The 56,392-nt window shown below is 64.7% G+C and carries 50 protein-coding genes (1 of these 50 cut by a window edge); 30 read left to right on the forward strand and 20 right to left on the reverse strand.

Annotation, left to right across the window (positions count from 1 at the left end):
* Nucleotides 1-380 precede the first annotated feature (380 nt).
* Nucleotides 381-1,187: a response regulator gene (locus IQ16_RS24405; protein ID WP_026312585.1), complete on the reverse strand. Its 807-nt coding sequence runs from the start codon at nt 1,185-1,187 to the stop codon at nt 381-383.
* A gap of 221 nt (nt 1,188-1,408) precedes the next feature.
* Here IQ16_RS24405 and IQ16_RS24410 point away from each other — a divergent pair, with 221 nt between their 5' ends.
* Together IQ16_RS24410 and IQ16_RS24415 are read left to right on the forward strand one after the other, a co-directional pair.
* Nucleotides 1,409-1,642 (forward strand): NepR family anti-sigma factor, encoded by a 234-nt coding sequence (locus tag IQ16_RS24410; protein WP_018646833.1) that lies wholly within the window; start codon nt 1,409-1,411, stop codon nt 1,640-1,642.
* On the forward strand, nt 1,642-2,190 hold the full coding sequence (locus IQ16_RS24415; RefSeq protein ID WP_018646832.1) for a sigma-70 family RNA polymerase sigma factor: 549 nt from the start codon (nt 1,642-1,644) through the stop codon (nt 2,188-2,190). Before IQ16_RS24410 ends, IQ16_RS24415 begins: the two co-directional genes overlap by 1 nt.
* Before the next feature lie 67 nt (nt 2,191-2,257).
* Here the strand turns inward: IQ16_RS24415 and IQ16_RS24420 are convergent, their stop codons facing one another.
* From IQ16_RS24420 to IQ16_RS24455, 8 genes are all read right to left on the reverse strand, one after another.
* Nucleotides 2,258-2,956, reverse strand: coding sequence for a nitroreductase (locus IQ16_RS24420; protein WP_018646831.1), 699 nt, complete (start codon nt 2,954-2,956; stop codon nt 2,258-2,260).
* 140 nt (nt 2,957-3,096) lie between these two features.
* The gene (locus IQ16_RS24425; RefSeq protein ID WP_020608076.1) at nt 3,097-4,341 is read right to left on the reverse strand and encodes an acyl-CoA dehydrogenase; all 1,245 of its coding nucleotides are present in this window, start codon (nt 4,339-4,341) and stop codon (nt 3,097-3,099) included.
* Nucleotides 4,342-4,477: 136 nt separating this feature from the next.
* Nucleotides 4,478-5,722: an acyl-CoA dehydrogenase gene (locus IQ16_RS24430; RefSeq protein ID WP_018646829.1), complete on the reverse strand. Its 1,245-nt coding sequence runs from the start codon at nt 5,720-5,722 to the stop codon at nt 4,478-4,480.
* 122 nt (nt 5,723-5,844) lie between these two features.
* Nucleotides 5,845-6,972 (reverse strand): acyl-CoA dehydrogenase family protein, encoded by a 1,128-nt coding sequence (locus IQ16_RS24435; protein WP_018646828.1) that lies wholly within the window; start codon nt 6,970-6,972, stop codon nt 5,845-5,847.
* 113 nt (nt 6,973-7,085) lie between these two features.
* Nucleotides 7,086-8,957 carry an AMP-binding protein gene (locus tag IQ16_RS24440; RefSeq protein WP_018646827.1) on the reverse strand — a complete coding sequence of 624 codons (1,872 nt, stop codon included), beginning with the start codon at nt 8,955-8,957 and terminating at the stop codon, nt 7,086-7,088.
* Between the two features lie 43 nt (nt 8,958-9,000).
* On the reverse strand, nt 9,001-9,807 hold the full coding sequence (locus IQ16_RS24445; protein ID WP_018646826.1) for an enoyl-CoA hydratase/isomerase family protein: 807 nt from the start codon (nt 9,805-9,807) through the stop codon (nt 9,001-9,003).
* A gap of 192 nt (nt 9,808-9,999) precedes the next feature.
* Nucleotides 10,000-10,758, reverse strand: coding sequence for an SDR family NAD(P)-dependent oxidoreductase (locus IQ16_RS24450; protein WP_018646825.1), 759 nt, complete (start codon nt 10,756-10,758; stop codon nt 10,000-10,002).
* 67 nt (nt 10,759-10,825) lie between these two features.
* On the reverse strand, nt 10,826-11,404 hold the full coding sequence (locus IQ16_RS24455) for a TetR family transcriptional regulator (RefSeq protein ID WP_244635836.1): 579 nt from the start codon (nt 11,402-11,404) through the stop codon (nt 10,826-10,828).
* A 236-nt stretch (nt 11,405-11,640) separates the two neighbouring features.
* On the opposite strand from IQ16_RS24455, the gene IQ16_RS24460 reads away from it, so the two are divergent.
* Both IQ16_RS24460 and IQ16_RS24465 read left to right on the forward strand, forming a co-directional pair.
* Nucleotides 11,641-12,813: an acetyl-CoA C-acetyltransferase gene (locus IQ16_RS24460; protein ID WP_018646824.1), complete on the forward strand. Its 1,173-nt coding sequence runs from the start codon at nt 11,641-11,643 to the stop codon at nt 12,811-12,813.
* A gap of 205 nt (nt 12,814-13,018) precedes the next feature.
* A complete protein-coding gene (locus IQ16_RS24465) occupies nt 13,019-14,563 on the forward strand; it encodes an acyl-CoA synthetase (RefSeq protein WP_018646823.1) in 1,545 nt (514 codons plus the stop codon).
* Between the two features lie 179 nt (nt 14,564-14,742).
* Here IQ16_RS24465 and IQ16_RS24470 read toward each other — a convergent pair whose 3' ends face one another.
* Nucleotides 14,743-15,285 (reverse strand): methylated-DNA--[protein]-cysteine S-methyltransferase, encoded by a 543-nt coding sequence (locus IQ16_RS24470; RefSeq protein WP_026312583.1) that lies wholly within the window; start codon nt 15,283-15,285, stop codon nt 14,743-14,745.
* 137 nt (nt 15,286-15,422) lie between these two features.
* Here IQ16_RS24470 and IQ16_RS24475 point away from each other — a divergent pair, with 137 nt between their 5' ends.
* Together IQ16_RS24475 and IQ16_RS24480 are read left to right on the forward strand one after the other, a co-directional pair.
* Nucleotides 15,423-16,241: an alpha/beta fold hydrolase gene (locus tag IQ16_RS24475; protein WP_018646821.1), complete on the forward strand. Its 819-nt coding sequence runs from the start codon at nt 15,423-15,425 to the stop codon at nt 16,239-16,241.
* A gap of 2 nt (nt 16,242-16,243) precedes the next feature.
* A complete protein-coding gene (locus IQ16_RS24480; protein WP_018646820.1) occupies nt 16,244-17,056 on the forward strand; it encodes an alpha/beta fold hydrolase in 813 nt (270 codons plus the stop codon).
* On the opposite strand, the gene IQ16_RS24485 is transcribed toward IQ16_RS24480, so the two are convergent.
* Nucleotides 16,940-17,395, reverse strand: coding sequence for a carboxymuconolactone decarboxylase family protein (locus IQ16_RS24485; protein ID WP_145831811.1), 456 nt, complete (start codon nt 17,393-17,395; stop codon nt 16,940-16,942). The genes IQ16_RS24480 and IQ16_RS24485 overlap by 117 nt on opposite strands.
* A gap of 99 nt (nt 17,396-17,494) precedes the next feature.
* Here IQ16_RS24485 and IQ16_RS24490 point away from each other — a divergent pair, with 99 nt between their 5' ends.
* From IQ16_RS24490 to IQ16_RS24525, 7 genes are all read left to right on the forward strand, one after another.
* Nucleotides 17,495-18,364 carry a sigma-70 family RNA polymerase sigma factor gene (locus IQ16_RS24490; protein WP_018646818.1) on the forward strand — a complete coding sequence of 290 codons (870 nt, stop codon included), beginning with the start codon at nt 17,495-17,497 and terminating at the stop codon, nt 18,362-18,364.
* An 87-nt stretch (nt 18,365-18,451) separates the two neighbouring features.
* The gene (locus IQ16_RS24495) at nt 18,452-19,708 is read left to right on the forward strand and encodes a M20/M25/M40 family metallo-hydrolase (protein ID WP_018646817.1); all 1,257 of its coding nucleotides are present in this window, start codon (nt 18,452-18,454) and stop codon (nt 19,706-19,708) included.
* A gap of 325 nt (nt 19,709-20,033) precedes the next feature.
* Entirely contained in the window at nt 20,034-20,711 is a 678-nt protein-coding gene (locus IQ16_RS24500; RefSeq protein ID WP_018646816.1) for a GntR family transcriptional regulator, read from the forward strand.
* A gap of 143 nt (nt 20,712-20,854) precedes the next feature.
* Nucleotides 20,855-21,655, forward strand: a complete 801-nt coding sequence (locus IQ16_RS24505) for a phytanoyl-CoA dioxygenase family protein (protein WP_018646815.1) — start codon at nt 20,855-20,857, stop codon at nt 21,653-21,655.
* Between the two features lie 162 nt (nt 21,656-21,817).
* Nucleotides 21,818-23,131, forward strand: coding sequence for an NAD(P)H-dependent oxidoreductase (locus IQ16_RS24510; RefSeq protein WP_018646814.1), 1,314 nt, complete (start codon nt 21,818-21,820; stop codon nt 23,129-23,131).
* A 457-nt stretch (nt 23,132-23,588) separates the two neighbouring features.
* Nucleotides 23,589-24,677, forward strand: a complete 1,089-nt coding sequence (locus IQ16_RS24520; RefSeq protein WP_018646813.1) for a TRAP transporter substrate-binding protein — start codon at nt 23,589-23,591, stop codon at nt 24,675-24,677.
* Between the two features lie 459 nt (nt 24,678-25,136).
* Nucleotides 25,137-26,228 carry a TRAP transporter substrate-binding protein gene (locus tag IQ16_RS24525; RefSeq protein ID WP_018646812.1) on the forward strand — a complete coding sequence of 364 codons (1,092 nt, stop codon included), beginning with the start codon at nt 25,137-25,139 and terminating at the stop codon, nt 26,226-26,228.
* Between the two features lie 308 nt (nt 26,229-26,536).
* Here the strand turns inward: IQ16_RS24525 and pimD are convergent, their stop codons facing one another.
* From pimD to IQ16_RS24550, 5 genes are all read right to left on the reverse strand, one after another.
* Nucleotides 26,537-27,679 carry a pimeloyl-CoA dehydrogenase small subunit gene (gene pimD / locus IQ16_RS24530; protein ID WP_018646811.1) on the reverse strand — a complete coding sequence of 381 codons (1,143 nt, stop codon included), beginning with the start codon at nt 27,677-27,679 and terminating at the stop codon, nt 26,537-26,539.
* Nucleotides 27,680-27,842: 163 nt separating this feature from the next.
* Nucleotides 27,843-29,033: a pimeloyl-CoA dehydrogenase large subunit gene (gene pimC, locus IQ16_RS24535; RefSeq protein WP_018646810.1), complete on the reverse strand. Its 1,191-nt coding sequence runs from the start codon at nt 29,031-29,033 to the stop codon at nt 27,843-27,845.
* Between the two features lie 142 nt (nt 29,034-29,175).
* Nucleotides 29,176-30,363, reverse strand: a complete 1,188-nt coding sequence (locus IQ16_RS24540) for an acetyl-CoA C-acyltransferase (RefSeq protein WP_018646809.1) — start codon at nt 30,361-30,363, stop codon at nt 29,176-29,178.
* Nucleotides 30,360-32,036, reverse strand: coding sequence for a dicarboxylate--CoA ligase PimA (gene pimA / locus IQ16_RS24545; RefSeq protein ID WP_018646808.1), 1,677 nt, complete (start codon nt 32,034-32,036; stop codon nt 30,360-30,362). Before pimA ends, IQ16_RS24540 begins: the two co-directional genes overlap by 4 nt.
* Before the next feature lie 111 nt (nt 32,037-32,147).
* Nucleotides 32,148-34,244, reverse strand: coding sequence for a 3-hydroxyacyl-CoA dehydrogenase NAD-binding domain-containing protein (locus tag IQ16_RS24550; RefSeq protein WP_018646807.1), 2,097 nt, complete (start codon nt 34,242-34,244; stop codon nt 32,148-32,150).
* A 130-nt stretch (nt 34,245-34,374) separates the two neighbouring features.
* Here IQ16_RS24550 and IQ16_RS24555 point away from each other — a divergent pair, with 130 nt between their 5' ends.
* The 9 genes from IQ16_RS24555 (at nt 34,375) to IQ16_RS24595 (ending at nt 44,302) form a co-directional block, all read left to right on the forward strand.
* Nucleotides 34,375-35,241, forward strand: a complete 867-nt coding sequence (locus IQ16_RS24555; RefSeq protein ID WP_020608074.1) for an IclR family transcriptional regulator — start codon at nt 34,375-34,377, stop codon at nt 35,239-35,241.
* Between the two features lie 66 nt (nt 35,242-35,307).
* Complete coding sequence (locus IQ16_RS24560) at nt 35,308-36,105, forward strand: ABC transporter ATP-binding protein (RefSeq protein WP_018646805.1); 798 nt, start codon at nt 35,308-35,310, stop codon at nt 36,103-36,105.
* Nucleotides 36,102-36,815 carry an ABC transporter ATP-binding protein gene (locus IQ16_RS24565; RefSeq protein WP_018646804.1) on the forward strand — a complete coding sequence of 238 codons (714 nt, stop codon included), beginning with the start codon at nt 36,102-36,104 and terminating at the stop codon, nt 36,813-36,815. The genes IQ16_RS24560 and IQ16_RS24565 overlap by 4 nt, the downstream gene beginning before the upstream one ends.
* A 13-nt stretch (nt 36,816-36,828) precedes the next feature.
* Complete coding sequence (locus tag IQ16_RS24570; protein ID WP_018646803.1) at nt 36,829-37,707, forward strand: branched-chain amino acid ABC transporter permease; 879 nt, start codon at nt 36,829-36,831, stop codon at nt 37,705-37,707.
* 2 nt (nt 37,708-37,709) lie between these two features.
* Nucleotides 37,710-38,729, forward strand: coding sequence for a branched-chain amino acid ABC transporter permease (locus IQ16_RS24575; protein ID WP_020608073.1), 1,020 nt, complete (start codon nt 37,710-37,712; stop codon nt 38,727-38,729).
* Between the two features lie 30 nt (nt 38,730-38,759).
* Nucleotides 38,760-39,995 carry an ABC transporter substrate-binding protein gene (locus IQ16_RS24580; RefSeq protein ID WP_018646801.1) on the forward strand — a complete coding sequence of 412 codons (1,236 nt, stop codon included), beginning with the start codon at nt 38,760-38,762 and terminating at the stop codon, nt 39,993-39,995.
* 133 nt (nt 39,996-40,128) lie between these two features.
* The gene (locus tag IQ16_RS24585) at nt 40,129-41,355 is read left to right on the forward strand and encodes an ABC transporter substrate-binding protein (RefSeq protein WP_018646800.1); all 1,227 of its coding nucleotides are present in this window, start codon (nt 40,129-40,131) and stop codon (nt 41,353-41,355) included.
* Between the two features lie 245 nt (nt 41,356-41,600).
* Nucleotides 41,601-42,830 carry an ABC transporter substrate-binding protein gene (locus IQ16_RS24590; RefSeq protein ID WP_018643293.1) on the forward strand — a complete coding sequence of 410 codons (1,230 nt, stop codon included), beginning with the start codon at nt 41,601-41,603 and terminating at the stop codon, nt 42,828-42,830.
* Nucleotides 42,831-43,018: 188 nt separating this feature from the next.
* Nucleotides 43,019-44,302, forward strand: a complete 1,284-nt coding sequence (locus tag IQ16_RS24595; RefSeq protein WP_018643294.1) for a glycerate kinase type-2 family protein — start codon at nt 43,019-43,021, stop codon at nt 44,300-44,302.
* Nucleotides 44,303-44,475: 173 nt separating this feature from the next.
* On the opposite strand, the gene IQ16_RS24600 is transcribed toward IQ16_RS24595, so the two are convergent.
* Complete coding sequence (locus IQ16_RS24600) at nt 44,476-44,997, reverse strand: MarR family winged helix-turn-helix transcriptional regulator (RefSeq protein ID WP_018643295.1); 522 nt, start codon at nt 44,995-44,997, stop codon at nt 44,476-44,478.
* A 177-nt stretch (nt 44,998-45,174) separates the two neighbouring features.
* Here IQ16_RS24600 and IQ16_RS24605 point away from each other — a divergent pair, with 177 nt between their 5' ends.
* From IQ16_RS24605 to IQ16_RS24615, 3 genes are read left to right on the forward strand one after another with little or no spacing between them, the layout of a single operon-like run.
* A complete protein-coding gene (locus IQ16_RS24605) occupies nt 45,175-46,215 on the forward strand; it encodes a branched-chain amino acid ABC transporter permease (protein ID WP_018643296.1) in 1,041 nt (346 codons plus the stop codon).
* A 7-nt stretch (nt 46,216-46,222) separates the two neighbouring features.
* Nucleotides 46,223-47,992, forward strand: a complete 1,770-nt coding sequence (locus tag IQ16_RS24610) for a branched-chain amino acid ABC transporter ATP-binding protein/permease (protein ID WP_018643297.1) — start codon at nt 46,223-46,225, stop codon at nt 47,990-47,992.
* A complete protein-coding gene (locus IQ16_RS24615) occupies nt 47,989-48,720 on the forward strand; it encodes an ABC transporter ATP-binding protein (RefSeq protein ID WP_018643298.1) in 732 nt (243 codons plus the stop codon). The genes IQ16_RS24610 and IQ16_RS24615 overlap by 4 nt, the downstream gene beginning before the upstream one ends.
* A gap of 152 nt (nt 48,721-48,872) precedes the next feature.
* Here IQ16_RS24615 and IQ16_RS24620 read toward each other — a convergent pair whose 3' ends face one another.
* On the reverse strand, nt 48,873-49,499 hold the full coding sequence (locus tag IQ16_RS24620; RefSeq protein ID WP_018643299.1) for a pyridoxamine 5'-phosphate oxidase family protein: 627 nt from the start codon (nt 49,497-49,499) through the stop codon (nt 48,873-48,875).
* A gap of 123 nt (nt 49,500-49,622) precedes the next feature.
* On the opposite strand from IQ16_RS24620, the gene IQ16_RS24625 reads away from it, so the two are divergent.
* Complete coding sequence (locus IQ16_RS24625) at nt 49,623-50,507, forward strand: LysR family transcriptional regulator (protein ID WP_026312042.1); 885 nt, start codon at nt 49,623-49,625, stop codon at nt 50,505-50,507.
* Between the two features lie 151 nt (nt 50,508-50,658).
* On the opposite strand, the gene IQ16_RS24630 is transcribed toward IQ16_RS24625, so the two are convergent.
* The gene (locus IQ16_RS24630; RefSeq protein WP_026312043.1) at nt 50,659-51,078 is read right to left on the reverse strand and encodes a PaaI family thioesterase; all 420 of its coding nucleotides are present in this window, start codon (nt 51,076-51,078) and stop codon (nt 50,659-50,661) included.
* A gap of 309 nt (nt 51,079-51,387) precedes the next feature.
* Nucleotides 51,388-52,557: a 4-hydroxybenzoate 3-monooxygenase gene (pobA, locus tag IQ16_RS24635; protein ID WP_018643302.1), complete on the reverse strand. Its 1,170-nt coding sequence runs from the start codon at nt 52,555-52,557 to the stop codon at nt 51,388-51,390.
* A gap of 252 nt (nt 52,558-52,809) precedes the next feature.
* Between pobA and IQ16_RS24640 the strand changes: the two genes are divergently transcribed.
* The 4 genes from IQ16_RS24640 to IQ16_RS24660 all read left to right on the forward strand — a co-directional run.
* Nucleotides 52,810-53,826: a TRAP transporter substrate-binding protein gene (locus tag IQ16_RS24640; protein WP_018643303.1), complete on the forward strand. Its 1,017-nt coding sequence runs from the start codon at nt 52,810-52,812 to the stop codon at nt 53,824-53,826.
* A 217-nt stretch (nt 53,827-54,043) separates the two neighbouring features.
* The gene (locus tag IQ16_RS24645; protein ID WP_018643304.1) at nt 54,044-54,553 is read left to right on the forward strand and encodes a TRAP transporter small permease; all 510 of its coding nucleotides are present in this window, start codon (nt 54,044-54,046) and stop codon (nt 54,551-54,553) included.
* Between the two features lie 2 nt (nt 54,554-54,555).
* Complete coding sequence (locus tag IQ16_RS24650; RefSeq protein ID WP_018643305.1) at nt 54,556-55,875, forward strand: TRAP transporter large permease; 1,320 nt, start codon at nt 54,556-54,558, stop codon at nt 55,873-55,875.
* Between the two features lie 218 nt (nt 55,876-56,093).
* On the forward strand, nt 56,094-56,392 hold the 5' portion of the coding sequence (locus IQ16_RS24660) for a DUF3237 domain-containing protein (protein WP_018643306.1). Its footprint extends 160 nt past the window's final position; 299 of the gene's 459 nt are visible here — the first part of the coding sequence; the start codon lies at nt 56,094-56,096; its stop codon lies off the right edge, out of view.

Raw genomic sequence — 56,392 nt, forward strand, 5'->3', positions numbered from 1 at the left:
CTGCGGTCAGGCCGTCTTGCGACGGTCTCAGTCTCGTTGCCGAGACACAGCGCAGACCTCCCGAGGTAAGACCGACCGCCTTCACCGCACGCCCGCCGAATTTACCACCCCGACCTTTGATGACCTTGGACTTCGCGATCAATTGCTCGCTCGTCCGGCCGGGTAGGCCTCGTTATCCGGTGTTTGTCCATCGGGCCGCGGCTTTGCTCCACGCTTTCTTCAGACCCCACCTCACGATGACGCCCTTGCGCTTCGCTAATCCTTCGCCGCCATCAGGCTGGATAGAGGACTTCCACCTCCAAGCTGTCGCTCATACTCGGCACACAACGAAAAACGGCGCGCCTTGCAGCGCGCCGTTCTGTTTTTCGATACGAGCTTCCTTACGCCGCCGGGACCTTCGGCGCGCGGTTGCGCGAGTTGCGCTGGAAGAACAGCGCCTGGCTCGCCACCGCCGACACCATCGCCGGCTGGAACGGTTTTGAGATCAGGAATGCCGGCTCCGGGCGTTCGCCGGTGAGGAAGCGCTCCGGATAGGCAGTGATGAACACCACCGGCACCTCGAAGGTGCGCAGTAATTCGTTGACGGCATCAAGCCCCGACGAGCCGTCGGCGAGCTGGATGTCGGCGAGGATCAGGCCGGGCCGCTTGTTCTTGGCGAGCGCCACCGCGTCGGCATGAGTGCGTGCGACGCCGACGACATTGTGGCCGAGATTCTTCACCAGGCTCTCGAGGTCCATGGCGATGAACGTCTCGTCCTCGATGATCAGTACGTCGGTGGCGATCTCGGCCGCCATCTCGCGCCCTGCGGCATCCGCCAGACGCCGCGTCTCGGCAACGTCGGTGCTGAGGATGAAGGCGACTTCCTCTTCCGAAAATCCCTCCAGCGACAGCAGCAGGAATGCCTGCCGCGGCAGCGGCGTGATGTTCGACAGCCGACGCTCGGGCGGCATCGGCAGGGTCGTCACCTCGGCATCGTCGTTGACGGACACCGAATTCCAGATCTGGGTGAACAGCCGGAACAGGCCCGCGCGGGGCCCATGGCTCTCGTCGAGGACCGACGGATCTCCCAGCATGGCTTCCAACATGGCTGCGACATAGGCGTCACCGGAGGCCTGGCTGCCCGTCAGGGCGCGTGCGTACCGGCGCAGCAACGGCAAGTGTTCAGCGACAAGCTGTGAACGGGACATCCCCACTCCATTCATCTTCGGGCCGACCTCAGAGAAACAGGAACAACGAGGGGAGGCCCGGGTTCCCCTGCTGGGCTGACTACGCCTCAGGACAAGAAAAGTTCCGCGACAGGGGGAACTTTTTGACGAACCTGGAATTGTGCCTATCCAGGGAACGGCTCCCGGTTGAGAAAACTTCTCGAATTTACAGTAACTTAACTCGGGGAAACGTGGAACAGGTCATGAAAGATCTCAAGTCTCAAGCCAGCAAAAGCACGACCCCCGGCAAGGGAGGCCTCACTCCGGAGATCCAATCCCGGATCGGGCATCAACTGCGCGCCATGTACGACGACGTCGTGCGGCAAGGGGTTCCGGACCGGTTCGCGGAACTGATCAAGAAACTTGATGCGCCGGGAGGCGCACCCCAAGTGGAAATTGATGGGGGCTCCAACGACAACAACAATGGGAGGGATTAATGCCTCTCACGGAATCCCTGCGTAACGACATCCTTGCGGCCGTGCCAAGTCTGCGCGCGTTCGCGATCTCGCTCAGCGGCAACGCTGACCGCGCCGACGATCTAGTTCAGGAAACGCTGTTGCGCGCGCTCGCCAACATCGACTCCTTCCAGCCCGGCTCCAACCTGCCGGCCTGGCTGTTCACGATCCTGCGCAACCTGTTTCGCTCCGACTATCGCAAGCGGCGGCGCGAGGTCGAGGATGCCGAGGGCAATTATGCCAAGACGCTGAAGACGCAGCCTTCGCAGAATGCGCATCTCGAGTTCGAGGAGTTTCGCGGCGCACTCGAGAAGCTTCCGCAGGACCAGCGCGAGGCCTTGATCCTGGTCGGTGCCTCCGGCTTCTCCTATGAGGATGCGGCCTCGATCTGCGGCTGCGCGGTCGGCACGATCAAGAGCCGCGTCAATCGCGCGCGCTCGAAGCTCGCCGCGCTGCTCTATGTCGACGGCGCCGAAGACTTCGGGCCTGACGAGACCGTGCGCGCCGTGATCGGCGGCAGCGGCGGATAGCGCAGCCATCGGGTCCACAGCAGACGTGTGAAGGCGGCCGTTCGCGCGGCCGCCTTCGCGTACGTCCTCACTCCTCCACGAACGTCACGGTATCAGGCACGCTCGCGCGCGAGGTGCGGTAGCTGTTGACCTTGTGGGCGTGGTCGGCATAGCCGAACGAGATGCCGCAGACGACGCGGCGATCGTCGGGCAGGTTGAAATGGCGGCGGATCAGGCCGGAGTGGCGCGCCAGCGCCGCCTGCGGAATCGTGCCGAGCCCGAGCGCCTGCGCCGCCAGCATGAAATTGGAGACATAGGCACCGCAATCGATCGCGCCGTAGATGCCGAGCGGCTCGTTGGTGTGAATGATCGCGATATGCGGCGCGCCGAAGAAATTGTAGTTCTCCAGCGCCTGTTTTGCGTAAGCGCTTCTGTCGCCGCGCGCGATGCCGAGCGTGTTGTAGAGCTGGAAGCCGCTCTCGCGGCGGCGCTCGAGATAGACCCCGACATATTCGCGCGGCGGGATGAAATCGTAATCGTCGCCGAGGCCTTTCGAGGCCTCCGCGTAGATCGCCTTGCGAAAACGCTCCTTGGCCTCGCCGCTGGCGATGATGACCTGCCAGGGCTGGCTGTTGCACCAGGACGCGGTGCGCTGTGCGGTGGTCAGCACGTGCTCGATCGTCGCGCGGTCGACCTGCTCGGGCAGGAATGCGCGGACGGAGTAGCGCTCGTTGAGGAGCTCTTCGAGCACGCCGATGCGGTCGGTTTGTTTCACTTGTGCGTCCATGGATCAGCTCGCGCTTTTCTCTTCGTAGGGTGGGCAAAGACGCGTAGCGTCGTGCCCACCGACAGACTTTCCCCGACGCATCTGCATATGGTGGGCACGCTTCGCTTTGCCCACCCTACGAGATACCGCGAGACGTGAGATCACCGCCCCTTGGTCGGGATCTTGTTATACGGCACATCCTTGTCGACGCGGATGTCACCCGGCAGGCCCAGCACGCGCTCCGCGATGATGTTGCGCAAAATCTCGTCGGTGCCGCCGGCGATGCGCATCGAGGGCGAGGACAGCAGCATCTGCTGGAACTGGCCCTGCACCGTCTCCTCGTCGCTGCCGGTGAGAACACCGGCCGCGCCCTGCAGGTCCATCGCGAAGGTCGCGATGTCCTGCAGCATCAGGCCGGACACCAGCTTGCCGATCGAGTTCTCCGGCCCCGGCCGCTCGCCCTTCGACAGCGCCGAGATGGTGCGGTAGCTGGTGTATTTCAGCCCGCTCGACTTCGCCGCCCAGCTCGCCAGCTTCGAGCGCACCGCGGGATCGTCGATCGCAAGCCCGTCCTCCAGCATCAGATTGGAGCAGAACTCGAACATCTCAGGCACGCCGGTCGCGAGCCGCGAGCCGATCGACATGCGCTCGTTCATCAGCGTGGTCAGCGACACGCTCCAGCCTTCGCCGACGGCACCGAGACGCTGGATGTCGGGGATCACGACGTCGGTGAAATAGACCTCGTTGAACTCCTGCATGCCGTTGGCCTGCCTGATCGGCCGCACCTCGACGCCGGGGCTCTTCATGTCCAGGAAGAACATGGTGAGGCCCTTGTGCTTGGGCACATTCGGATCGGTGCGCGCGATCAGAAGACCATAGTCGGAGTAATGCGCGCCCGAGGTCCAGATCTTCTGGCCGTTGACGACCCAGTTGTCGCCCTTCTTCTCCGCGCGGGTGCGCAGGCCCGCGACGTCGGAGCCGGCCGACGGCTCGGAGAACAGCTGGCACCAGATCTCCTCGCCCGAGGCGAGCTTGGGCAAATAGCGGCGCTTGGCATCTTCGCTGCCGAACGCCATCACGGTCGGGCCGCACATGCCCTCGCCGATCTGGAACGGCTGCGTCAGCTTGCCGTAGACGCCCTCCTCCTGCTGCCAGATCACGCGCTCGATCGGGCTCGCGCCGCGGCCGCCATAGTCCTTCGGCCAGTGCAGGCAGGCCCAGTTGCCCTCGAACTTCTTCTTCTGCCAGGCCTTGCCGACATCGACGATGTCGTGCTTGGCAAGCCGGATGCGGCCGAGCGAGGACTTTGACAGCTCGGCATGCAGCTCCTTCGGCGCATTGGCCTCGACCCATTTGCGCGCGGTCTCGCGGAATGCGGCTTCCTGCGGGGTGTCGTCGAAATTCATCTTCGAGCTCTCCTCTCTCGTGCCCCGGACGCTGCGCAGCGCGAAGCGGTGCGCTGCAGAGCCGGGGCCCATCGTGACCTTCTGGGTCCCGGCTCTGCGGAGCGGTACTTCGTACCGCACCGCGTCCGGGACACGATCAGCCTCTTCCCTTCGTCGGGATCTTGTTGAACGGCACGTCCTTGTCGACACGGATATCGCCGGGTAGGCCCAGCACCCGCTCGGCGATGATGTTGCGCATGATCTCGTCGGTGCCGCCTTCGACGCGCGTGCCGGGCGCACGCAGCAGCATGGCCTGGAAACGACCGGCCAGCTCGCCATCCTCGCCGCTGACAACGCCGCTCGCACCCTGCAAGTCCAGCGCGTAGGTTGCGACATCCTGGATCATCGACCCCGCAACCAGCTTGCCGATGGAATTTTCCGGACCCGGCCGCTCGCCTCTCGACAGCGCCGAGATCGCGCGCATGCTGGTGTACTTCAACCCGCTCGCCTTCACCGCCCAGTTCGCCAGCTTCGAGCGCACCGCGCGATCCTCGATCGCCGGACCGCCGTCGAGCATCAGGCTCGAGCAATACTCGAACAATTCGGGGAAACCGGTCGAGACGGCCGCGCCGATCGCGCTGCGCTCGTTCATCAGCGTGGTCAGCGAGACGTTCCAGCCGTCGCCGACCTCGCCGAGGCGCTGATGATCGGGAATGCGGACATTGGTGAAATAGACCTCGTTGAAGTCGGAGGCGCCGCTCGCCTGCTTGATCGGCCTGACCTCGACGCCCGGGCTCTTCATGTCCAGGAAGAACATGGTGAGGCCCTTGTGCTTGGGCACGGTCGGATCGGTGCGCGTCAGAAGGATGCCGTAGTCGGAATAATGCGCGCCCGAGGTCCAGATCTTCTGGCCGTTGATGACCCAGTCGTCGCCGTCCTTCTCGGCGCGGGTGCGCAGGCCCGCGACGTCGGAGCCGCCGGCAGGCTCCGAGAACAGCTGGCACCACACCTTCTCGCCGGAAGCAAGCGGCGGCAGATAGGTGCGCTTATGCTCCTCGCGCGCGAACGCCATCATGGTCGGTCCGCACATGCCGTGGCCGATGATGAACATGCGGGACAACTGGCCGAACGGCCCCTCTTCCTGCTGCCAGATCACGCGCTCGATCGGCGAGGAGCCACGGCCGCCATATTCTTTCGGCCAATGCAGGCAGGCCCAGCCGGCATCGGCCTTCTTCTTCTGCCAGGCCTTTGCGACCTCGAGAATGTTGGCATTCTTGAGCACGGTGCGGCCGAGCGAGGATTTGCGCAGCTCCTCCTCGTATTGCTTCGGAGCGTTGGCACCGATCCAGGCGCGGGCAGTGGCGCGGAATTCGGCTTCCTGCGGGGTGTCGTCGAAGTTCATGGTGTCAGTCCTCGGCCGCGCCGTTCATCTCGTAGGATGGGTAGAGCGCAGCGAAACCCATCTCTTCCAATTCTTGCGTGGCGATGGGTTTCGCTTCGCTCTACCCATCCTACGCACTGTCGTTACGCCGCGTTCTTCTTCCGCATGCGGTCGATCAGCTGGTCTTCCCAATAGGACAAGCTGCCCAAGCCCAGCGCCATCGCGTTGGCGCGGCGGTAGTACATGTGGCAGTCGAACTCCCAGGTGAAGCCCATGCCGCCGTGAACCTGGATGTTGTTCTTGGCGCAGTGCTGGAACGCCTGTGTCGCGCTGATGCGCGCGGCGGCAGCAGCTTCCGGCAGCTCGGCCGCGTTGGTCGAGAGCGCCCAGGCGCCGTAATAGCTGTTGGAGCGTGCCAGCGTCGCCGAGACATACATGTCGGCGAGCATGTGCTTGACGGCCTGGAACGAACCGATCTGACGGCCGAAGGCGATGCGGTCGAGCGCGTAGTCGCGGCCCATTTCCAACGCGCGGTCGGAGCCGCCGACCTGCTCGAACGCGCACAGCACCGCGGCGCGGTCGAGCACCTGGGTCAAGATGCTCCAGCCATCGCCGGCGGCGCCGAGCGGCTCGGCCTTAGCGTCCTTGAAGGTGAACTCGGCCTGTCCGCGCGTCGGATCGAGATTGGTGAGGCTCTTCACCTCGACGCCACCTGCCTTGAGGTCGACCAGGAACAGCGAGATGTCGCTGTCGCGCCCGCTTGATCCCGTGCGCGCGGCCACCACGGCGAAGTCGGCGACGGCACCATCCGCGACCGGCTTCTTGACGCCGTTGAGCACGCCGTTCGCAGCCGTGAGCTTGACGTTCTTCGGCGATGGATTGCCCTTGCCCTCGAACAGCGCCAGCGTGCCGATCGCCTCGCCCGCGGCGATGGCCGGGAGCCATTTCTTCTTCTGCGCGTCGCTGCCGGCGATCAGCAGCGCTTCGGCGGCGAGATAGACGGTCGAGGAGAACGGCACCGGCGCGTTGGCCCGGCCCATTTCCTCCGCGATCACGCAAAGCTCGAGATGACCGGCGCCTGCGCCGCCGAAGTCCTCGGGGATGGCGACGCCGAGAAAGCCCATCTCGGCAAGGCCCTTCCACAGCTCCTTGTCATAGGGCGCCTTGCCGTCGAGCACGACGCGGACCGCCTTGGGCGAGCATTTTTCCGCGAGGAATTTGCGCGCCTGGTCGCGGAGCTGTTTTTGGTCGTCGGAGAAGTCGAAGTTCATGGCGGGCTACCCTGTTATTGGCGTTCTGTAGGATGGGTGGAGCGAAGCGATACCCATCAATTGTCTGACTAGGAGCGATGGGTTTCGCTGCGCTCTACCCATCCTACGAGTTGCTATTTCAGCACGATCACATCCTGATCCGGCTCATCGGCATAGAGCCGCTCCACCAGCGCGGCGCGGCGTTCGAGGCCGGCGCGCTGGTTGATGTAGCCCTTGTCGGTGAGCTCGTTGCCGTCGATCGAGGGCGGCTCGACCATCAGCATGGCGCGGGCGATGATGCGGCTGCTGGCGCCCTCGCACTCCCGGTTGTGAGTCTCCAGCCCGCGCCTGAAGCAGGCGAGCACGTCAGGGTGCTTCACCGCATCCGCAAAACTCAGATCGGGATTGCCGACGAGCTGACGGCAGGCATGCAGGTTCGGCCAGGCGAGCAGGCCGATGAAGGCGCGATCCTGTCCCGCGACCAGCGCATCATGCACGACGGGCGTCGCCGCCGCGATCGCGTCGGTGCGGAGCGAGCCGACATGCACGAAGGTGCCGGTGGTGAGCTTGAAGTCCTCGACCACGCGCCCCGCAAAGATGATACCCTTCACCGGATCGGCATCGTCGACGAAGATGCCGGCATCGCCGATGCAGTAAAAACCTTCCTCGTCGAACATCTTCTTGGTCAGGTCAGGCTGACCAAAGTAGCCGGGCGTGACGTTGACGCCGCGCAGGCGCAGCTCGTATTTCGAGCCGCACGGCACCATCTTCAATTCGACGCCGGGAAACGGCAGGCCGATCAGGCCGACGCGCTCGGTGTCCCAATAGGTGCCGGTCGAGGTCGGCGCGGTCTCGGTCGAACCCCAGCCGGTGTAAAACACGATGCGCTCGCCGGTGGTCTTCACCGCCAGCGCCTGCATGCGCTCGTAGAGATCGTCTGGCAGCCGCGCGCCGCCATACGCCATGATCGACAGGTTCTTGAAGAACGAGCGGCACAGCGCGTCATCCTTCTCCATCGCAGCCGCAAGCGCGGCATAGCCGGCGGGCACGTTGGCGTAGTAGGTCGGCGAGATCTCGCGCAGGTTTCGCAGCGTCTCCTCGAACTGGCCCGGCATCGGCCGGCCGTCGTCGATATAGAGCGTGCCGCCATCGACCAGCACAGGGTGGAACGCCGCGTTACCGCCCATCGTGTGATTCCACGGCATCCAGTCCAGCATGGTCGAAATTGGACCGTCAGGCGTGCGCGGCCGCACCTGCATCATCATCGCCGCGTTGGCGCACATCATCTCCTGCGTGTTGATGACGGCCTTGGGCATGCCGGTCGAGCCCGACGTGAACAGCAGCTTGCCGACAGTCTGCGGCGTGATTTTTGCGATCGACGCTTCGACGTCGGCGGTGACGGGCGTTGCCGCGAGCTCGGCGAAACTGACGCTCCTGATACCGTCGCACGGCCGCGCGACGTGAACGACGGTAACGCCAGTGAGATCGAGCGCTTTCAGCGCCTTCTCGAAGATCGGGCCGTCCTGCACCATCACCACGGCCGGCTTGACCAGGTCGAACAGGTACTTCAGCTTGACGTGATCGTGGCTCATCAGCGAGTAGGCCGGCGACACCGGCGCAGCCGGGACGCGCGCCTGCATCGCGGCCTGCGTCATCAGCGCATGCTCGACCGAGTTGCCGGACAGGATCGTGACCGGCCGTCCCTCGAGCTTGAGATTGAGTAGGCCTTGCGTCAGCGCATCGACGGTGCGCTTGGCTTCGCCATAGGACACTTTGCGCCATTCGCGGTTGGGGCCGCCGCGCTGCGCGAGCCAGATGCGCCCGGGCGCTTCCTTGGCCCATTTCGCCAGCGACGCCGGGATGTGCGTCTCGTAGGCTTGCAGCGGAATGCGCGACTTCAATACCACCGTGCCGTCGGCGCGGCGCTCGACGTCGATGTCGCGCTTGAGCCATTCGACTTTGCGAAAGGCGGGCTTCGTCATCACCGCCGCCGCGCTTCCACTCATTTTGCGTCTCCCGGAATTATCGTCCTTTGCGGATCTTCGTGGTTCAGCGCTTGATATAGACAGGCTTTCGCTTCTCAAGGAAGGCCCTGATGCCCTCCGAAAACTCTTCCGAGCGGCTGCACAGAACCTGGTTGCGATCCTCCATCGCGATCGCAGCTTCCAGCGAACCGGCATCCACGCTCATGTTGAGACATTCCTTCGACAACCGCAGCCCCACGGGCGACGCCGTCATCATCGCATCGACATAAGGCTCGGCCGCATCATCGAGCTTGTCCTCGTCGACGACCTCCGAGACCAGCCCGACCGCAAGCGCCCGCTCGGCACCGATGAAACGCCCGGTGAGGATCAGCTCGGAGGCGACGGAGACACCGACGAGACGCGGCAGGAAATAGCTGGTGCCGATGTCGCAGCCGCCGAGGCCAAGCTTGATGAAGGCGCAGTTCATCCGCGCCGACTTCGCGGCGATGCGGATGTCGGACGCCAGCGCCAGCGCAAACCCGCCGCCGGCCGCCGCGCCCTGCACCAGCGCCAGGATCGGCTGCGGACAGCGCCGCATCAGCATCACGATGTCGGCGATGCGGCGCTGCGAGTCCAAGGACTCCGTGACGCCGGGCAGCTCCTGCTGCCCGGCACGACGCGCCATCGCGGCCTTGAGATCGAGGCCGGCACAAAAATTCTTGCCTGCGCCCCTGAGCACGACGACGCGCGTGTCGCGGTTGCGCTGCAGGCCCTGGAAATAGACGTTGAGTGCGTCGATCAGCGCGGGATCGAGCGCGTTGAGACTTTCAGGTCGGTTGAGCGTCACCCGGTCGACGCCGTCGTGATGCTCGATCAGCAGCGGTTGGGACATGGGAGCCTCGCACATCAATCATGAGCCGGACTGCCACCCTCCCCTGGAGGGGGAGGGTCGATCGCGCGCAGCGCGAGCGGGGTGGGGTGACGGTCTCTCCCCAACCAACGCTGCCCGAGTGGAGAGATCACCCCACCCCGGCGCTTCGCGCCGACCCTCCCCCTCCAGGGGAGGGTAAAAAGCGAGCCTGCTCTACCTTGGCGCCATCCTGATGGCGCCGTCGAGGCGGATGGTCTCGCCGTTCAGCATCGGGTTCTCCACGATGTGCACCGCGAGCATGCCATATTCATTGGCATCACCGAGGCGCGAGGGATGCGGCACCTGGGCGCCGAGGCTCTTGCGGGCCTCTTCGTTCAGACCCATCAACAGCGGCGTGAAGAACAGGCCAGGCGCGATGGTGTTGACGCGAATCTTCTGGCTCGCGAGGTCGCGCGCGGCCGGCAACGTGAGGCCGACGACGCCGCCCTTCGAGGCCGAATAAGCGATCTGGCCGATCTGACCTTCGTAGGCCGCAACCGAGGCGGTGTTGATGATGACGCCGCGCTCTTCGCCGACCGGCTCGATCGTGACGAGGCGCTCGGCGAACAGCCGCAGGCAGTTGAAGGTTCCAATCAGGTTGACGTTGATGATGCGCGCGAATTTTTCGAGCGGATAGACGCCGTCGCGGCCGACGATGCGCTGCGAGCCGCCGATGCCGGCGCAGTTCATCAGCACGCGGGCAACACCATGCGCGGCTTCTGCTTTCGCGATCGCCGCCTTGATCTGCTCCTCGCTGGTGACGTCCGCATGCAGCGCAACGCCCTTCACCTCAGTGGCGACCTTCTCGGCGTTCTCCTTGCTCTGATCGATCACGCCGATCTTGGCGCCCTTGGCAGCCATGGCGCGGGCGGTCGCGGCACCAAGGCCAGAACCACCGCCGGTGATGAGAACGGCTACGTCTTTCAACTGCATCGCTTGTACCTTTCCTCTACCTTTTCCTTGGACGTTTCTTCTCTAGACTTATGAAGTGTTGGCCGGATCATCCGGCAGCGGCTGCTTCCCCGGCTTGCGTGAGGATGCCGCCGCAGATCAGCGTTTCCATATGCTTGATGTATTGCCGGCAGACTTCGTCGGTGACCGGGCCGACGCCGGTCGCGCGGGACATCGCGTGCCGGCCGAAGAACAGGTGATCGCAGGCGCCGATCAGGCTGGTGTAGAACAGCACCGGATCGGTCTTGCGGAATTCGCCGCTGCTCTCGCCTTCGGCGAGCAGACGGCGGTGAAAATCGAGCAGCGGTGCGACGAAGAATTTCGAAACTTCGTCGGCCGACCCTGCACTGGTCTCGTGCAGAAGATAATGGATCAGCCGGTTCATGTAGGGGAACCGGTAGTAGGCGCGGATGATGCCGCCGATATGCAGCTTCAGCTTCGCCGTCGCCGTGATCGGCTGCGCCAGCAGATATTCGAGATTGGAGAGCTCGGTCGCGGCATTGCGCTCGAGCAGCGCCAGCAGCAGGCCGTCCTTGTTCCCGAAATGGTACTTGACCAGCGCGGCGTTGGCGCCCGACTTCTGCGCGATGTCGGAGAGCGAGATCTCGATTGAGGAGCGTTCGATCATCAGCTCGCTCGCGGCCACGAGCAATTTCTCTGCCGTGGAATTTTTTCCGCTGGGGAGCCGGTTCGGTACGCTGGTAACCACGGAAATCCCTGTTTTGGCCGCTGAAGCGGGTCGCAGATAAGCCCAAGCAGCGCCTCATCACAAGAGTTAATTGATCGATTGACTAAATGATCTCGCGCCCGTTTAATCCGCCCCGACAATCAAACCATCGAGAAGAAATTCAGGGAGAAACCGACATGGCCGAGGCTTACATCGTCGCCGCCGCGCGTACCGCCGGCGGGCGCAAGGGGGGCCGCCTCGCCGGCTGGCATCCGGCCGATCTCGCCGCGAAAGTGCTGGACGAGCTGGTCGACCGCACCAAGGTCGACCCCGCGCAGGTCGAGGACGTGATCATGGGCTGCGTGATGCAGGTTGGCGAGCAGTCCAACAACGTCGCGCGCAACGCGATCATGGCATCAAAACTGCCGGAGAGCGTGCCGGGCACCTCGATCGACCGCCAGTGCGGCTCCTCGCAGCAGGCGCTGCACTTCGCAGCCCAAGCCGTGATGTCCGGCACGATGGACGTGGTGATCGCCGCCGGCGTCGAATCCATGACGCGCGTGCCGATGGGCCTGTCGTCGCAGCTTCCGGCCAAGAATGGTTTTGGCAATTACAAGAGCCCGGGCATCGAGGCGAAATATCCCAACATCGTGTTCAGCCAGTTCACCGGCGCGGAGATGATGGCCGAGCGCTACGGCCTCTCCAAGGACGAGCTCGACGAATACTCCTATAACAGCCATCAGCGCGCGATCGCGGCGACGCAAGCCGGTCACTTCAAGAAGGAGATCGTGCCGCTCGAGATCGTCAGGGCCGACGGCAGCAAGGACACCCACCACATCGACGAAGGCATCCGCTTCGATGCCACGCTCGAAGGCATCAAGGGCGTCAAGCTGATTGCCGAGAACGGCAAGCTCACCGCAGCCAGCGCCAGCCAGATCTGCGACGGCGCCTCCGGCGTCATGGTGGTGAACGAGAAGGGCCTGAAGCAACTCGGCGTCAAGCCGCTCGCCCGCATCCATCACATGACCATGATGGGCGGCGATCCCGTCATCATGCTGGATGCGCCGCTGCACGCCACCAAGCGCGCGCTGGAGAAAGCCGGCATGAAGATCGGCGACATCGATTTGTTCGAGGTCAACGAAGCCTTCGCCTCGGTGCCGACCGCCTGGCTCAAGACCACCGGCGCCGATCCTGACAGCCTCAACGTCAACGGCGGCGCGATCGCGCTCGGCCATCCGCTCGGCGGCTCCGGCACCAAGCTGATGACGACGCTGGTCCACGCCCTGCACCAGCGCGGCAAGCGCTATGGTTTGCAGACCATGTGCGAAGGCGGCGGCATGGCCAACGTGACGATCGTGGAGCGGCTGTAGTCGACGTTGCACCGCTTAGGCGTTGCCACAAAAAAGGTGTCGTCCCGGCGAAGGCCGGGACCCATAGCCACGGAGTGCGTGGTTAGGGCGAGCTGGGGCGACATCGCGTTCCAACAATTTGGTTCGGTGGTTATGGATCCCGGCCCCCCGTGCGCAATTGCGCACTAGGCCGGGGTGACACCGCTTTTGTTGCGAGATCTCGACCATGACTCACCCCTCCGTCTACGCGAAGACCACGCCCGACAAGATCGCCTACCAGATGGCTGGCACCGGCAAGGCGATCACCTATCGCGAGCTCGACGAGCTCTCGAACCAGGGCGCGCATCTCTTCCGCTCGCTCGGGCTGAAGGCCGGCGACCACATCGCGCTCTTGATGGAGAACCGTCTCGCCTTCATGGAGCTCTGCTGGGCGGCACAGCGCAGCGGGCTCTATTACACCGCGATCAGCCGCTATCTGAAGCAGGACGAGATCGACTACATCATCGGCGATTGCGGCGCCAAGGTCGTGATCACCACGCCGAAATGCGCCGACCAGATCAAGGCCCTGATCAAGGGCACCCCTGGCGAGCCGATCTTCTACATGATGGACGAGCCGCTGCCCGGCTTCCGCTCCTACGACAAGGAGGCCGCCGCGCAGCCGATCACACCGATCGCCGACGAGGTCGCCGGCTACGACATGCTGTATTCGTCGGGCACGACCGGTCGGCCCAAGGGCATCAAGAAGACGTTCGAGGGCAACAGGATCGACGTACCGAACGCCTTCCTGCGCGTGCTCTGCGCCGACATGTGCGGCATGAACGCGGAGAGCACCTATCTCTCGCCGGCGCCGCTCTATCACGCCGCTCCCCTGCGCTTCAACATGATGGCGATCGTGCTCGGCGGCACCTCCATCATCATGGAGCATTTCGACGCCGAGGAATTCTTGAAGCTGGTTGAAAAGTACAAGGTCACCCAGTCGCAGCTGGTGCCGACCATGTTCGTGCGCATGCTGAAGCTGCCGGACGAGGTCCGCAACCGATACAACGTTTCGACGCTGAAGGGCGCGATCCACGCCGCGGCGCCCTGCCCGGTCGACGTGAAAGCGAAGATGATCGAGTGGTGGGGCCCGATCCTGATCGAGTACTACGCCGGCTCCGAAGGCAACGGCGTCACCGTCTGCAACTCGCAACAATGGCTCGAGCACCGCGGCAGCGTCGGCCGCGCCGTGGTCGGCAAGATCAAGATTCTGGACGAGAACGACGAGGAGCAACCGGTCGGCGAGATCGGCACAGTCTATTTCGCCGATGCGCCCGCCTTCACCTATCACAACGACCCCGAGAAGACGAAGAAGGCCTACAACGCCAAGGGCTGGTCGACGCTCGGCGACGTCGGTTATCTCGACAAGGACGGCTTCCTCTTCCTCACCGACCGCAAGTCCTACATGATCATCTCGGGCGGGGTGAACATCTACCCGCAGGAGACTGAGGACGTGCTGATCACCCATCCCGCGGTCGCCGACGTCGCCGTGTTCGGCGTGCCGAACGAGGAGATGGGCGAGGAGGTGAAGGCGGTGGTGCAGCCGCACGACATGACGCGCGCCGGCAAGGCGCTGGAGGCCGAGCTGATCGCATTCTGCAAGACGCGGCTTTCGGCGATCAAGTGCCCGCGCTCGATCGATTTCGAAGCCGAGCTGCCGCGTACGCCGACCGGCAAGCTGGTGAAGCGGCATCTGCGTGACAAATATTGGCCGAAGACGGCGGCGAAGATTTAGAACGCTCTTTCTTACCCTCCCCTGGAGGGGGAGGGTCGCTGTGCATGCAGCGAAGCGGAATGCGCAGCGGGGTGGGGTGATCTCTCCACACGAAACACTGCCCGAGTGGAAAGATCACCCCACCCCGCTCGCGCTGCGCGCGATCGACCCTCCCCCTCCAGGGGAGGGTGAAGAAGAGATCAATCAAACAGACTCGGCGTGTGATTCACCAGCGCGCCTTCGATCTCCAGCATCTTCAGCTTCGTCACCACGCCACCATTCGCCGAGAAGCCGCCGGGCTTGTTGCCGGCAGCCAGCACGCGATGGCAGGGCACGACGATCGGACACGGGTTGCGGCCGAGCGCCTGGCCGACGTCGCGCGACAGCTGGACGCCGCCGAGCTGCTTGGCGATGTCGCCATAGGTGACGGTCTTGCCCGGCGGAATGGCGCGGGCGATCTCGTAGACGCCGCGGTTGAAGTCGGGCACGCCGTCGAGATCGAGCGGGATGTCGGTGAGATCGTCGGGCTCACCGGCGAGCAGCTTGACAATGCGGTCGATCGCCTGCTGCACCTCGGGCGTCGGCTCGGCTTCGGTGGCATCAGTGTGGCGCTGACTGATGCGGGTGCGGATCTTCTCTTCGCCGCCCATCGGCAATTGCGTGCCGTTGATGCCGCGCGGGCCCCAGGCGATGGCGCAGAGGCCGATCCTGGTGTCGAACAGGGCAAAATGCTGGTCGGTCATGGCTTGGTTCCTGAGCTTGCGTCCTTGTCGCATGCCCCCAATGTGATCTCGGCCCAAATCTAGGCTTGGAAATAGTTGCGATCCACCCGGTTTCCGGGAATCTTGCACAGGAGTTCCAGTCCTCTTGCGAGCCCAGAATGCAAAGCCTCCACGTCAACGGATACGACATGCCCTATCTCGACGTGGGCGAGGACAGAGGCCGCCCGCCGCTGGTCTGTGTGCATGGATCGCTCTCCGACTTCCGTATCTGGGGCTGCGTGCTGGGGCCGCTGACGCAGCGGCACCGGGTGATCGCGGTCAGCCTGAGGCACTTCTTTCCGGAGCGCTGGGACGGTGTGGGCGACACCTATTCGATCGCCCAGCACGTCGACGACGTCATCGCCTTCATCGAAAAACTCGACCTCGGCCCGGTCGACCTGATGGGGCATTCCCGCGGCGGGCACATCTGCTTCCGCGTAGCGCAACGCCGGCCGGATCTGCTCCGACGGCTGATCCTGGCCGAACCCGGCGGCGAGCTCGATGCGAGCCTCGACCCTGACCATGTCGGCGGCCCCTCGCCGCTGCTGGCGCGCTTCACGGCGTCGGCCGAGAAGATCGCGGCCGGCGATGTCGACGGCGGCCTCGCCGTCTTCGTCGACACGCTGGAAGGCGCCGGCACCTGGCCGCGGCTGCCGGCAATGGTGAAGCAGAATTTGCGCGACAACGCTTACACGCTGATCGGCCAGGTCCGCGACGATCGCCCGCCGTTCTCGAAGGCGGATGCGGAGCAGATCAAGATGCCGACGCTGTTCATCCTGGGCGCGCGGACCAAGGGCCTCTTACCGAAGGTGCTGCATGCGCTGGCCGCGCACGCTCCCTATTCCAGGACGGCGATCATCCCGAACGCGACACATCCGATGTTCGAGCAGGCGCCGCAGAAATATTCCGAAGTGGTTCTCGACTTTCTGGCGAGCTGATCATGCAGAGCTTTCCCGTCAACGGTTACGACATGGCCTATCTCGAAGTGGGAGAGGGCCCGCCGCTGGTCTGCGTGCACGGCACGCTCGGGGACTTCCGTACCTGGTATTCGGTGCTCGGCCCGCTCTCGAAGAATCATCGCGTGATCTCGGTCAGCCTGCGGCATTTCTTTCCGGAGCACTGGGACGCCGCCGGCGACGACTACAAGATGGCCCAGCACGTCTCGGACATGATCGCGTTCATCGAGCAGGTGAAGCCCGGCCCGGTCGACCTGATGGGCCATTCGCGTGGCGGCCACATCGCGTTTCGCGTCGCGCAGGCGCGGCCTGATCTGCTGCGAAAGCTGGTGCTGGCCGAACCGGGCGGCGATCTCGACGCCAGCCTGCCCGTGCCCGAGGGCACGCCCGCGCATCCGCCGCTGGCAGCGCGGACAGTGCGCTCGGTCGAGATGATCCGCGCCGGCGACCTCGAGGGCGCTCTACAGAACTTCTACGAGGGCATCGAAGGCGACGGCTCCTGGCGGCGCGTGCCGGCGGCGGCCAAGCAGCAACTGCGCGACAACGCACTGACCTTCCTCGGTCAGATCAATGAGCAGCGCCGGCCTTACACGCTCGCCGATGCGCAGGCGATCATGACGCCGACGCTGCTGATCGGTGGCGGGGCGACGACCGGAAGCCTCTCGGTGATGTGGCGCGTGCTAGCCGAGCACATCGCAGGCGCACAGACGGCGGTGATTCCAAACGCCGGCCACTGGATGTTCGAGCAGGCGCCGCTGGAGTTCGGCGAGGTCGTGAGCAGGTTTTTGGCGGAGTAGCTCTCTCCTCGCGTACCGGAAGAGAGAAGGAAAGGCCTCACCGGCGAGGCGCGTGACGGCTTCGGTCAGCGCCAGCGCGGCGCGCTCGGCTTCGGAGAAATAGGGCGCATCGCGCCAGGCCGACACGGCGAACAGGCGCTCGTCGCTCTCGCCCAGCTTGCGGGCCACCTTCGGATGCATGTCGACACAGACGCTGCAGCCATTGATCTGGCTGGCGCGCAGGTGCACCAGTTCCAGGAGCTTTTCCGGCAGGCCCTGCTTGGTCAGATTGCCGAGGGACTGCAGGACATTCATGGCCTCGGGCAGGACCATGACAGGGTGATTCATGCGGGCGTGCATCTTTTTCGTCTCCATCGTTCGAATTTCGAAGGTTCCGGTCACATCGGCCGGATTGGCTTCGTCATGGGCATGACGGATCGCGATGAGGGAATGTGACCGATGACCCAAAAAAACTTCGAAGAAAATTTTCTGGCGCGCCAGTTCGAAGCCGACAGGGATCGTTTGCGCGCGGTCGCCTACCGGATGCTGGGGTCCCGCGCCGAGGTCGACGACGCCGTGCAGGAGGCCTGGCTGCGGGTCAGCCGCTACGACATGTCAGACGTCGCGAATCTGCGCGGCTGGCTCACGACCGTGGTCGCGCGCATCTGCCTCGACATGCTGCGCGCACGGAAATCGCGCCGCGAGGATCCGATGGGGCCGCACGTGCCGGAGCCGGTCGACGAAACGCGGCAGCACGAGGCGGAGATGGCCGATTCCGTCGGCGCGGCGCTGCTGGTCGTGCTGGAGACATTGCAGCCGGCCGAGCGGCTGGCCTTCGTGCTGCACGACATGTTCGCAGTCCCCTTCGAGGAGATCGCGCCGATCGTCGGCCGCTCGGTCGACGCCTCGCGGCAACTGGCGAGCCGTGCGCGACGGCGCGTGCAGGGCGCGCCGGTGCCCGAAGCAAACATGTCGCATCAACGCGGAATCGTCGATGCATTCCTCAAGGCGTCGCGTGAAGGCGATTTCGAGGGCCTGCTCGCCGTGCTCGATCCCGACGTGGTGTTTCGCGCCGACCAGGCCGCGGTGCGGCTCGGCACGCTGGCCGAGATCCGCGGCGCCGACGCCGTCGCGCAACTCTACAGGGGCCGCGCGCAGGCCGCGCGCACGGCGCTGGTCGACGGCGAGATGGGCGTTGCCGTCATCCTCGACGGACAATTGCGCATCACGCTGCGCGTGACCTTCAACGGCGACCGGATCGCAGGGATCGATGCGGTGGCCGATGCGGACCAGATCGCGACGATGGAGGTGGAGGTGCTGGAGCGCTAGGCCGGCGTGGCATCGCGCCGTTGCGGGTGCTAGGCTTTCCGCATAATCGCGCAGTGCCCGCGCGCGAGAGGCAAGAGGACGCAAGTCATGACTTTCCGCTTCACGCCGCTGCTCGCTTTGTCGCTGCTCGGCCTTGCCGCCGGCGCTACGTCCGCATTCGCGGCCGCCGACGAGAAGCTGAAGGCCGCCGCCGAGCAGGAGAAGGCGCCGCTGATCGAGACCTTGCGCGACATGGTGATGATCGAGAGCGGCAGCAGCGACGTCGAAGGCCTGAAGAAGATGGCCGACTTCACGGAAGGACGCCTGAAGGCGCTCGGCGCGGCCACGGAGCGGCGCAAGACCACGGCGGGCGCCGGCGCCGACATGGTGATCGCGAGGTTCAAGGGCACGGGCACGCGGAAGCTGATGCTGATCGCGCATATGGACACGGTCTATCAGCGCGGCATCCTCGCAAGCGAGCCGTACCGTATCGACGGCAACCGCATCTATGGTCCCGGCATCGCAGACGACAAGGGCGGCATCGCCGTGGTGCTGCATGCGCTCAAGATGCTGAAGGATGCCGGCTGGACGGACTACGCGACGCTCACCGTGTCGTTCAATCCGGACGAGGAGGTGGGCTCGCCCGGATCTGGCGAGATCATCGCCGAGCTCGCCGACAAGCACGACGTCGTGCTCTCCTGCGAGCCGACGGTGGCAGCGCCAGTCGCCAAGAATGACGGGCTGCTGCTCGGCGCGAGCGGCACTGCGATCGCCAAGATGCAGGTGAAGGGCCGCGCCTCGCATGCGGGGGCCGCGCCCGATCTCGGCCGCAACGCGCTGATCGAGCTTGCGCATCAATTGGTGCAGACCAGGGACGTTGCGAAGTCGATCCCGGGCACGCAGCTCAACTGGACCACGGCGCAGGCGGGCACCGTGCGCAACCAGATCCCGGAGAACGCCGAGGCCGGCGGCGACGTCCGCCTCACCATTCCCGACGGCGTCGCCAGATTGCGGGCGGCGATCGACGAGAAGTTGAAGACCAAGCTGGTGCCCGACACCGAGACGACGGTGACGATCACGCCGGGCCGCCCGCCCTTCGTCGCCACTGATCGCGGCCGCGCGCTGGCCGAGATGGGACAGGCGATCTATGCCGAGATCGACCGCAAGCTCGACATCGCCGAGATGACCGGCGGCGCCACTGACGCCGGCTATGCCAATCGCAGCGGCAAGGCGGTGGTGGTCGAGAGCTTTGGCCTCGCCGGCTTCGGCTATCACGCCCGCGACGAGTTCATCGACACCAACTCGATCGTGCCGCGGCTCTATCTGATGAGCCGGATGCTGATCGAGCAGGGCAAGAAGAAGTAGGCGCCGATCTCCTGTCCCGGACGCGCTGCAACGCACTTGGCGTTGCTGCGCAGAGCCGGGACCCAGATGGCGACACGGCCGAATGCGGAGGGATGGGCCCCGGCTCTGCAGCGCACCGCTAAGGAGGCGCTGCGCTGCGTCCGGGGCACGAGAGCGGGGCCTTTTTCGAAAACAACCCCATGCACAGTAGGCGGCCCTTGCGATATCAATGGCTTAGAAAGGCGTCTCTACGGCGGGTCGGGGGCCTTGAACCTGACTTGACGCTAGGGCCATCGGGCTCTATTTTCGAATACGGAATTCCGTATTCCCTATCGGAGCCGCCGGCGTGATTCCTCTCGACCCGCTCCCGAACCTGATCGACCAGGTCTATGCGCGCATCCTGGAGGCGATCTCCGACCGCACGCTCGAGCCCGGCCAGCGCATCCGGCAGAACGAGCTCGCCGACAAGCTCGGCGTGTCGCGCCAGCCGGTGTCGCATGCGCTGCATCTGTTGCACCGGCAAGGTCTCGTCGCCGAAAGCGGCAAGCGCGGCTTTGAAGTCACCCAGCTCGATCCCTCGCGCATCCGCCAGCTCTACGAGGTGCGCGGCGCCATCGATGCGCTCGCGGCGCGGCTTGCCGCTCAGCGTGCTGCGAGCGACGCGGCGGGACGCGCGCGACTGGAGACGGCGCTCGCTGCCGGACGCGGTATCGACCGCACCACGTCGCTCGCCGAGCTCATCGCGCTCGACGTCGAATTTCATCGCGCGATCTATCAGCTCGCCGGCAATCCCGTGATCGAGGAGACCATCGCGCCGCAATGGCCGCATATGCGCCGCTCGATGGCGACCGTGCTGTCGGAGCTCGACTATCGCGACAGCGCCTGGGCCGAGCATGCCGATATTGCCGGACACATTCTGGGCGGCGACGCGAAGGCCGCCGAACGCGCCGCGCTTGCGCACGCGCAGACGGCAGGACGGCTGACCGAGGAGAGATTGAAGGCGACGGACGCGGCGGCGGCGTAGCCGCAGCCACCGTCATTCCGGAGCGATGCGCAGCATCGAGCCCGGAATCCATCGGGCGGCAGAGACTGCGGAGAAATGGATTCCGGGCTCGCGACTTCGTCGCGCCCCGGAATGACAAAAACAAAACAACAGGAGGACGACCCATGAAACTGTCCCAGGAGCAATTGGAGTTCTTCCACCGCGAGGGCTGGCTGTTCCTGCCCGAGCTGTTCAGCCAGGAGGAGGTCGATTTGCTCGCGCGCGAGGCGGTCGGCATCTACGACGCCAACCGGCCGGAGGTCTGGCGCGAGAAGAGCGGCGCGCCGCGCACGGCCTTTGCCGCGCACCTCTACAACGAGGCCTTTCGCACTCTCGGCGCGCATCCGCGCATGATCGAGCCGGTCGAGCAATTGTTCGGCGAACCCGTCTACATGCACCAGTTCAAGATCAACGCGAAATCGGCCTTCACCGGCGACGTCTGGCAATGGCACCAGGATTACGGCACCTGGAAGCGCGACGACGGCATGCCGGAGCCGCGGGCGATGAACATCGCGATCTTCCTCGACGAGGTGATGCCGATCAACGGCCCCTTGATGCTGGTGCCGCGCAGCCAGAATGCCGGCGACCTCGAAGCCTCGCACGACCTCGCCACCACCTCCTATCCGCTCTGGACGCTGGACGAGGACACGGTGACGCGCCTCGTCAAGCAGGGCGGCATCGTTGCGCCCACCGGCAAGCCCGGCGGCATGCTGATGTTCCACGGCAATCTCGTGCATGGCTCCAGCGGCAACATCACGCCCTTCCCGCGCAAGATCGTGTACCTGACGCTGAACGCGGTCTCGAACTACATCCGCACGCCGACGCGGCCGGAGTACATCGCACATCGCGACTTTGCGCCGATCAGGACGGTGGACGACGATGCGCTGCTGCGGCTTGCCCGTGCGCCCAGGCAGGCGGCGGAGTAAATCGGTCTCGTGCCCCGGACGCAGCGCAGCGCTTCTTCAGCGGTGCGCTGCAGAGCCGGGGCCCATGCCACGCGCATAGTTTTTCTCTGGGTCCCGGCTCTGCGGCGCAGCGTTGCACGCTGCACCTTGTCCGGGACACGATAGTTGCACTGGACATCCCCCATGAACCTCTTCCGCCTCCTGCAAGCCCGCGCGTCCGCCGGCAAGCCCGTCCGTGTCGCGCTGATCGGCGCCGGCAAATTCGGCTCGATGTTCCTCGCACAGGTGCCGCATACGCCGGGACTCGAGGTGCCCATCATCGTCGACATCGACCGCGAGCGCGCGCGCGAGGCGTGCCGCACCGTGGGCTGGAGCGCCGAGCGGATCGCCGCGACCGTCTTCACCGATGACGGCGCCGGCGCCATCGCCGGCGGGGCGATGGACGTGGTGGTGGAAGCAACCGGCAATCCCGCCGTCGGCATCAGGCATGCGCGTGCCGCGATCGCGGCGGGCAAGCACATCGTGATGGTCAATGTCGAAGCGGACGTGCTGGCGGGCCCGCTGCTCGCCGAGGAGGCGCGGAAGGCGGGTGTGGTCTATTCGCTCGCTTACGGCGACCAGCCGGCACTGACCGCTGAGATGGTCGACTGGGCCCGCGCCACCGGTTTTCGCGTCGTCGCCGCCGGCAAGGGCACAAAATACCTGCCGGCCTATCACGACGTGACGCCCGACGGCGTCTGGCAGCATTACGGCCTGACCGCGGGCGAAGCGCAGTCGGCCGGCATGAACCCGCAGATGTTCAACTCCTTCCTCGACGGCACCAAATCGGCCATCGAGATGGCCGCGATTGCGAACGCCTGCGGCCTCGACGTGCCCGCGGAAGGATTGCTGTTTCCGCCCTGCGGCGTGGACGATCTGCCGCACATCATGCGGCCGCGCTCGCGCGGCGGCGTGCTGGAGCGGTCCGGCGTGGTGGAAGTGGTCTCCTCGCTCGAGCGCGATGGACGGCCGGTGTTTCGCGACCTGCGCTGGGGCGTCTATGTCGTGCTGGAGGCGCCGAACGACTACGCCGCCGACTGCTTCAGGCAATACGGCCTGAAGACCGACGCCAGCGGACGCTTCGCGGCGATGTACAAGCCCTATCACCTGATCGGGCTCGAGCTGAACATCTCGATCCTGTCGGCCGCGCTGCGGGGCGAGGCGACCGGCCAGGCTTTCGGCTTCCGCGGCGACGTCGCCGCAGTGGCCAAGCGCAACCTGCGCGCCGGCGAGATGCTCGACGGCGAAGGCGGCTACACGGTGTGGGGCAAGCTGGTGCCGGCCGCCGCGAGCCTGAAGGCGGGCGCCCTGCCGATCGGCCTCGCGCATCGCCTGAAGCTGAAGCACGACGTCGCCCATGGCGAGATCGTGCGCTGGAGCGACGTCGAGTTCGATGCCAACAACGAGACGATCAGGACAAGGAAGGCGATGGAGGCGGCGTTCGCGAAGGCGGGGTAGCGGCGCGATGGGGTTGAGTTGGTGCAGCCGCGGTCTCGGTGCACCTCTCCCGCATGCGGGAGAGGTCGGCGCGTAGCGCCGGGTGAGGGCTTTCTCCTCTGGGGGATTGTCCCGTTGCGGAGACACCCTCTCCCCAGCCCTCCCCCGCAGGCGGGGGAGGGAGCGCACCTCCATCGACGCCGCGTTGTTGCCCAATCGTGCGGCAGTTCGCCAATCATCGACTTTCGTCTGCCTCGCATTCGCAGTTGCGAGCGCGGCATGAGGCTTGATTGTCGCTGGCTGACAGGTCATCCTTGCTGACGGAACCGCAATGATCGGAATTCCAACAACAAGAGCCCGGCAGGGCCTTCGGAAACGCCTCACAAGTCTCAACAAAACAACGTCGATCTCGACCAAGAAGACGACCCCAAAGATCGTTCCCCTTAGGTCGAAGCATCGGCATCACGGAGGGAAGTGCATGGAACGTCGTAAATTCCTGACGGCAGGCGGATTGGGCCTGGCCGCGAGCGCTGTCGCTGCGCCGGCTATCGCGCAAGGCTCGCCCGAGGTCAGGTGGCGTTACGCCACGAGCTGGCCGAAGTCGCTCGACACGCTCTATGGCGGCTGCGAATATTTCACCAAGAAAGTCGCCGAGATCACCGACAACAAATTCCAGATCCAGCCGTTCGCTGCGGGCGAAATCGTCCCGGGCCTGCAGGTGCTGGATGCGGTGTCGAACGGCACCGTCGAGATGGGCAACACCGCGCTCTACTATTACTGGGGCAAGAATCCCGCCTTCACCTTCGCCACCGCGCTGCCGTTCGGGCTGAACACGCGCCAGCAGATCTCCTGGCTGCTGTGGGGCGGCGGGCAGGAGCTCGTGAACGACCTCCTGAAGGAGCACAATTGCTACGGCATTCCGACCGGCTCCACCGGCGCCCAGATGGGCGGCTGGTTCCGGAAGGAGATCAAGTCGATGGAGGACATCAAGGGCCTCAAGATGCGCATCGGCGGATTTGCCGGCACGATCATGGCCAAGCTTGGCGCGGTGCCGCAGCAGATCGCCGGCGGCGACATCTATCCGGCCCTCGAAAAGGGTACGATCGACGCCGCCGAGTGGGTCGGCCCCTACGACGACGAGAAGCTCGGCTTCGTCAAGGTTGCGAAGTACTACTACTATCCCGGCTGGTGGGAGGGCACGAGCCAGGGCCACAACATCATGAACCTCGACAAGTGGAATGCGCTGCCGAAGCACTATCAGGCCGCGATCGATGCCGCCTCGCGCGACACGTTTACCTGGATCACCGGCAAGTACGACGCATTGAACGCGCCGGCGCTGAAACGGCTCCTGGTGTCGGGCGCCATCCTGAAGGCATTCCCGCAGGACGTGCTCGAGGCCTGCTACGGTGCCGCCAACGAGATCTATGCCGATCTCTCCAAGAGCAATCCGCATTTCGGCAAGATGTATGCGAGCCTGACCGCCTTCCGCGGCGAGGCCCTGCCCTGGTTCCAGGTCGCCGAGCTGAGCTTCGACAGCTTCATGATGCGGATGCGGACGAAGACGTGAGGCGCTAGACGGCACACGACTAAAGAATGAGAAGCCCCGGAGATGGCGACATCTCCGGGGCTTTTGCATTGGACATAGCTCTCGTAGGGTGGGCAAAGCGACTTGTCCGCCGTAGCTCGAAGAGCGAAGGCGGAAGCGTGCCCACCTGCTCTAGCCAAGTGAGAAAGATCGTGGGCACGGCGCTGTCGCGCCTTTGCCCACCCTACGGCTGCGGAGTTCGGCGAGAGAGGTCGCGTTCAGCCTTCGCAACTGCGAGCGTTCCGACGGCGCTTGCTTATCGTGAGGCGAACGGTCATCCTCACACCGGAACCGCAATGCGCGGGATCCACAAAGAGCCCTGAAGGGCCTTCGGAAACGCCAAAAACAATCATCACAACACCACGTCGGTACCCGGCGAAGCCAAGACGACACCAAGATCGTTCCCTTAGTCGAGGACATCGGCGCAACGGAGGGATAGGCATGAAACGTCGTGAATTCCTGAAAGTGACAGGTGCAGGGCTGGCGGCGAGCACCGCGATTGCCGCGCCGGCCATCGCGCAATCTTCGCCGGAGACGAGATGGCGCCTCGCCGCGAGCTGGCCCAAGGCGCTCGATACGCTCTATGGCGGCTGCGAATATTTCTGCAAGCGCGTCGCCGAGGTCACCGACAACAAATTCCAGATCCAGCCGTTCGCGGCCGGCGAAATCGTCCCGGGCCTGCAGGTGCTGGATGCGGTGTCGAACGGCACCGTCGAGATGGGCAACACCGCGCTGTACTACTACTGGGGCAAGAACCCCGCCTTCACCTTCGGCACGTCGCTGCCGTTCGGGCTGAACACGCGCGCGCATATTTCCTGGCTGCTGTTCGGCGGCGGACAGGAGATGCTCAACGACCTCTTGAAGGAATACAACACGATCGGCATTCCGACCGGCTCGACCGGCGCCCAGATGGGCGGCTGGTTCCGGAAGGAAGTCAAGTCGATGGAGGATTTCAAGGGATTGAAATTCCGCGTCGGCGGCTTCGCCGGCACGATCATCGCCAAGGTCGGCGGCGTGCCGCAGCAGATCGCGGGCGGCGACATCTATCCGGCGCTGGAGAAGGGCACGATCGACGCGGCCGAATGGGTCGGCCCCTATGACGACGAGAAGCTCGGCTTCGTCAAGGTCGCGAAGTACTACTACTATCCGGGCTGGTGGGAAGGCACCGGCCAGGGCCACAACGTCATGAATCTCGACAAGTGGAACGCGCTGCCCAAGCACTATCAGGCCGCGATCGAGATGGCCTCGCGCGACACCTTCACATGGGTCACCGGCAAATACGACTACGTCAATCCGCCGGCGCTGAAGCGCCTGCTGGTGGCCGGCGCGATCCTCAAGCCGTTCCCGCAGGAGGTGCTCGAGGCCTGCTACAATGCCGCCAACGAGATCTATGCGGATCTCACCAAGACCAACCCGCACTTCAAGAAGATGTATACGAGCCTGTCGGCGTTCCGGAATGAATCGCTGGCCTGGATGCAGGTCGCCGAGCTCAGCTACGACAGCTTCATGATGCGGATGCGCACGCGGACGTGAGGCGCCGGACGGCGAACGAGGTCGGAAACGACGAAAGCCCCGGAGATGTCTCCGGGGCTTTTGCTTTGGTCTTTCCGCTTTCGCGGGTGATAACAGCCGTGGTGCGGCTGGCTCGATTGGCGCTAAGTTAAAACGACCGCTACGGCACGCTAACACCTCTCCCGCTTGCGGGAGAGGTCGGCGCGGAGCGCCGGGTGAGGGCTTTCTCCTCTTGGGGATTGTCCCATTGCGGAACCACCCTCTCCCCGACCCTCTCCCGCAAGCGGGAGAGGGAGTGCACCTCCGTCGTTGCAGCGATCGCCGTGCGGCTAGACCAACCCGCCGGCATCCGCGACGCGGCGCTGGTGATAATCGGTGTCGCCAAACGTGTTCTCGATCATGGTCAGGCGCTTGAAGTAGTGGCCGATCTTCGCCTCCATGGTCATGCCGATGCCGCCGTGGAGCTGGATCGACTGCTGTCCCACGAATTTCAGCGACTTGCCGATCTGCACCTTGGCCGCAGCAATCGCGTTGGAGCGCTCCTTGGCGTTCTCGAAATCGTTCGCCATGGTCGCGAACATCGACATCGAGCGCGCCTGCTCGGCGGCGACGAACATGTCGGAGGCGCGGTGCTGCAGCGACTGGAACGAGCCGATCGCGACGCCGAACTGTTTTCGCGTCTTGATGTACTCGACGGTGGTCTTCAGCGATTCATCCATGAGGCCAACTGCCTCGGCGCAGAGCGCGACGCGGGCCTCATCGACCACGCGCTCGATCAGGGCGAGCGAGTCGTCGGGATTGCCGATCACGGCATCCGGCCCGACCTCGACGCCGGTGAGGGTGATGTCGGCGGCGTGCAGGCCGTCCTGGGTCGGGTAGGACTTCTTCGTGACGCCCTTGGCATTGGCCGGGACCAGGAACACGCCGATGCCGGTCTTGTCGCGGCGGTCGCCCTTGGTGCGGGCAGTGACGACAAGCGTGTCGGCGTTCTCGCCGTTGAGCACGACGAATTTTTCGCCGTCGATGATCCAGCCGTCGCCCTTCTTCTTCGCCGTCGTCGCGACATCGAAGAGATCATAGCGCGAGTTCTTCTCGAGCTGGGCAAAGGCGAGCGTCTTGCTGCCGTCGATGATGCCAGGCACGTGCGCGGCCTTCTGCGCATCGGTGGCGGCATGGCGCAGGAAGCCGCCGCCGATCACGACCGTAGCCAGATACGGCTCCAGCACCAGCGCCTTGCCGAGTGCTTCCATCACGATCATGGTCTCGACGCCGCCGCCACCGAAGCCGCCATCGGCCTCGCTGAAGGGCAGGCCGAGCAAGCCCTGCTCGGCGAGCTTGAGCCAGACCGTTTTGCTCCAGCCGCCCTTCTCCTTCATGTACTTCTTGCGCTGCTCGAAATCGTAGGAATCGGTCAGCAGGCCGTCGATGCTTTCCTTGAGAAGCCGCTGCTCCTCGTTCAGGTCAAAATCCATGTTTCTCTCCAAATCGGCGGGAATTGCCCTGCCGTCGCCTCACCCTCAGACGTCATCCCCGCGAAGGCGGGGATCCAGTAAACGTAGCAGCCTGCCGTACTCACGACTGCCGCGGCGTACTGGGTCCCCCGCCTTCGCGGGGGACGACACCGTCATTGTCGACTCACAGCCCCAGCACCGCCTTGGCGATGATGTTGCGCTGGATCTCGTTGGAGCCGCCGTAGATCGAGACCTTGCGGTTGTTGAAGTAGCTCGGCGCGATCTGGGCGGTCCAATCCATCGCTTCGTTCGAGCCGTCGTCGCCGTGCACGTCGTAGGGCGCGGCGAACGGGCCGATCACTTCCATCAAGAGCTCGGTGGTGGTCTGCTGGATCTCCGAGCCCTTGATCTTGAGCACGGACGATGCAGGATTGGGCTTGCCCTTGCCGTGCTTGCCTTCATCGGCGACGACGCGCAGCTGCGTCAGCTCGAGCGCCTTCAGCTCGATCTCGCACGCGGCCAGCTTCTCGCGGAAGGCGGCGTCCTGGATGATCGGCTTGCCGCCGGATTCGACCTTGCCGGCGAGATCGCGGATGCGGCGCAGCCGCTCCTTGGAGACGCCGACGCGGGCGATGCCGGTGCGTTCGTTGCCGAGCAGGAATTTTGCGTAGTCCCAGCCCTTGTTCTCCTCGCCGATCAGGTTCTCGATGGGCACTTCGACGTCGTCGAAGAAGACTTCGTTGACCTCGACGCCGCCGTCGATGGTCTGGATCGGGCGCACGGTGACGCCCTTCGACTTCATCGAGAACACGATGAAGGAGATGCCCATCTGCTTCTTGGCGTTGTTGTCGGTGCGGCAGAGGCAGAAGATCATGTCGGCATGCTGGGCCAGCGTGGTCCAGGTCTTCTGGCCGTTGATGATCCACTTGTCGCCACGGCGCTCGGCTTTCGTCTTCAGCGAGGCAAGGTCAGATCCCGAGCCGGGCTCCGAAAAGCCCTGGCACCACCAGTCGTCGACATTGGCGATGCGCGGCAGATACTGCTTCTTCTGCTCCTCGTTGCCGAAGGTGTAGATGACGGGGCCGACCATGCTGACGCCGAAGGCGAGCGGCTGCGGCGCCGGATAGGACTGCAGCTCCTCGTTGAAGATGTAGTGCTGGACCGAGGTCCAGCCGGTGCCGCCATATTGCGTCGGCCAGTGGCTGACGCCCCAGCCCTTCTTGTTGAGGATGCGCCACCACGTCACCATCTCGTCCTTGGTGAGATGACGGCCCTCGACCAGCTTGCGCCGCGTATCCGGCGGCACGTTGTCGCGGAAGAACGACCGCACTTCCTCGCGAAACGCCTGCTCTTCTTTCGTGAATGCGAGATCCATCGGATCCTCCTGTTTCCTCGTCGTCCTGGCGAAAGCCAGGACCCATTACCACCGGCCTTCGTTTTGCGAAGGCAATTGCCGTCTGTGCCCCTTACCCCGGCCGCGGAGTATGGGTCCTGGCCTTCGCCAGGACGACGGTGAACTACTGCAACACCTCGAACAAACCCGCCGCGCCCATGCCGCCGCCGACGCACATGGTGACGACCGCGTACTTCGCCTTGCGGCGGCGGCCTTCGATCAAGGCGTGGCCGGTGAGGCGCGCGCCCGACATGCCGTAGGGGTGGCCGACCGCAATCGCGCCGCCGTCGACGTTGATCTTCTCGGGGTCGATGCCGAGCTTGTCGCGGCAATAGAGCACCTGCACCGCGAAGGCTTCGTTGAGCTCCCAGAGGCCGATGTCGTCGACGGTGAGGCCGTGGCGCTTGAGCAGGCGCGGCACGGCGAAGACCGGGCCGATGCCCATCTCGTCCGGCTCGCAGCCGGCGGAGACGAAGCCGCGGAAGATGCCGAGCGGCTTGAGCCCGCGCTTGGCGGCTTCCTTGTCGCTCATGATCACGGAGGCGCTGGCGCCGTCGGAGAGCTGGCTGGCATTGCCGGCGGTGACGGTGAAACCGTCGCCGCGCACGGGCTTGAGGCCGGCGAGGCCTTCGATCGTGGTCTCGGGGCGCGGGCCCTCGTCCTGCGACAGCGTGACCTCCTTCATCGACACGGCGCCGGTCGCCTTGTCGGTGACCGCCATCTGCGTCGTGATCGGGGCGAGCTCGTCCTTGAACTTGCCGCCCTGCTGGGCGGCGGCGGTGCGGCGCTGGCTCTCCAGCGAATATTCGTCCTGCTTCTCGCGCGAGATGCCGTAGCGCTTGGCGACGACCTCGGCGGTGTCGATCATGGGCATGTAGACCTCGCCCTTGATCTTGAGCAGCGCCGGGTCCTGGGCGTGGAAGCCGTTCATCTTGTCGTTCTGCACCAGCGAGATCGACTCGCCGCCGCCGCCGACCGCGATCTCGACGCCGTCGAAGATCACCGAGCGCGCGGCGAGCGCGATCGCCTGCAGGCCCGAGGCGCATTGCCGGTCGATGGTGGTGCCGGCGACGGTGACGGGGAGACCTGCGCGGAGCAGCGCCTTGCGCGCGATGTTGCCGCCGGTCGCGCCCTGCTGGAGCGCCGCGCCCATCACGACGTCCTCGATCTCCTTCGGATCGACTTTTGCGCGCGCGACAGCTTCACCAATCGCGTGGCCGAGCAGGGTTGCGCCCTCGGTGGCGTTGAGCATGCCGCGATAGGCCTTGCCGATCGGGGTGCGGGCGGTGGAAACGATGACGGCGTCGGTCAAGAGCGACCTCCTGGTTGCTTGGATTGTGATGGTTTCTGCTGCTGGCGCAACTCGTGGCGCGACAATTTTCCGACCGGCGTGCGCGGCAGATCGTCGACGAACTCGACTGCGGCCGGCAATTCGTGCTTGCCGAGCTTGCCGGCGAGCTGGGTGCGCAGCTCGTCGAGCGAGAACGCCCTTGCGTCGGGCTTGAGCTTGATGAAGGCTTTTGCGGCTTCGCCGCGGTACTGGTCGGGGATGCCGAGCACGATCACCTCGTGCACGCCCGGAATGGTGTAGATCGCCTGCTCGATCATCTGCGGATAGACGTTGAAGCCGCCGGAGATGATCATGTCCTTCTTGCGGTCGACCAGGAAGAAATAGCCGTCCGTGTCGACATAGCCGATATCGCCGGTGAGGAAGCGGCCGTCGACGAAGGCATCCGCGGATCCCTCCGGCTTGTTCCAGTAGCCCCTGGTGACGTTCGGGCCCTTGATCCGGATCTCGCCGACTTCGCCCGGCGGCAGTACGCGTTTGGGATCGTCGAGCGCGACGACGTCGAGCTCGATGCCGGGCAGCATCAGGCCGATCGAGCCGGGCTTGTCCGGCCCCGTGGGCGGATGGCCGGTGCCGGGCGAGCAGGTCTCGGTCATGCCCCAGCCGCTGCGCAGCTTCTTGCCGACCTTGCGCTCGAAGAAGCTCGCGATCTCCACCGGCAGCGGCGCGCCTCCGGAACCGATCGTCGCCAGCGAGGAGAAGTCGCGCTTGTCGAGATCGGGGAGCGCGGCGATCGCGATCCACATCGTCGGCACGCCCGGAAAGTAAGTCGCGCGCTTGATTTCGATGTCGCGCATCACGGCTTCGACGTCGAAGCGCTGATGCAGCGAGATCAGGTTGCCGCGGCTGAGCGAGGACAAGAGCACCACGGTGAGCGCGTAGATGTGGAACAGCGGCAGCACGCAGATGACACGCTCGATCACGTCGCCGCGCGCGGCGCGCGCCGGCTTGCCCCAGACGTCGTAGATCGACACCGCCGAGGTGAGATTGCCGTGGGTGAGCATCGCGCCCTTGGGCAGGCCGGTGGTGCCGCCGGTATATTGCAGCAGCGCGACGTCGTCGGCCGTGACTTTCGGCCACTCTGCCGGAGCGGTGGCGTCTTCGACGAAGGCCTTGAAGGTGACGATGCGGGGGTCATCGGGGATCGCCGCCTGCGGCGTGCCGACCTTGCCCCAATTGTCGTCCTCGCAGACGACGAGCTTGTCGATCAGGCCCTTCTCCAGGAATTTCAGCGCGGTCGGCAGCAGCGCCTGCAGGTTCGAGGTGACGAGCAGGCGCGAGCCGGAATCGGAGACCTTGTGCGTCAGCGCGATCTCGCCGTCGAGCGGCGACAGATGCGCGACACGGGCGCCTGCCTTCAGCGCGCCGAAGAAATTGACGGGATGGTCCGGCGTATTGCCGAGGAACAGCGCGACGGAGCTGTTCTTGCCGATGCCCGCGCGCAGGAACGCGGCGGCGGCGCGCTCGGCCATCGCGGCGAGCTCGGTGTAGCTGATTGGACGGTCGCGGAATTCCAGCGCGGTGCGCGGGCCGTAAGTCGCCGCGGCTTTCGACAGGAGGTCGGGCAGCGAGCCCTGGGCGATGGTGTCGTCCCACCGCACGCCCTCGGGGTAAAACTGTTCGCCGGGATGGGTCATGGATTCCTTAAACCGCACAAACCGTCATTCCGGGGCGGCTCGAAGAGCCGAACCCGGAATCTCGAGATTCCGGGCGCGATGCTGCGCATCGCCCCGGAATGACGCCAACCATCACGCCGCCTTCGACGCCGCGGCCAGCGACGCAAACGTCTTGCCTTCCGCCGCGAGCTTCTTCAGCAGCGGGGCGGGCTCGAGGCTCGGATCGTTGGTCTCCTTGGCGTAGAACGACAGGCGATCGGCGATGTGCTTGAGGCCGACGGTGTCCGCCCAGAACATCGGGCCGCCGCGATAGATCGGCCAGCCATAGCCGTAGAGCCAGACCACGTCGATGTCGGACGGACGCGCCGCGATGCCCTCTTCGAGGATCTTCGCGCCCTCGTTGATCATCGGGTACATCATGCGCTCCAAAATCTCCTCGTCGCTGACGACGCGCTTCTTGCGCCCCAAGCGCAGCAGCGTCTCGTCGATCAGCTTCTCGACCTCCGGATCGGGCAGCGGCGCGCGGGAGCCGGCTTCGTACTTGTAGTAGCCCTTGCCGGTCTTCTGGCCGAAGCGGCCGGCTTCGCAGAGCGCGTCCGCGATCTCCGACTTGATGCCGCGGTCTTTCCGCGAGCGCCAGCCGATGTCGAGGCCGGCGAGATCGCCCATCGCGAACGGCCCCATCGGCATGCCGAACTTGGTGACGACCGCGTCGACCTGCTGCGGCAGCGCGCCTTCGAAAAGCAGCTTTTCCGACTGCTTGCCACGCTGGGCCAGCATGCGGTTGCCGACAAATCCGTCGCAGACGCCCACCACGGCCGGCACCTTGGCAATTTTCCGCGCGATGTTGACGGCCGTCACCAGCGCGTCCGGCGCGGTCTTGTCGGCGCGCACGATCTCGCACAGCTTCATGACGTTGGCCGGCGAGAAGAAGTGCATGCCGAGCACGTCCTGCGGACGCTTGGTCGACTTCGCGATCTCGTCGATGTTGAGATACGAGGTGTTGGAGGCGAGCACGGCGCCGGGCTTGACGTACTGGTCGAGCTTGCCGAACACCTCCTTCTTCACCGCCATGGTCTCGAACACGGCTTCGATGACGAGGTCGGCATCGCCGACATTCTCGATGCCGACGACGCCGTTGATCAGCGCCATACGCTTTGCGGGCGCATCGGCCGGGATGCCGCCGCGCGCGGCGGTCGCTTCCCAATTCTTCTGCATGATGCCCATGCCGCGCTTGAGCTGCTCCTCGCCGGTCTCGATCAGCGTGACGGGCACGCCGGCATTGGCAAAGGACATCGCGATGCCGCCGCCCATGGTGCCGGCGCCGAGAATGGCGACGCGGTTCACGGGCCGCGACTTGGTGCCCTCAGGAACGCCCGCGATCTTGGCGGCTTCGCGCTCGGCGAAGAAGGCATAGCGTTGCGCCTTGGATTGGTCGCTGGCGACGAGCTTGAGGAAGCCCTCGCGCTCCTTCTTCAGACCTTCGTCGAACGGCAGGTCGATGGCATAGCCGACGGCGTCGGCGGCCGCGAACGGGGCTTCCAGGCCGCGCGACTTCTTGGTCATGGCGGCGACCGCATTGGTGAAGATCGAGCGGTCGGCCTTGGCGGCCGCGATCTTGGAATCGTCGTCGCGCAGGCGGCGCAGCGGACGCTTCTCGGCGATGAGCTTGCGGACGAAAGCCTCGCCGCCGGAGGCCGGCCCTTCGATGATCTCCTCGATCAGGCCGTTCTTGAGCGCTTCCGCGGCCCCGATCGGGTCGCCGCCGACGATCATCTTGACCGCAAGCTCAGGCCCGACCGCGCGCGGCAGGCGCTGGGTTCCGCCGGCGCCGGGCAACAGGCCCAGCTTGACCTCGGGCAGGCCGAGCTTGGCCTCCTTCACCGCGACGCGGAAATGGCAGGCGAGCGCGACCTCGAGGCCGCCGCCGAGCGCGGTGCCGTGGATCGCGGCCACCACGGGCTTCGGCGAATTCTCGAGCTCGGCGAGGACGTCGTTGAGGGCGGGCGGCTTCGGCGGCTTGCCGAATTCGGTGATGTCGGCGCCCGCGATGAAGGTGCGGCCGGCGCAGGTCAGCACGATGCCCTTGATGGCGGGATCGGCGACCGCTTCCTTGATGCATTCCAGGATACCGCCTCGGACCGCGGCACTCAGCGCATTGACCGGAGGGCTATTGACCGTGACGATCCCGACTCCGTCATGACGCTCAAGCTTGACCACTTCGCTCACGGTTTCCCTCCTTGGTGGGGATTTACTTTTGTTCGATTTCGCGGTGCGGAATTTAATTCCGCATCTTGACGGCAGGGTTATTTTGAAGCACGTGGCTTGTCAACGACTCCGCGCAAGAAGCAGATCAGGGATGAAGCGTACAGGAAAGAAGACTGCGACCGATCGGAATTTCGTCGTCGCGCTTTCCCGCGGACTGGACGTATTGCGCGCATTCCAACCCAATGACGGCCTGCTCGGCAATCAGGAGATCGCGGCGCGGACCAATCTGCCGAAGCCGACCGTATCGCGGCTGACCTATACGCTGACCAAGCTCGGCTATCTGACGCCGGTTCCCCGTTTCGAGAAGTACCAGCTCGCGCCCGCCGCGATGTCGCTCGGCTACGCCGCGCTCGCCAATCTCGGTGTTCGGCATTTGTCCGAGCCGTTTCGCGAGGAAGTGATGCGCGCCACCGGCGGCGCCGTCGCCGTCGGCGGACGCGATCGTCACAGCATGATCTATTTCGGGCAGAGCCGCGGCAGCGAGACGGTCGGCGTTCAACTTGACGTCGGCTCGCGCGTGCCGATTGCAACCAGCGCGATGGGCCGCGCCTATTTCTGGGCGCTCGACGAAGACAATCGTGCCGAGGTGTCACGCATGCTGCGTGAACATTACGGCAGCCGCTGGCCCAAGATGCGCGATGGCCTCGAACGTTCCGGCGAGACCGTCGCGAAGTACGGCTTTGCGATCTCCGTCGGCGACTGGCACGACGACATCGGCGCCGCCGGCGTCGCGCTCAAGCTCAACGACGGAACCGGACCTTACGCATTCAATTGCGGCGCGCCCGCATTCCGCTTCACGGAAGAGCGTTTGATCAACGACATTGGACCGCGTCTGCTTGCGATGGTAAGGAACATCGAAGCGGCACTCGGGGGTCTGATGCCGCATTCCAAAAAAGAAGTCAGCAAAAAGCTGAAATCAGGAGGAAAAGTTGCGCGTGTGGCCGAGGGGATCAGATAGCCTTTGTCATCACAGGGAGCGGTTCGCATCGCCCCTTCGCCCACTGAACATCGTGGGCGAGACGAGATGACGCAGGCACAGCTCGCGCAGGGTACATCGCCCCTGCTCGCGGTTCGCGACGTCAGCGTCGTGTTCGGCGGCATCATCGCGCTCAACGGCGTGTCCTTCAACATGCACAAGGGCCAGATCCTCGGATTGATCGGCCCCAACGGCGCCGGCAAGACAACGCTCTTCAACTGCCTCTCGCGGCTGTATCAGCCGTCGTCCGGCGACATCCTGATGGAGGGCGTCAGCATCCTGTCGCGCCCGCCGCACCGGATCGCCGAGATCGGCATCGGCCGCACCTTCCAGAACGTTGCGCTGTTTCCGAACCTGTCGGTGATGGACAACGTCCGCGTCGGCGCGCATTCGAAGACCTCCAGCGACATCATCAGCGACTCCCTGAAACTGGCGTGGGTCCGGCGCAGCGAGAACGACGTCAACAAGAAGGTGCACGAGATCCTCGCCTATCTCGACCTCGAGGACGTCGCCCACACCACCGTGTCCGGCCTGCCCTTCGGCACGCAGAAGCGCGTCGAGCTGGCGCGCGCGCTGGCTGCCGATCCGAAGATCCTGCTGCTCGACGAGCCTGCCGGCGGCCTCAACCACGAGGAAGTCTATGTGCTCGGCGACCTCATCCGCAAAATCCGTGACGAACGCCACATGACGGTGCTGCTGGTCGAGCATCACATGGGCCTCGTGATGTCGATCGCCGACCACGTCGTCGCGCTGAATTTCGGCAAGAAGCTCGCGGAAGGCACGCCGGCCCAGGTGCAGGCGGACCCCGACGTCATCAAGGCCTATCTCGGGAGCAAGGACCAATGACGACTCTGCTCAACGTCAAGGACTTGCGCGCCTATTACGGCCAGGTCCAGGCGCTCCATGGCCTGTCCTTCTCGCTCAACGAGGGGTCGCTGACGACGCTGCTCGGGGCCAACGGCGCCGGCAAGACCACGACGCTGCGCGCGATCTGCAACATGGTGCGCTCCACCGGCGCGATCGAATTCGACGGCAAGCCGCTGAGCAACCGCTCGACCGAGAACATCGTGCGGTTCGGCATCGCCCATGTGCCGCAGGGCCGCGGCACATTCACCACCATGACGGTGGAGGAAAACCTTCAGTTGGGGGCCATCACCCGCAAGGACAGCGCCGGCATCGTCTCCGACATCGAGCGCATGTATGCGCATTTCCCGGTGCTGAAGCAGCGCCACACCCAGCAGGCCGGCACGCTCTCCGGCGGCGAGCAGCAGATGCTCGCGGTCGCCCGCGCGCTGATGCTGCGGCCGCGGCTGATGCTGCTCGACGAGCCCTCCTTCGGCCTCGCGCCGCTGGTGGTGCGCGACCTGTTCGGCATCCTCGGCAAGATCAACCGCGAGGACAAGGTGTCGATCCTGGTGGTCGAGCAGAACGCCCAGCTCGCGCTCGAGCTCGCCGACCAGGCCTACGTGATCGAGACCGGCCGCATCGTGATGTCGGGCAATGCCAAGGACATCGCGAACAACGAAGAAATCCGCAAATCCTATCTGGGTTACTGAGGGAGCCGGGACAATGGAGCTGTTCACCAACCAGGTCCTGGCCGGCATCGCCACGGGCGCGATCTACGCCTGCATGGCGCTCGCCGTGGTCATGATCTACCAGGCGATCGACCATCTCAACTTCGCGCAGGGCGAGATGGCGATGTTCTCGACCTTCATCTCCTGGCAGCTGATGCAGTGGGGCGTGCCCTACTGGGCCGCCTTCGTGATCACGCTGGCCTTCTCCTTCGTCGCCGGCATCGCGATCGAGCGCATCCTGTTCAAGCCGCTGGCGAAGGCGCCGGTGCTGACCAACGTCGCCGGCTTCATCGCGCTGTACGCGATCATCAACTCTACGGCCGGCCTGCTCTGGGACTTCACCATCAAGCAGTATCCGACCCCGTTCGGCTCCGCGCCGTTCCTGGGCAGCCAGCTGATTTCGACCCACCAGGCCGGCATGATCGGCGTCACCGTGCTGCTGCTGCTCGGCCTCTACTTCTTCTTCCAGTACACGCGGATCGGCCTTGCCATGCGCGCGGCCGCCTCGGTGCCTGAATCGGCGCGCCTCGTCGGCATCAACACCTCCTGGATGATCGCGCTCGGCTGGGGCATGGCGACCGCGATCGGCTCGATCGCCGGCATGCTGATCGCCCCCGTGGTGTTCCTCGAGCCCAACATGATGGGCGGCGTCCTGATCTACGGCTTTGCCGCCGCGGTGCTCGGCGGCCTCACCAGCCCGTTCGGCGCGGTGGTCGGCGGCTTCCTGGTCGGCGTCTTCGAGAACCTCGCCGGCACCTACATCCCCGGCGTCGGCAACGAGCTGAAACTCCCGATCGCGCTTGCGCTGATCATCTCCGTCCTGGTCGTCAAACCCGCTGGCCTGTTCGGCCGGCACATCGTCAAGCGAGTTTGATCATGAGCGCTGCAGAAGAAGTCGTTGCAGAGGGCCACCAGGCGGTCGAGGCCGTTCCGAAGCGGGCCATGACGCTGGGCACCGGCACCTCGCTGGTGGTGCTCGCCGCGCTTTTGATCGTGCCCGTCTTCGTCAAGAACTTCATCATCTTCCAGATGACGATGCTCCTGATCTACGGGCTCGCGGTGCTGGCGCTGAACATCCTGACCGGCGGCTCGGGCCAGTTCTCGCTCGGCCAGAGCGCGTTCTACGCGGTCGGCGCCTATACTTCGGCAGTGCTGATGGAGCACGCCAACATCAACTACGCGCTGACCATTCCGATTTCCGCCGTGGTCTGCTTCGGATTCGGTTACCTTTTCGGCAAACCGGCCCTGCGGCTGTCGGGCGTCTATCTCGCGCTCGCGACCTTCGCGCTCGCCACCGCGATGCCGCAGCTCCTGAAGCTGAACTTCCTCGAGCACTGGACCGGCGGCGTGCAGGGCCTCGTCGTCACCAAGCCCGACGCGCCGTTCGGCCTGCCGATGTCGCAGGACATGTGGCTGTACTACTTCACGCTCCTCGTGACGATCGCGATCTATATCTTCTCGGTGAACCTGTTGCGCTCGAGATCAGGCCGCGCCTTCATGGCGATCCGCGACAACGAGATCGCGGCCTCCTCGATGGGTGTCAACGTCGCGCTCTACAAGACGCTGGCCTTCGGCGTGTCGGCGGCGATCACCGGCATTGCCGGCTCGCTCGGCGCCATCGCGGTGCAGTTCGTGGCCCCCGACAGCTACACCATCACGCTCGCGATCTCGCTGTTCCTCGGCATGGTGGTCGGCGGCGTCGGCTGGCTGCCCGGCTCGTTCGTCGGTGCGGCCTTCATCATCTTCGTGCCGAACATGGCGGAGAGCATCTCCAAGGGTCTCTCCGGCGCCGTGTTCGGCGTGCTCCTGTTCCTCGTCATCTACCTCGTGCCGCATGGCGCAAGGCAGATCGCAATCCTGGGCCACCAACTCGCTGGAAAGCTCAGAAAGAACTGAAATCCATTCATCGTACAAAGGAGACCCGAATTGTCTTTTGGAAGAACACTGCGAGCCGCCGCGCTGGTCACGGCAACGGCGGCCATCACTTTCAACTCCGGCGCGGCATTTGCCCAAAAGAAATACGACACCGGCGCTTCCGATACCGAGATCAAGATCGGCAACATCATGCCGTACAGCGGTCCGGCGTCGGCCTATGGCATCATCGGCAAGACCGAAGAAGCCTATTTCAAGATGATCAACGACAAGGGCGGCATCAACGGCCGCAAGGTCAACTTCGTCACCTATGACGACGCCTATTCGCCGCCGAAAGCAGTCGAGCAGGTCCGCAAGCTGGTCGAGAGCGACGAGGTGCTGGCCGTGTTCAACCCGCTCGGCACGCCCTCGAACACGGCGATCCAGAAATACCTGAACGCCAAGAAGATCCCGCAGCTGTTCGTCGCCACCGGCGCCACCAAGTGGAACGATCCGAAGAACTTCCCCTGGACCATGGGCTGGCAGCCCTCCTACCAGAGCGAAGCGCAGATCTACGCGAAATGGCTGATGAAGGAGAAGCCGAACGCCAAGGTCGCGATCCTCTACCAGAACGACGATTTCGGCAAAGACTACCTCAAGGGCACCAAGGACGGCCTCGGCGCCAAGGCCTCGTCCATGATCGTCATGGAAGAGAGCTATGAGGTCTCCGAGCCCTCGATCGACGGCCACATCGTCAAGATCAAGGCCGCCAATCCCGACGTGCTGCTGATCTACGCGACGCCGAAGTTCGCGGCGCAGACCATCAAGAAGACCGCCGAGCTCACCTGGAAGCCGCTGCAGATCCTGACCAACGTCTCGATCTCGGTCGGCAGCGTGATGAAGCCGGCCGGCTTCGAGGCCTCGCAGGAGGTGCTGTCGGCGGCCTATGCCAAGGACTCCACGGATCCGCAGTGGAACAACGACCCCGGCATGAAGAAGTGGAACGAGTTCGTCGACAAGTACATGCCCGGCGCCGACAAGACCGACACCGGCATGGTCTACGGCTATGGCGCAGCCTCGACGCTGGCCAAGGTGCTGGAGATGTGCGGTGACGATCTCACCCGCGCCAACCTGATGAAGCAGGCGGCGAGCCTGAAGGATTTTGCCCCGGACACCCTGCTGCCCGGCGTCAAGATCAACACCAGCGCCACCGACTTTGCCCCGATCTCACAGCTGCAGATGCAGCGCTTCAAGGGCGAGAAGTGGGAACTGTTCGGCGAGATCATCAGCGGCGACGTCGCCTCCGAGTGACACGCTGACGTCATAGTCCTGGCATCATAGTCCTGGCATCGATAGGCCCCCGCGAGCGATCGCGGGGGCTTTTTGTTGACGCCGGGCGTCAATCTTGTTCAATGCGGCCGATCCAGCCCGGGGTAGGAGAACAATGACTGCCGTTCGTTTTCAGGTTGTGGCCGTCTCGGCCGCCCTTGCATTGTGCACCGCGATGACGAGCCCGGTGCTGGCGCAGAAGAAATACGACAGCGGTGCTTCCGATACCGAAATCAAGATCGGCAACATCATGCCCTATAGCGGGCCGGCCTCCGCCTATGCCGCGATCGGCAGGACCGAGGAAGCCTATTTCAACAAGATCAATGCCGAGGGCGGCATCAACGGCCGCAAGATCAAGTTCATCTCCTACGACGACGGCTATTCGCCGCCGAAGACGGTGGAGCAGGCGCGCAAGCTGGTCGAGAGCGACGGGGTGCTGCTGATCTTCGGCTCGCTCGGCACCTCCACCAATGGCGCGATCCGCAAATACATGAACGAGAAGAAGGTGCCGCAATTGTTCGTGGCGAGCGGCGCCTCGAAATGGAACGATCCGAAGCAATATCCCTGGACCATGGGCTGGCAGCCGAGCTACGCGAGCGAGGCCCGGATCTACGCCAAGTACATCATGAAGGAGAAGCCGGACGCGAAGATCGGCCTGCTCTATCAGAACGACGATTTCGGCAAGGACTATTTGAAGGGACTGAAGGAAGGCCTCGGGCCGAAGGCCTCGATGATCGTGCTGGAAGACAGCTACGACACCTCGGAGCCCGCGATCGACGAGCACGTCATGAAATTGAAGGCCTCGGGCGCCGACGTCTTCATCAGCATCACCACCCCGAAATTTGCAGCACAGGCGATCAAGAAGGCAGCGGAGATCAACTGGCATCCGATGCACATCATCTCCAACGTCTCGGCCTCGGTCGGCGGCGTGCTGGAGCCGGCGGGCCTCGAGGTCTCGCAAGGCATCCTGTCGGCCACCTACGCCAAGGACGGCTCGGACCCGCAATGGAATGCCGATGACGGCATGAAGAAGTTCTACAATTTCCTCGCGCAGTACGCGCCCAAGGCCAACAAGCTCGATGCCGGCGTGGTGTTCGGCTATGCCGCGGCCCAGACCATGGTGAAGGTGCTGCAGATGTGTGGCGACGATCTCACCCGCGAGAACGTCATGAGGCAGGCCGCCAGCATCCGGGATTTCGCGCCCGATACGCTGCTGCCCGGCATCAAGATCAACACCGCACCCGATAATTTCGCCCCGATCGAGCAGCTCCAGATGATGCGCTTCAAGGGCAAGAAATGGGAGTTGTTCGGCGACGTCATCTCGAGCGAGGTGAACCACTGAGCCCCCTCAACTCAAAATCGCCCCTATAGAGCAAGACAACTCAAGACGGTTACGCCATCTTGCACCGCACGCGCTGCTGCGCCCGTGTCCATGACTACTAAAGGAGCAGCCCCCGCGACGCCGTCGCGGGGGCTTTCTGTTGAAGGCACCAGGCAAATCGTATTGAATTGCGGGCGCGTCGCCAAGAACAAGCAACACAAGAAAAGGGTCGCACACACACCAAGAAAATAAATAGGGAGATTGGAATGCCCGCTGTCACCGGCAAACTTGCGGCCGCGTCACTGGCGCTTGCGCTCATTGCGGCCTCGGCCTCCACTGCATCGGCCCAGAAGAAATACGATACCGGCGCCACCGACACCGAGATCAAGATCGGCAACATCATGCCCTACAGCGGACCGGCTTCCGCCTACGGCATCATCGGGCGGACCGAAGCCGCCTATTTCAAGAAGATCAATGACGAGGGCGGCATCAACGGCCGCAAGATCAATTTCGTTTCCTACGACGACGCCTATTCGCCGCCGAAGACGGTGGAGCAAGCGCGCAAGCTGGTCGAAAGCGACGAGGTGCTGTTCATCTTCAACTCGCTCGGCACGCCGCCGAACTCGGCGATCCAGAAATACATGAACTCGAAGAAGGTGCCGCAGCTGTTCGTCGCCACCGGCGCCACCAAGTGGAACGATCCGCAGAACTTCCCGTGGACGATGGGCTGGCAGCCCAATTACCAGAGCGAGACGCAGATCTATGCGAAATACATCCTGAAGACCATGCCAAACGCCAAGATCGGCGTCCTTTACCAGAACGACGATTACGGCAAGGACTACCTGAAGGGCCTGAAGGACGGCCTCGGCGCCAAGGGCGCAAGCATGATCGTGCTGGAGGAAAGCTACGAGACTTCAGAGCCGACCATCGACAATCACATCGTCAAGCTGAAGGCGACTGGCGCCGACGTCTTCATCAACATCACCACGCCGAAATTCGCGGCACAGGCGATCAAGAAGATTTCCGAAATCGGCTGGAAACCGACTCACTTTCTCAACAACGTCTCGGCCTCGGTCGGCAGCGTGATCAAGCCCGCCGGCTTCGAGAACTCGCAGGACATCATCTCGGCCGCATATCTGAAGGACGTTTCCGATCCGCAGTGGAAGGACGACGCCGGCATGAAGGGCTTCCTTGACTTCATGACGAAATACTTCCCGGAGGGCGACAAGCTCGACGGCGGCACCATCGTCGGCTATGGCGTGGCACAGACCCTGGTCGAAGTGCTGAAGAACTGCGGCGACAATCTCACGCGCGAGAACGTCATGAAGCAGGCGGCGAGTCTGAAGGATTTCCGCACCGAAGTGCTGCTGCCCGGCATCAAGATCAACACCGGCGCCAACGACTTCGCGCCGATCAGTTCGCTTCAGCTCATGAAGTTCAAGGGCGACAAATGGGATCTGTTCGGCGACGTGATCAGCGCTGACGCCGGCGGCTAGTCGCCAACAAGCACGTAAAGCAAGCCCCCTGCGGCCTCACGCAGGGGGCTTTTGTTTGCCCTTCGATTATCATCACGCGATTGCACAATCGAATGACAGGAAAGCCTGCTTACGCTTTTGCGCCTGATGCGGTAGGCATGTGACTGGCGCTTGCCGCCGATCTCTCTTGTTCGCCGAAGGCCTTCGCCATGACCGACCGACGTCCCCTGCTCCGCGCGCTCTACGACGCCGCCGTTGCCGCCGCCCATCCGAATACGATTCTGGCGCAGCACTTGCGCCCCGCGCCCAAAGGCCGCGTGATCTGTCTCGCCGCCGGCAAGGGCGCCGGCGCGATGGCCGCGGCCGCGGAACGGCACTATCTCGACACGTTGAAACTTGCGCCGGAGCGGCTGGTGGGCATCGCCACCACGCGCCACGGCTATGGCGTGCCGACGCGCCGCATCCGCGTGGTCGAGGCCGGTCATCCCGTGCCCGACGAGGCCGGCCTGAAGGGCGCGGCCGACACGCTCGCGCTCGCCGGCGAGGCTGGCCCTGACGATCTGCTGCTGGTGCTGCTCACCGGCGGCGGCTCGGCGAACTGGATCGCGCCCGTGGACGGCATCAGCTTTGCCCAGAAGCAGGCGGTCAATAAGGCGCTGCTGCGCTCGGGTGCGCCGATCGGCGAGATGAATGTCGTCCGGAAACACCTGTCGCGCATCAAGGGCGGGCGGCTCGCCCGCGCCGGCAGGAACGCGGCCGAGATCGTCACGCTCGCGATCTCCGACGTGCCGCACGATGATCCCTCCGCCATCGCCTCCGGCCCGACCGTGCCCGATCCGACCACGCTCGCCGACGCGCGCGCGATCGTGGCGAAGTACAGGCTCGACATCGACGATGCCGTGCGCCGCGCGCTCGACGATCCCGCCAATGAAAGCTGCAAGCCCGGCGATGCCGCCTTCGCGCGCGCGTCGTTCGAATTGATCGCGCGGCCCAAGCAATCGCTGGACGCCGCGGTGAAGCTTGCGAAGGAGGCCGGCTACGAGACCATCGATCTCGGCGCCGATCTCGAAGGCGAGGCGCGCGAGGTCGCGGCCAATCATGCCAAGCTCGCGCTTCAGGCCCGCGCGCAAGGCAAGCGCATCGCGATCCTCTCCGGCGGCGAGCTCACGGTGACCGTGCGCGGCAATGGTCGCGGCGGCCCCAACCAGGAATACGCGCTGGCGCTCGCGGGACTGCTCAAGGACACGCCGAACATTTCGGCGCTCGCCGGCGACACCGACGGCGCCGACGGCGGCGCCGGCCACCCGACCGATCCCGCCGGCGCGCTGATCGACGCTGCGACCTTCGCCAAGATGAAGGCGCAGGGTCTGCAGCCGCAGGCCTATCTCGACAACAACGACGCGACGACGTTCTTCGAGGCGACGGGGGATCTGCTGCAGCCCGGCCCGACGCTGACGAACGTCAATGATATCAGGGCGATTTTGGTGGATTGAGGCGCCCTTACCCTCCCCTGGAGGGGGAGGGTCGATCGCGCGCAGCGCGAGCGGGGTGGGGTGATCCCTCCACTCGGGCACTGTCGAAGGTGGAGAGACCGTCACCCCACCCCGTCTCATATTTCGCTTCGCTCAATATGAGCCGACCCTCCCCCTCCAGGGGAGGGTAAGAGTCAAAACTCGTTCGCGATCTTCGAGAGCATCCCGATCAGGGCTTCGCGGTTGGCCTGGCCGAGCAGATCGTTCAGCCGCGCCTCGTGCTTGGTGGCGACGAGCTTCTTGGCCCGCGCCAGCACTGCCTTGCCCTTGTCGGTCAAGACCAGGATGTGCGAGCGGCGGTCGTTGGTGGAGCGGATCCGCGCGCAAAGGTCGCGGCTCTCGAGATTGTCGAGCATGGCCACGAAGTTCGGCCTGAGGATGCCGAGCGTGGAGGCGATCTCGGTCTGGTTACGGCCCGGGTTCTTCTCGACCAGCAGCAGCACCGAGAACTGCGCCGGCGTCAGCTGGAGCGAGGCCATGCAGCGCAAAAAGTTCTCGAACACCTTGAGCTGTGCCCGCTTCAGGACATAGCCGAGCTGCTCGGACAACTCGCCGAGCTGGAGGGCTTCCGTCTGCGGCTCGCCCGCGTCCTTGCGGCCCTTGGCCGCGTCGGCCGGCTTTTCGGAAGACTTTTCAGCGGTTTTGGAAACGGTCATCGCCTCGTGCTCGTAATCCCGCTAAATTCGGGACGGGTCGCTCCCCACCCTTGATGTTATATTTGATAATTGTTATGGACCATATCAAATATCGTCAGCGTTTTTCAATGGCTGTGTGGGGACCATCCACCGCAATTGCGGAGGCCGGTCCCCAATCTTGAGGGGGAGCGTCCGGTCTTGAACACCACCATCATGCTGTTCCTGGTGCAGGACGGCATCACCAATGGCGCAATCTACGCGCTGCTCGGTCTGGCGCTGGTGCTGGTGTTCGCCGTCACCCGCGTCATCCTCATTCCCCAGGGCGAATTCGTCACCTATGGCGCGCTGACCTACGCCTCGCTGGCCGCGGGCCAGATGCCGGGCACGGCGAAGCTTGCGCTCGCGCTGGGCATCGGCGCCTTCGCCTTCGACCTGTTCGTGGCGCGCAAGGCGCTGCATGGGCGGCTGGTCGTCCGCAGCTTCATCACCAACATCGTGCTGCCTTCCATCGTGCTGGCGCTGACCATCTACTTCGCCGCGCAGAAGCCGCCGGTGGCGGTCTGCATCGCGCTGTCGCTGGTGATCGTGGCAATGATCGGCGTCTATCTCTATCGCATCGCCTTCCAGCCGCTGGCGCACACCTCCGTGCTGGTGCTGCTGATCGCATCGGTTGGCGTGCACCTCGCGCTGCAGGGCCTCGGCCTGTTGTTCTTCGGCGCCGAAGGCCAGCGCGGGCCTGCCGTGCTGTCCGGCGCCTTCACCGCGGGCGCGCTGCGCTTCACCGGCCAGAGCATCACCGTCTACGCCATCACCATCGCCTTCATCGTCGGCCTCTGGCTGTTCTTCGGCCTGACGCTCTACGGCAAGGCGCTGCGCGCAACCGCCGTGAACCGGCTCGGCGCGCGCCTTGCCGGCATCCGCACCACGCTGTCGGGGCAGATCGCGTTCCTGCTCGCCTCCGTCATCGGCGCGCTGTCGGGCATCATGATCGTACCGATCACGACGCTCTATTATGACTCGGGCTTCCTGATCGGCCTGAAAGGCTTTGTCGCCGCCATCATCGGCGGCCTCGTCAGCTACCCCCTCACCGCCGTGGCGGCGCTGGTCGTCGGCATCGTCGAGGCGTTCTCGTCCTTCTACGCCTCCAACTACAAGGAAGTGATCGTCTTCATGCTGCTGATCCCCGTGCTGCTGCTGCGCTCGCTCGCCGCGCCCGCGGTCGAAGAAGAGAAGGACTGAGGCCAAGATGCAGAGCCGGCTTCCCATCCTCGTCTTCGCGCTCGTCATGGCGGCGATTCCGTTCGTTCCCGGCATGCCGCCGTTCTGGATCGTGCTGCTCGACAATATCGGCCTTGCGGCGCTGGTCGCGATGGGCCTCGTGCTGCTGACCGGCGTCGGCGGCCTCACCTCGTTCGGCCAGGCGGCCTTCGTCGGCTTCGGCGCCTACACGACCGCAGTGCTGTCGACGGCCTACGGCCTTTCGCCCTGGCTGACGCTGCCGCTGTCGCTCATCGTCAGCGGATCGCTGGCGGTGCTGCTCGGGCTGATCACGGTCCGCCTCTCCGGCCACTATCTGCCGCTCGGCACGCTCGCCTGGGGGCTCGGGCTGTTCTACCTCTTCAGCAAGCTGGAGTTCCTGGGGAGAAACGACGGCATCTCGGCGATCCCGCCGCTGTCGATCGGCACGTTCAAGATGCTCTCGCCCGGCTCGATCTATTACGCGATCTGGGTCGCCGTGATCCTCTCGGCCTGGCTCACAATGAACCTGCTGGACTCCCGCACCGGCCGCGCCATCCGCGCGCTGCGGCGCGGCCATGTCGCCGCCGAGGCCTTTGGCGTGCACACGCCACGCGCAAAGCTGCTGGTGTTCATCCACGCCGCGGTGCTGGCCGGTCTTTCGGGCTGGCTCTACGCCCATCTTCAGCGCGCGGTGAATCCGACGCCGTTCGGCGCGCAGGCCGGCATCGAATATCTCTTCATCGCGGTGGTCGGCGGCGCCGGCTATGTCTGGGGCGGCGTGCTGGGTGCGGCGATCGTCGTGGTGCTGAAAGAGGTGCTGCAGAGCTATCTGCCGCTGATCCTGCCCGGCTCCGGCCAGGTCGAGACCATCGTGTTCGGCATCATGCTGGTGGCGCTGCTGCAGCTCGCCCCGGGCGGCCTGTGGCCCTGGCTGATCTCGTTCCTGCCCGAGCGCACCAGCGGCAAGAAGCCGGACACCTCGCTGAAGCTGGAGCAGCGCACCCGCGCGCCCACCGAGGCCGGCGTGCTGCTCCAGGTCGAGAAGGCGCGAAAACAATTCGGCGGCGTGGTCGCGGTCAACAACGTCTCCTTCGACGTCCAGGCCAAGGAAATCGTCGCGCTGATCGGACCGAACGGCGCCGGCAAGAGCACCACCTTCAACCTGATCACCGGCGTGCTGTCGGCGACCTCGGGCTCGATCTCCGTGCTCGGCAGGAAGGTCGACAAGGCGCCGCCGCAGGAGATCGTCAAGCTCGGCATCAGCAGGACCTTCCAGCACGTCAAGCTGGTCCCCGACATGACCGTGCTGGAGAACGTCGCGATCGGCGCGCATCTGCGCGGCCATTCCGGCCCGATCGCCTCGATGCTGCGGCTCGACCGCGCCGACGAGGCAAAACTGCTCGCGGAAGCCGCGCGGCAGATCGAGCGCGTCGGCCTCGCCGAGCAGATGCACCAGCTCGCCGGCTCGCTCTCGCTGGGCCAGCAGCGCATCGTCGAGATCGCCCGCGCGCTCTGCGTCGATCCGATGCTGCTCTTGCTCGACGAGCCGGCCGCGGGCCTGCGCCACATGGAGAAGCAGCGCCTCGCCGCGCTGCTGCGCGAGCTGCGCGACGGCGGCATGAGCGTACTCTTGGTCGAGCACGACATGGGCTTCGTGATGAATCTCGCCGACCGCATCGTCGTGCTCGATTTCGGCACCAAGATCGCGGAGGGCACGCCCGCCACGATCAAGACCAATCCCGAAGTGATCAAGGCCTATCTCGGAGTGGCGGCATGAGCGCGCTGTTGTCCGTCACCGACGCCCACGTCGCCTATGGCAAGGTCGAGGCCGTGCGCTCGGTCTCGCTCGAGGTCGGCGCCAATGAGATCGTCACCATCGTCGGCGCCAACGGTGCCGGCAAGACCACGCTGCTCTCGGCCATCATGGGCATTCTGCCGCTGAAGGGCCGCGTCGCCTTCGCCGGGCAGGATCTCGCCCGGCTCGACATCGAGGACCGCGTCGCGATGGGGCTCGGCCTCGTGCCGGAGCACCGCGAATTGTTCGTGACCATGAATGTCGAGGACAATCTCGAGCTCGGCGCCTTCCGCATCGAGCGGAGCCGGGCGAAGTCCTCGATCGAGCGGGTCTACACGCTGTTTCCGCGGCTCAAGGAGCGCCGCAAGCAGCTCGCCGGTACGCTGTCCGGCGGCGAGCAGCAGATGCTCGCCATGGGCCGCGCGCTGATGGGCGAGCCGAAGCTCCTGATGCTGGACGAGCCGAGCCTCGGCCTCGCCCCGATCATCGTCGCCGACATCTTCCGCATCGTGACCGAGCTCCGCACCAGCGGCGTCTCCGTGCTGCTGGTCGAGCAGAACGCGCAGGCCGCGCTGAAGATCGCGGACCAGGCCTATGTGATGGAGCTCGGCGAGTTCGTGCTCAGCGGCAAGGCCAGCGACATCGCCGCGAACGAGCGGGTGGCGGCGAGCTATCTCGGCTTCCAGCATGAAGGCGCGAGTGTGATTTAGTTTCGAGACGCCTCGGCATATTCACTGTCATCGCCCGCGAAGGCGGGCGACCCAGTACTCCGAGACGATCATGATTGAACCGAGGCGCCGCGGCGTACTGGATGCCCCGCCTTCGCGGGGCATGACACCGGAGGGTGCGACGAGATGCGCGCCTAAAGGCCAACGGCCTTCCCTCCCTTCAACGCCGCGACTTCCGCTTCCAGCTCCGCGATCCGCTGGTCCCTCGCCGCCAGCGCGGCTGCGACATCGCCTGCATCGAACTTCTGCGGAATGTGCTGCGGGCAGTTGGTGTCCCAGGCCGCGATCTTGAACAGGATCACCTGCTCCGGCCGCGCGCGGTAACCCTTCGGCATCAGCGACGTCGTCAGCGCCTCGTCGTCCTCGACGACGTGGGCCTCGCCCCAGATCTTGACCCGGCGGCGATGGGCGTAGTCCATCACGAAGATGTAGGCCTTGGGATTCTCCGAGAGATTGCCCTGGGTGATGAACTGCCGGTTGCCGGCATAATCGGCGAAGGCGAGCGTCTGCTTGTCGAGCACCTTGAGAAATCCCTTCGGACCGCCGCGGTGCTGGATGTAGGGCTGGCCGTCGGCCGAGGCAGTGGCGAAGTAGAAGCTGTTGGCGTCGGCCAGAAATGCTTCGAGGTTCTCGTCGACCTCGGTGCGCCAGCCGCGCTGCTCGCGACGCGCATAGGCATCGCGCGAGCCCTTGCGCGCCTGGATCGCCTTCACTGCGGGCGAGAAGGCGACATCGCTGGCATAGGTGTGGACTGCAGTCATCGGAACATCTCCTGAAATTCCGGGCGCATTCTTGCGTCTTTGGCGGTTTAAGGTGGCTCCTTCGTCGCTTAAAACAATCTGCCTGCTTGACACTTCATCATTGCGCTATATGCAATAATGGCCATGGACCGCCTCGAAGCCATGCACGTCTTCGTCACCGTCGCCGATCTGCGCGGCTTTGCGCCGGCGGCGCGCAAGCTGCATCTGTCGCCCTCGGCGGTGACGCGCTTGATCGCGGCGCTGGAGGAGCATCTCGGCGTCCGGCTGCTGCAGCGGACCACGCGGCAGGTGACGCTGACTGACGTCGGCACGCGCTATCTGGAGCGCGCGCGGCGCATCCTCGCCGATGTCGAGGAGGCCGACGGCTCGGCGCGGCAGGAACGCAACCGGCCGAGTGGACGCTTGGTGGTGTCGGCGCCGGTCGGCTTCGGCCGGCTGCATGTCGGGCCGGTCATGACCGCCTATCTCAAGCGCTATCCCGACGTCACCGCCGAGCTCAGGCTGTCGGACCATCTCGTCAATCTCGTCGAAGACGCCGTCGACGCCGCGGTGCGGATCGGCCATCTCGCCGATTCCTCGCTGGTGGCGCGCCAGGTCGGCGAGATGCGGCGGATCGTGGTGGCTGCGCCCGGTTATCTCAAGCGCAATGGCGAGCCGAAGACGCCGGAGGCGCTCGCCGCGCACCAGACCATCCAGTTCGGCCCATCGGCCAACTGGCACTTCGTGCAGGATGGCCGCGACATCGAGGTCACGCCGACCCCGCGCTTGACCAGCAACAGCGCCGATGCCGCCCTGCAATATGCCGAGGCCGGCGGCGGCGTGACGCGGGTGCTGGCCTATCAGGCCGCCGAGGGGCTGAAGCGCGGGCGCCTCAAAATCGTGCTGGCGAAATACGAGCAGCCGGCGCTGCCGATCCACATCGTCTACCCGACCTCGCGCCTGCTCTCGGCCAAGGTGCGCGCGTTCATCGATCTCGTGGTGGAGACGGCGGAGTGGCGGTTCGGGTAGATCCGTGTCCCGGACGCGCTGCAACGCGTAGCGTTGCTGCGCAGAGCCGGGACCCACAAAGGCCACAGAGTAGGCTGCGGATAGGTGGGTCCCGGCTCTGCGGAGCGGCACTTCGCGCCGCACCGCGTCCGGGACACGGAGAGCGAGAGCGTCATTCCCTCTTCGGCACCACGCGGAACGTGCCGCTCGCCCGCGCGATCACGATGTCGTCGGCCTTGATCAGGCACTGTGCGAAGCAGATCGTCTTGCCGGTCTTGATCACGTCGCTCTCGATCGCGCACCACTGGCCGATCTCCGCGGAGCCGACGAAATCGACCGAGAGCGAGACCGTCACGAACGACGTGGTCCAGCCCGTCGCCTGCGCGCAGCTGTAGCCCATGGCGTTGTCGGCGAGCGCGGTGATGAGGCCGCCATGGATCAGGCCGCGGCCGTTGGTGTGCGGCTTCGCCAGCCGCAGGCCGATGATGACGGCCTTGTCGGTCTTCTTCGCGTAGAGCGGCTCCCAGGGCTCGGTGAGAGGGCTCTTGCGAAAGAGCGGCTCGAAGCCGGCGGGGATGTCGGTGGAGGTCATGGCTGTCTCGCGTTGCTGTGTCGCCAGCATTGAACGCGATGTGGAAGACGGTTTCACCGCCTACAAAGTTTTAAACGGGATTTGCGGGGGTGTTTGAAACGGGCACCACCGTCATTGCGAGGAGCTCTTGCGACGAAGCAATCCAGAATCTTTCCGCGGAAACAGTCTGGATTGCTTCGCTACGCTCGCAATGACGATGTGGAGAGATCCCGTAGGGTGGGCAAAGCGAAGCGTGCCCACGAGCTTTCGCGATTATGGGAAGATCGTGGGCACGGCGCTTTGCGCCTTTGCCCACCCTACGGCACCGTGTCAGAACGGCAGCCCCACGTAATTCTCCGACAGCGAGGTCATCGCGGCCTGGGACTGCGTGACGTAGTCGAGCTCGGCGAGCTGGATGCGGGCGCCGATGGTGCCGGTATCCGGGAATTTGTGCAGCATCGAGGTCATCCACCAGGAGAAGCGTACCGCTTTCCAGACCCGGGCCAGCGCTTTGGTGGAATAGGCGTCGATGCCGGCGCTGGATTTCTCGTCGTAGAATTCGCGCAGCGCGCTCGACAGATAATGCGCGTCGCTGGCGGCAAGGTTCAGGCCCTTGGCGCCGGTCGGCGGAACGATGTGGGCGGCGTCGCCGCACAGGAACATCTTGCCGAAGCGCATCGGCTCGGCGACGAAGCTGCGCAAGGGCGCGATGCTCTTCTCGATCGAGGGGCCCGTGACGAGGCTGTCGGCGGCCTCCTGGTCGAGCCGCCGTTTCAATTCGTCCCAGAAGCGATCGTCGCTCCACTGGTCGACATGGTCGTCGAGCGAGCACTGCACGTAGTAGCGGCTGCGCTTCATCGAGCGCATGGTGCAGAGCGCAAAGCCTCTCGCGTGGTTGGAGTAGATCAGCTCGTGACTGACCGGCGGCGTCTCGGAGAGGATACCGAGCCAGCCGAATGGATAGACCCGCTCGAACTCCTCGATCGCCGCGGCCGGGACGCTGGCGCGGCTGACGCCGTGGAAGCCGTCGCAGCCGGCGATGAAGTCGCAATCGAGCGTGTGGGTGACGCCGTCCTTCACATAGGTTACGCGCGGGTGACTGCCGTCGAAATCATGCGGCTGCACATCCTTGGCCTCGTAAACCGAGGTGAGGCCTGCGGCCTTGCGCGCATTCATCAGGTCGAGCGTGACCTCGGTCTGGCCGTAGATCATCACCGTCTTGCCGGTCGCACTCTTCATGTCGATGCGGTGGCGGCGGCCGGAAAAGGCAAGCTCGATGCCTTCATGCACCAGGCCTTCGGCATGCGCCCGCGTGCCGGCGCCGACCTGGTCGAGCAGCGCGACTGTTCCCTCCTCCAGGAGGCCGGCGCGGATGCGGCCGAGCACATAGTCCGGGCTCTGGCGCTCCAGAATGAAATTATCGATGCCGTATCGATGCAGCAGTTGCCCAAGCAACAATCCGGCCGGCCCGGCCCCGATGATTGCGACTTTTGTCCGCAATACTTGCTCCTCTCGATCTTGTAAGGTGCGGCGCGGCCGCGCTTGTCGCGCCGATCCGCAGACGATAATTATATCATATAATTGTTGGGCAAAAGGGAGAGCGCGTCGCGCTGACCGCGACAAATCCATGCAACATGGCTGACGTAGATGTCGCGTCAGTTCCGGCTTGAACGCGCCGGCCAATTATATAACATGTTAAATAATGAGGACGGGCCATCGAAGCCCGCCTTTGAAAAGAGGGAGAGACGCGTGATGAGAAAAGCCTGTCTGGCTTTGCTGCTGGCAGCAAGCGTGAGCCCTGCGCTGGCGCAGGACAAGACCTTCGACCTGAAGGTCTCGCACTGGGTGCCGGCGTCGCACCCGCTGCAAAAATCCCTGGAAGACTGGGTGGCCGCGGTGAACAAGGATTCCGGCGGCACCATCACGGGCAAGGTGTTTCCGGCCCAGCAGCTCGGCAAGGCATTCGATCACTACGACATGGCGCGCGACGGCATCGCGGACGTCACCTATGTCAATCCCGGCTACCAGCCCGGCCGCTTCCCGATCATCGGCGCCGGCGAATTGCCGTTCCTGATTTCCGACGCCAAGGGCGGCTCGATGGGGCTCGATGCCTGGTACCGCAAATATGCCGAGAAGGAGATGAAGGACGTCAAATACTGCCTCGCCTTCGTCCACTCGCCTTCCTCCTTCCATTCCAAGACCAAGAAGATCGCGGTGCCCGAGGACGTGAAGGGCCTCAAGATCCGTCCCGCCCACGCCACCATGGCGAACTTCGTGACCTCGCTCGGCGGCACCAACGTGCAGTCCTCCGCGCCGGAAGTGCGCGACATCATCGAGCGCGGCGTCGCCGACGGCGTCACCTTCCCGTGGGGCTCCCTGGTGTTGTTCGGCATCGACAAGGTGACCAAGTACGACATGGAGGCGCCGCTCTACACCACGACCTTCGTGTTCGTGATCAACAAGGACAAATACAACGCGATGTCCGACAAGCAGAAGGCCGCGATCGACAAGAACTGCACGGTCGAGATGGCCGGCGCGGTCGGCGAGCACTGGGGCAAGTTCGAGGATGCCGGCATCGACAAGATCAAGGCGGAATCCGGCCACGAGGTCTACAAGCTGACGCCCGAGCAGATCGCCGCCTGGAAGAAGGCGGCCGAGCCGCTGGTCAAGACCTGGGGTGATGGCGCGAAGAAGACCGGCGCCGACCCGGATGCGGCGCTTGGCGAGCTGAAGGCGTCGCTGAAGAAGTACAACGCGCTGGCGGAGTGACGCGATGGCAGGCTCTCTGTCCCCCTCCCCCCGTTCTTACGGGGAGAGGGTTGGGGTGAGGGGCTGCTTCCGCAAAAATGGTGACAGTCGGACTCGCGGAGAGTCCCCCTCACCCGGATTGCATCTCCGATGCAATCCGGCCTCTCCCCGCACGCGGGGAGAGGCCGAGTGCGCGGCGAGACCGGGATCTATCAATGCCATTACGTAGGACACTCCCATGAAGCGCGCCTGGATGGATCGCTTTATCGACACGATCGAATGGATCGCGGCCGGCTTCGTCGGCATCGTCGCGCTCGACATCTTCCTGTCGGTGCTGCTGCGCAACACGCTGAACTATTCGATCCCCGACAGTTTCGACATCGGCCGCATGCTGCTCGGCATCCTCATCTTCTGGGGCATCGCGGCGACCTCCTATCGCGGCACCCACATCACGGTCGACCTCGTCTGGGGCAATGTCAGCCCGCGCTACCAGCGCTGGATCGACGTGTTCGCGACGCTGGTGCTGCTGTTCGTTGTCACCGTGCAGACCTGGACGCTGTTCGACAAGGTGCGCGGCACCTACAACGACAATGTCCAGACCTTCGACATGCACATGCCGACCTGGCCGTTCTTCGCGGTCGCGTGGATCGGCGATGGCGCGGCCGTGCTGCTGATCGCGATCCGCACTTACCGATTGATCTTTCATCCCGAAGACATGCACGATCCCAAATTGAAGGCGACGGAGTAATCATGAGCACCGATGCCGTCGCCTTAATCGGCTTCGTTTCCCTGTTCGTGCTGATGTTGCTGCGCGTGCCCGTCGGCATGGCGATGGGCCTCGTCGGCGTGTCGGGCTTCGCCTATCTCGTCAACGGGACGGCCGCGCTGAAACTGGTCGGCCAGACCTCGATGCGGACGGTCACCGACTACACGTTCGGCGTCATTCCGATGTTCCTGCTGATGGGCTCGTTCGTTTCGAATTCCGGCATGAGCCGCGAGTTGTTCCGCGCCGCCAACGGCTTCGTCGGACATCTGCGCGGCGGGCTCGGCATCGCGACCGTCGGCGCCTGCGGCGGCTTTGCCGCAATCTGCGGCTCGTCGGTGGCGACCGCCGCGACGTTCTCCGCCGTCGCCTATCCGGAGATGCGCCGTTTCGGCTATCCGCAGTCCTTTGCCACCGGCGTGATCGCGGCGGGCGGCACGCTCGGCGCGATGCTGCCACCCTCCACCGTGCTCGCGGTCTACGGCATCATCACCGAGCAGGACATCGGAAAGCTCTTCATCGCCGGCATCATCCCGGGCCTCCTGGCGATGACCATGTACATGATCACGATCTTTCTGATCGGCTATTTCCGCCCCGACTTCCTGCCCAAGGGCAAGGTGCTGCCGTGGCGCGAGCGCTTTGCGGGCCTGAAGGACATCTGGGCGCCGGTGCTGCTGTTCGTGTTCGTGATCGGCGGCCTCTATGGCCTGCCGTTCCTGCCGCGCTTCACGCCGACCGAGGCCGGCGGCGTCGGCGCCACCGGCGCCTTCATCATCGGCATGGTCACCGGACGGCTCGACCGGGAGAAAGTGCTGGCCTCGCTGCTGCAGGCGACACGCACCGCGGCCGCGGTGTTCACTGTGCTGATCGGCGCGCTGATCTTCGGCTATTTCCTCACGGTGACGCAGACGCCGCAGAAGGTGACGGAGTTCTTGACCGGCCTCGGCCTCGGGCCCTACGGCGTGCTGGCGCTGATCATGGTGATGTATCTCGTGCTCGGCTGCCTGATGGACGCCATGGCGATGATCATCCTGACCGTGCCGATCATCTTCCCCGTCATCATGCATCTCGGCTTCGACCCGATCTGGTTCGGCGTCATCATCGTGATGACCGTCGAGCTCGGCCTGATCCATCCGCCGGTTGGCATGAACGTCTTCGTCATAAAAAGCGTGGTGAAGGACGTCTCGTTCTCCACCATCTTCAAGGGCGTGATCCCGTTCGTCGCAACGGATCTGGTGCGGCTGGTGATTTTGATCGCCTTCCCGCTGCTGGCGACGTGGCTGCCGACGCGGATGATGGCGCATTAGCTGATCGAAGACCGTCACTTACCCTCCCCTGGAGGGGGAGGGTCGATCGCGCGAAGCGCGAGCGGGGTGGGGTGACGGTCTCTCCACATTGAATACTGCCTGAGCAGAGAGATCACCCCACCCCGTCTCGCAGCGCTCATGCGCTGCGAGCCGACCCTCCCCCTCCAGGGGAGGGTAAAACGCAGTATCGTGCGTCATAGTCAGTTAAGAGGTGACCGATGACCCCTACCCTCGAAACCAAATACGTGTTCACCATCACCGCGCGCATCGGCGACGTCATCACCGCCGGCGAGACCGGCATCGGCGTGCGCCGTATCATCCCGATCATCGGCGGCGAGGTGACGGGCGCGGTCACCGGCAAGGTGCTGCCGTTCGGCGCCGACTTCCAGACCATCCGGCCCAACGAGCTGATCGATCTCGAGGCCAAATACGCCTTCGAGACCGACGATGGCGCCGTTGTCTATATCGAGAACAAGGGCATGCGCTTCGGCCCGGTCGAACTCCTGCAGAAGCTCAA

It is taken from the genome of Bradyrhizobium huanghuaihaiense (genome assembly GCF_007830635.1).
GTDB classification, from domain to species: Bacteria; Pseudomonadota; Alphaproteobacteria; order Rhizobiales; family Xanthobacteraceae; genus Bradyrhizobium; species Bradyrhizobium huanghuaihaiense.

What these genes read in the sequence shown, in the direction of transcription:
- IQ16_RS24475 (WP_018646821.1), top strand. Translation starts at nt 15,423, where the DNA reads ATGCAAAGCCTCCACGTCAACGGATACGACATGCCCTATCTCGACGTG.
- IQ16_RS24415 (WP_018646832.1), top strand. Translation starts at nt 1,642, where the DNA reads ATGCCTCTCACGGAATCCCTGCGTAACGACATCCTTGCGGCCGTGCCA.
- IQ16_RS24615 (WP_018643298.1), top strand. Translation starts at nt 47,989, where the DNA reads ATGAGCGCGCTGTTGTCCGTCACCGACGCCCACGTCGCCTATGGCAAG.
- IQ16_RS24560 (WP_018646805.1), top strand. Translation starts at nt 35,308, where the DNA reads ATGACGCAGGCACAGCTCGCGCAGGGTACATCGCCCCTGCTCGCGGTT.
- IQ16_RS24640 (WP_018643303.1), top strand. Translation starts at nt 52,810, where the DNA reads ATGAGAAAAGCCTGTCTGGCTTTGCTGCTGGCAGCAAGCGTGAGCCCT.
- IQ16_RS24570 (WP_018646803.1), top strand. Translation starts at nt 36,829, where the DNA reads ATGGAGCTGTTCACCAACCAGGTCCTGGCCGGCATCGCCACGGGCGCG.
- IQ16_RS24585 (WP_018646800.1), top strand. Translation starts at nt 40,129, where the DNA reads ATGACTGCCGTTCGTTTTCAGGTTGTGGCCGTCTCGGCCGCCCTTGCA.
- IQ16_RS24465 (WP_018646823.1), top strand. Translation starts at nt 13,019, where the DNA reads ATGACTCACCCCTCCGTCTACGCGAAGACCACGCCCGACAAGATCGCC.
- IQ16_RS24525 (WP_018646812.1), top strand. Translation starts at nt 25,137, where the DNA reads ATGAAACGTCGTGAATTCCTGAAAGTGACAGGTGCAGGGCTGGCGGCG.
- IQ16_RS24460 (WP_018646824.1), top strand. Translation starts at nt 11,641, where the DNA reads ATGGCCGAGGCTTACATCGTCGCCGCCGCGCGTACCGCCGGCGGGCGC.
- IQ16_RS24610 (WP_018643297.1), top strand. Translation starts at nt 46,223, where the DNA reads ATGCAGAGCCGGCTTCCCATCCTCGTCTTCGCGCTCGTCATGGCGGCG.
- pimD (WP_018646811.1), bottom strand. Translation starts at nt 27,679, where the DNA reads ATGGATTTTGACCTGAACGAGGAGCAGCGGCTTCTCAAGGAAAGCATC.
- IQ16_RS24450 (WP_018646825.1), bottom strand. Translation starts at nt 10,758, where the DNA reads ATGCAGTTGAAAGACGTAGCCGTTCTCATCACCGGCGGTGGTTCTGGC.
- IQ16_RS24650 (WP_018643305.1), top strand. Translation starts at nt 54,556, where the DNA reads ATGAGCACCGATGCCGTCGCCTTAATCGGCTTCGTTTCCCTGTTCGTG.
- IQ16_RS24620 (WP_018643299.1), bottom strand. Translation starts at nt 49,499, where the DNA reads ATGACTGCAGTCCACACCTATGCCAGCGATGTCGCCTTCTCGCCCGCA.
- IQ16_RS24630 (WP_026312043.1), bottom strand. Translation starts at nt 51,078, where the DNA reads ATGACCTCCACCGACATCCCCGCCGGCTTCGAGCCGCTCTTTCGCAAG.
- IQ16_RS24440 (WP_018646827.1), bottom strand. Translation starts at nt 8,957, where the DNA reads ATGAGTGGAAGCGCGGCGGCGGTGATGACGAAGCCCGCCTTTCGCAAA.
- IQ16_RS24420 (WP_018646831.1), bottom strand. Translation starts at nt 2,956, where the DNA reads ATGGACGCACAAGTGAAACAAACCGACCGCATCGGCGTGCTCGAAGAG.
- IQ16_RS24595 (WP_018643294.1), top strand. Translation starts at nt 43,019, where the DNA reads ATGACCGACCGACGTCCCCTGCTCCGCGCGCTCTACGACGCCGCCGTT.
- IQ16_RS24555 (WP_020608074.1), top strand. Translation starts at nt 34,375, where the DNA reads ATGAAGCGTACAGGAAAGAAGACTGCGACCGATCGGAATTTCGTCGTC.
- IQ16_RS24600 (WP_018643295.1), bottom strand. Translation starts at nt 44,997, where the DNA reads ATGACCGTTTCCAAAACCGCTGAAAAGTCTTCCGAAAAGCCGGCCGAC.
- IQ16_RS24510 (WP_018646814.1), top strand. Translation starts at nt 21,818, where the DNA reads ATGAACCTCTTCCGCCTCCTGCAAGCCCGCGCGTCCGCCGGCAAGCCC.
- IQ16_RS24645 (WP_018643304.1), top strand. Translation starts at nt 54,044, where the DNA reads ATGAAGCGCGCCTGGATGGATCGCTTTATCGACACGATCGAATGGATC.
- IQ16_RS24520 (WP_018646813.1), top strand. Translation starts at nt 23,589, where the DNA reads ATGGAACGTCGTAAATTCCTGACGGCAGGCGGATTGGGCCTGGCCGCG.
- IQ16_RS24470 (WP_026312583.1), bottom strand. Translation starts at nt 15,285, where the DNA reads ATGACCGACCAGCATTTTGCCCTGTTCGACACCAGGATCGGCCTCTGC.
- IQ16_RS24430 (WP_018646829.1), bottom strand. Translation starts at nt 5,722, where the DNA reads ATGAACTTCGACGACACCCCGCAGGAAGCCGAATTCCGCGCCACTGCC.
- IQ16_RS24485 (WP_145831811.1), bottom strand. Translation starts at nt 17,395, where the DNA reads ATGCACGCCCGCATGAATCACCCTGTCATGGTCCTGCCCGAGGCCATG.
- pimA (WP_018646808.1), bottom strand. Translation starts at nt 32,036, where the DNA reads ATGACCCATCCCGGCGAACAGTTTTACCCCGAGGGCGTGCGGTGGGAC.
- IQ16_RS24410 (WP_018646833.1), top strand. Translation starts at nt 1,409, where the DNA reads ATGAAAGATCTCAAGTCTCAAGCCAGCAAAAGCACGACCCCCGGCAAG.
- IQ16_RS24405 (WP_026312585.1), bottom strand. Translation starts at nt 1,187, where the DNA reads ATGTCCCGTTCACAGCTTGTCGCTGAACACTTGCCGTTGCTGCGCCGG.
- IQ16_RS24455 (WP_244635836.1), bottom strand. Translation starts at nt 11,404, where the DNA reads ATGATCGAACGCTCCTCAATCGAGATCTCGCTCTCCGACATCGCGCAG.
- pimC (WP_018646810.1), bottom strand. Translation starts at nt 29,033, where the DNA reads ATGGATCTCGCATTCACGAAAGAAGAGCAGGCGTTTCGCGAGGAAGTG.
- IQ16_RS24625 (WP_026312042.1), top strand. Translation starts at nt 49,623, where the DNA reads ATGGACCGCCTCGAAGCCATGCACGTCTTCGTCACCGTCGCCGATCTG.
- IQ16_RS24565 (WP_018646804.1), top strand. Translation starts at nt 36,102, where the DNA reads ATGACGACTCTGCTCAACGTCAAGGACTTGCGCGCCTATTACGGCCAG.
- IQ16_RS24590 (WP_018643293.1), top strand. Translation starts at nt 41,601, where the DNA reads ATGCCCGCTGTCACCGGCAAACTTGCGGCCGCGTCACTGGCGCTTGCG.
- IQ16_RS24575 (WP_020608073.1), top strand. Translation starts at nt 37,710, where the DNA reads ATGAGCGCTGCAGAAGAAGTCGTTGCAGAGGGCCACCAGGCGGTCGAG.
- IQ16_RS24425 (WP_020608076.1), bottom strand. Translation starts at nt 4,341, where the DNA reads ATGAATTTCGACGACACCCCGCAGGAAGCCGCATTCCGCGAGACCGCG.
- IQ16_RS24480 (WP_018646820.1), top strand. Translation starts at nt 16,244, where the DNA reads ATGCAGAGCTTTCCCGTCAACGGTTACGACATGGCCTATCTCGAAGTG.
- IQ16_RS24505 (WP_018646815.1), top strand. Translation starts at nt 20,855, where the DNA reads ATGAAACTGTCCCAGGAGCAATTGGAGTTCTTCCACCGCGAGGGCTGG.
- IQ16_RS24445 (WP_018646826.1), bottom strand. Translation starts at nt 9,807, where the DNA reads ATGTCCCAACCGCTGCTGATCGAGCATCACGACGGCGTCGACCGGGTG.
- IQ16_RS24435 (WP_018646828.1), bottom strand. Translation starts at nt 6,972, where the DNA reads ATGAACTTCGACTTCTCCGACGACCAAAAACAGCTCCGCGACCAGGCG.
- IQ16_RS24495 (WP_018646817.1), top strand. Translation starts at nt 18,452, where the DNA reads ATGACTTTCCGCTTCACGCCGCTGCTCGCTTTGTCGCTGCTCGGCCTT.
- IQ16_RS24490 (WP_018646818.1), top strand. Translation starts at nt 17,495, where the DNA reads ATGACCCAAAAAAACTTCGAAGAAAATTTTCTGGCGCGCCAGTTCGAA.